This window comes from Undibacterium sp. TJN19 (genome assembly GCF_049339485.1).
Classification (GTDB): Bacteria; Pseudomonadota; Gammaproteobacteria; order Burkholderiales; family Burkholderiaceae_D; genus Undibacterium.
Map to the genome: position 1 here is coordinate 1 of NZ_JBMPPL010000013.1, position 57671 is coordinate 57671.

55 protein-coding genes, 2 tRNA genes and 1 riboswitch (1 of these 58 running past the window's edge) are annotated in these 57671 nt (G+C 51.6%); of the genes, 49 read left to right on the forward strand and 8 right to left on the reverse strand.

What is annotated here, in order from left to right:
* The first annotated feature begins 279 nt into the window (after window positions 1-279).
* Together ACO0LH_RS24665 and ACO0LH_RS24670 are read left to right on the forward strand one after the other, a co-directional pair.
* A tRNA-Val gene (locus ACO0LH_RS24665) sits at window positions 280-355 on the forward strand.
* A 32-nt stretch (window positions 356-387) separates the two neighbouring features.
* Window positions 388-464 (forward strand) — tRNA-Asp (locus ACO0LH_RS24670).
* A 337-nt stretch (window positions 465-801) separates the two neighbouring features.
* On the opposite strand, the gene ACO0LH_RS24675 is transcribed toward ACO0LH_RS24670, so the two are convergent.
* Together ACO0LH_RS24675 and ACO0LH_RS24680 are read right to left on the reverse strand one after the other, a co-directional pair.
* Window positions 802-1320, reverse strand: a complete 519-nt coding sequence (locus tag ACO0LH_RS24675) for a hypothetical protein (protein ID WP_422943797.1) — start codon at window positions 1318-1320, stop codon at window positions 802-804.
* A gap of 128 nt (window positions 1321-1448) precedes the next feature.
* The gene (locus ACO0LH_RS24680; protein ID WP_422943798.1) at window positions 1449-2357 is read right to left on the reverse strand and encodes a recombination-associated protein RdgC; all 909 of its coding nucleotides are present in this window, start codon (window positions 2355-2357) and stop codon (window positions 1449-1451) included.
* 207 nt (window positions 2358-2564) lie between these two features.
* Here ACO0LH_RS24680 and ACO0LH_RS24685 point away from each other — a divergent pair, with 207 nt between their 5' ends.
* From ACO0LH_RS24685 to ACO0LH_RS24720, 8 genes are all read left to right on the forward strand, one after another.
* Window positions 2565-3095, forward strand: coding sequence for a DUF6622 family protein (locus ACO0LH_RS24685; protein WP_422943799.1), 531 nt, complete (start codon window positions 2565-2567; stop codon window positions 3093-3095).
* A gap of 171 nt (window positions 3096-3266) precedes the next feature.
* Window positions 3267-4979, forward strand: a complete 1713-nt coding sequence (argS, locus tag ACO0LH_RS24690) for an arginine--tRNA ligase (RefSeq protein WP_422943800.1) — start codon at window positions 3267-3269, stop codon at window positions 4977-4979.
* Window positions 4980-5028: 49 nt separating this feature from the next.
* Window positions 5029-5655: an SPOR domain-containing protein gene (locus tag ACO0LH_RS24695; RefSeq protein WP_422943801.1), complete on the forward strand. Its 627-nt coding sequence runs from the start codon at window positions 5029-5031 to the stop codon at window positions 5653-5655.
* A gap of 17 nt (window positions 5656-5672) precedes the next feature.
* Window positions 5673-6434, forward strand: a complete 762-nt coding sequence (locus tag ACO0LH_RS24700) for a thiol:disulfide interchange protein DsbA/DsbL (protein ID WP_422943802.1) — start codon at window positions 5673-5675, stop codon at window positions 6432-6434.
* Window positions 6435-6489: 55 nt separating this feature from the next.
* Entirely contained in the window at window positions 6490-7269 is a 780-nt protein-coding gene (locus tag ACO0LH_RS24705; protein ID WP_422943803.1) for an SDR family oxidoreductase, read from the forward strand.
* 12 nt (window positions 7270-7281) lie between these two features.
* Window positions 7282-8085 (forward strand): helical backbone metal receptor, encoded by an 804-nt coding sequence (locus ACO0LH_RS24710; protein ID WP_422943804.1) that lies wholly within the window; start codon window positions 7282-7284, stop codon window positions 8083-8085.
* Between the two features lie 176 nt (window positions 8086-8261).
* Window positions 8262-10679, forward strand: coding sequence for a TonB-dependent receptor plug domain-containing protein (locus tag ACO0LH_RS24715; RefSeq protein ID WP_422943805.1), 2418 nt, complete (start codon window positions 8262-8264; stop codon window positions 10677-10679).
* Window positions 10680-10944: 265 nt separating this feature from the next.
* A complete protein-coding gene (locus ACO0LH_RS24720; protein WP_422943806.1) occupies window positions 10945-11484 on the forward strand; it encodes a carboxymuconolactone decarboxylase family protein in 540 nt (179 codons plus the stop codon).
* A 33-nt stretch (window positions 11485-11517) separates the two neighbouring features.
* On the opposite strand, the gene ACO0LH_RS24725 is transcribed toward ACO0LH_RS24720, so the two are convergent.
* The 3 genes from ACO0LH_RS24725 to ACO0LH_RS24735 all read right to left on the reverse strand — a co-directional run bounded on the left by ACO0LH_RS24725 (window position 11518) and on the right by ACO0LH_RS24735 (window position 15717).
* Complete coding sequence (locus ACO0LH_RS24725; RefSeq protein ID WP_422943807.1) at window positions 11518-12411, reverse strand: DMT family transporter; 894 nt, start codon at window positions 12409-12411, stop codon at window positions 11518-11520.
* A 57-nt stretch (window positions 12412-12468) separates the two neighbouring features.
* Window positions 12469-13611 carry an aspartate-semialdehyde dehydrogenase gene (locus ACO0LH_RS24730; protein ID WP_422943808.1) on the reverse strand — a complete coding sequence of 381 codons (1143 nt, stop codon included), beginning with the start codon at window positions 13609-13611 and terminating at the stop codon, window positions 12469-12471.
* Window positions 13612-13848: 237 nt separating this feature from the next.
* Window positions 13849-15717 (reverse strand): glycoside hydrolase family 13 protein, encoded by a 1869-nt coding sequence (locus ACO0LH_RS24735; protein WP_422943809.1) that lies wholly within the window; start codon window positions 15715-15717, stop codon window positions 13849-13851.
* Between the two features lie 293 nt (window positions 15718-16010).
* Here ACO0LH_RS24735 and ACO0LH_RS24740 point away from each other — a divergent pair, with 293 nt between their 5' ends.
* The 9 genes from ACO0LH_RS24740 (at window position 16011) to ACO0LH_RS24780 (ending at window position 21993) form a co-directional block, all read left to right on the forward strand.
* Window positions 16011-16892, forward strand: coding sequence for a hypothetical protein (locus tag ACO0LH_RS24740; protein ID WP_422943810.1), 882 nt, complete (start codon window positions 16011-16013; stop codon window positions 16890-16892).
* Window positions 16893-17138: 246 nt separating this feature from the next.
* Complete coding sequence (locus tag ACO0LH_RS24745; protein WP_422943811.1) at window positions 17139-17507, forward strand: hypothetical protein; 369 nt, start codon at window positions 17139-17141, stop codon at window positions 17505-17507.
* A gap of 73 nt (window positions 17508-17580) precedes the next feature.
* Window positions 17581-18087 carry an RNA polymerase sigma factor gene (locus ACO0LH_RS24750; protein WP_422943812.1) on the forward strand — a complete coding sequence of 169 codons (507 nt, stop codon included), beginning with the start codon at window positions 17581-17583 and terminating at the stop codon, window positions 18085-18087.
* A 13-nt stretch (window positions 18088-18100) separates the two neighbouring features.
* Window positions 18101-18907 carry an anti-sigma factor family protein gene (locus ACO0LH_RS24755; RefSeq protein WP_422943813.1) on the forward strand — a complete coding sequence of 269 codons (807 nt, stop codon included), beginning with the start codon at window positions 18101-18103 and terminating at the stop codon, window positions 18905-18907.
* A gap of 138 nt (window positions 18908-19045) precedes the next feature.
* On the forward strand, window positions 19046-19870 hold the full coding sequence (locus ACO0LH_RS24760) for a glutaminyl-peptide cyclotransferase (protein ID WP_422943814.1): 825 nt from the start codon (window positions 19046-19048) through the stop codon (window positions 19868-19870).
* Window positions 19871-19917: 47 nt separating this feature from the next.
* The gene (locus ACO0LH_RS24765) at window positions 19918-20481 is read left to right on the forward strand and encodes a prolyl hydroxylase family protein (RefSeq protein ID WP_422943815.1); all 564 of its coding nucleotides are present in this window, start codon (window positions 19918-19920) and stop codon (window positions 20479-20481) included.
* Window positions 20478-20984 (forward strand): hypothetical protein, encoded by a 507-nt coding sequence (locus ACO0LH_RS24770; protein ID WP_422943816.1) that lies wholly within the window; start codon window positions 20478-20480, stop codon window positions 20982-20984. Before ACO0LH_RS24765 ends, ACO0LH_RS24770 begins: the two co-directional genes overlap by 4 nt.
* 155 nt (window positions 20985-21139) lie before the next feature.
* Window positions 21140-21586 carry a VOC family protein gene (locus tag ACO0LH_RS24775; protein WP_422943817.1) on the forward strand — a complete coding sequence of 149 codons (447 nt, stop codon included), beginning with the start codon at window positions 21140-21142 and terminating at the stop codon, window positions 21584-21586.
* A gap of 59 nt (window positions 21587-21645) precedes the next feature.
* Window positions 21646-21993 (forward strand): GFA family protein, encoded by a 348-nt coding sequence (locus ACO0LH_RS24780; RefSeq protein WP_422943818.1) that lies wholly within the window; start codon window positions 21646-21648, stop codon window positions 21991-21993.
* Between the two features lie 51 nt (window positions 21994-22044).
* On the opposite strand, the gene ACO0LH_RS24785 is transcribed toward ACO0LH_RS24780, so the two are convergent.
* Window positions 22045-23118 (reverse strand): MBL fold metallo-hydrolase, encoded by a 1074-nt coding sequence (locus tag ACO0LH_RS24785; protein WP_422943819.1) that lies wholly within the window; start codon window positions 23116-23118, stop codon window positions 22045-22047.
* Between the two features lie 192 nt (window positions 23119-23310).
* Here ACO0LH_RS24785 and ACO0LH_RS24790 point away from each other — a divergent pair, with 192 nt between their 5' ends.
* The 30 genes from ACO0LH_RS24790 to ACO0LH_RS24935 all read left to right on the forward strand — a co-directional run bounded on the left by ACO0LH_RS24790 (window position 23311) and on the right by ACO0LH_RS24935 (window position 55435).
* The gene (locus ACO0LH_RS24790) at window positions 23311-23706 is read left to right on the forward strand and encodes a MerR family transcriptional regulator (protein WP_422943820.1); all 396 of its coding nucleotides are present in this window, start codon (window positions 23311-23313) and stop codon (window positions 23704-23706) included.
* 44 nt (window positions 23707-23750) lie between these two features.
* Complete coding sequence (locus tag ACO0LH_RS24795) at window positions 23751-24065, forward strand: hypothetical protein (protein ID WP_422943821.1); 315 nt, start codon at window positions 23751-23753, stop codon at window positions 24063-24065.
* A gap of 120 nt (window positions 24066-24185) precedes the next feature.
* Window positions 24186-24647 (forward strand): PaaI family thioesterase, encoded by a 462-nt coding sequence (locus ACO0LH_RS24800; RefSeq protein ID WP_422943822.1) that lies wholly within the window; start codon window positions 24186-24188, stop codon window positions 24645-24647.
* A 113-nt stretch (window positions 24648-24760) separates the two neighbouring features.
* Window positions 24761-25945 carry an isovaleryl-CoA dehydrogenase gene (locus tag ACO0LH_RS24805; RefSeq protein WP_422943823.1) on the forward strand — a complete coding sequence of 395 codons (1185 nt, stop codon included), beginning with the start codon at window positions 24761-24763 and terminating at the stop codon, window positions 25943-25945.
* Between the two features lie 44 nt (window positions 25946-25989).
* Window positions 25990-26919: a pyridoxal-phosphate dependent enzyme gene (locus ACO0LH_RS24810; protein ID WP_422943824.1), complete on the forward strand. Its 930-nt coding sequence runs from the start codon at window positions 25990-25992 to the stop codon at window positions 26917-26919.
* Between the two features lie 9 nt (window positions 26920-26928).
* On the forward strand, window positions 26929-28710 hold the full coding sequence (gene aceK, locus ACO0LH_RS24815) for a bifunctional isocitrate dehydrogenase kinase/phosphatase (protein ID WP_422943825.1): 1782 nt from the start codon (window positions 26929-26931) through the stop codon (window positions 28708-28710).
* A gap of 78 nt (window positions 28711-28788) precedes the next feature.
* Window positions 28789-29970, forward strand: coding sequence for an acetyl-CoA C-acetyltransferase (locus ACO0LH_RS24820; RefSeq protein ID WP_186955955.1), 1182 nt, complete (start codon window positions 28789-28791; stop codon window positions 29968-29970).
* A 154-nt stretch (window positions 29971-30124) separates the two neighbouring features.
* Window positions 30125-30793, forward strand: a complete 669-nt coding sequence (locus ACO0LH_RS24825; protein WP_422943826.1) for an SDR family oxidoreductase — start codon at window positions 30125-30127, stop codon at window positions 30791-30793.
* A 49-nt stretch (window positions 30794-30842) separates the two neighbouring features.
* The gene (locus ACO0LH_RS24830) at window positions 30843-31976 is read left to right on the forward strand and encodes an acyl-CoA dehydrogenase family protein (protein ID WP_422943827.1); all 1134 of its coding nucleotides are present in this window, start codon (window positions 30843-30845) and stop codon (window positions 31974-31976) included.
* A 31-nt stretch (window positions 31977-32007) separates the two neighbouring features.
* Entirely contained in the window at window positions 32008-32403 is a 396-nt protein-coding gene (locus tag ACO0LH_RS24835; RefSeq protein ID WP_422943828.1) for a rhodanese-like domain-containing protein, read from the forward strand.
* 2 nt (window positions 32404-32405) lie between these two features.
* Window positions 32406-32789, forward strand: coding sequence for a YchJ family protein (locus ACO0LH_RS24840; RefSeq protein ID WP_422943829.1), 384 nt, complete (start codon window positions 32406-32408; stop codon window positions 32787-32789).
* A 10-nt stretch (window positions 32790-32799) separates the two neighbouring features.
* Entirely contained in the window at window positions 32800-34422 is a 1623-nt protein-coding gene (locus tag ACO0LH_RS24845) for a carboxyl transferase domain-containing protein (protein ID WP_422943830.1), read from the forward strand.
* A gap of 13 nt (window positions 34423-34435) precedes the next feature.
* Entirely contained in the window at window positions 34436-34906 is a 471-nt protein-coding gene (locus tag ACO0LH_RS24850; RefSeq protein WP_422943831.1) for a hypothetical protein, read from the forward strand.
* Window positions 34907-34988: 82 nt separating this feature from the next.
* Window positions 34989-35498, forward strand: coding sequence for a hypothetical protein (locus ACO0LH_RS24855; RefSeq protein WP_422943832.1), 510 nt, complete (start codon window positions 34989-34991; stop codon window positions 35496-35498).
* Window positions 35499-35503: 5 nt separating this feature from the next.
* Window positions 35504-36289 (forward strand): enoyl-CoA hydratase/isomerase family protein, encoded by a 786-nt coding sequence (locus tag ACO0LH_RS24860; RefSeq protein WP_422943833.1) that lies wholly within the window; start codon window positions 35504-35506, stop codon window positions 36287-36289.
* 26 nt (window positions 36290-36315) lie between these two features.
* Window positions 36316-36843 carry a DUF1569 domain-containing protein gene (locus tag ACO0LH_RS24865; RefSeq protein WP_422943834.1) on the forward strand — a complete coding sequence of 176 codons (528 nt, stop codon included), beginning with the start codon at window positions 36316-36318 and terminating at the stop codon, window positions 36841-36843.
* A 44-nt stretch (window positions 36844-36887) separates the two neighbouring features.
* Complete coding sequence (gene bioA / locus ACO0LH_RS24870; RefSeq protein WP_422943835.1) at window positions 36888-38225, forward strand: adenosylmethionine--8-amino-7-oxononanoate transaminase; 1338 nt, start codon at window positions 36888-36890, stop codon at window positions 38223-38225.
* A gap of 32 nt (window positions 38226-38257) precedes the next feature.
* Window positions 38258-39493 carry an 8-amino-7-oxononanoate synthase gene (bioF, locus tag ACO0LH_RS24875; RefSeq protein WP_422943944.1) on the forward strand — a complete coding sequence of 412 codons (1236 nt, stop codon included), beginning with the start codon at window positions 38258-38260 and terminating at the stop codon, window positions 39491-39493.
* Window positions 39493-40191 (forward strand): dethiobiotin synthase, encoded by a 699-nt coding sequence (gene bioD, locus ACO0LH_RS24880; RefSeq protein WP_422943836.1) that lies wholly within the window; start codon window positions 39493-39495, stop codon window positions 40189-40191. Before bioF ends, bioD begins: the two co-directional genes overlap by 1 nt.
* Before the next feature lie 12 nt (window positions 40192-40203).
* Window positions 40204-41232, forward strand: a complete 1029-nt coding sequence (gene bioB / locus ACO0LH_RS24885) for a biotin synthase BioB (RefSeq protein WP_422943837.1) — start codon at window positions 40204-40206, stop codon at window positions 41230-41232.
* A 143-nt stretch (window positions 41233-41375) separates the two neighbouring features.
* A complete protein-coding gene (locus ACO0LH_RS24890; RefSeq protein ID WP_422943838.1) occupies window positions 41376-43370 on the forward strand; it encodes an acetyl/propionyl/methylcrotonyl-CoA carboxylase subunit alpha in 1995 nt (664 codons plus the stop codon).
* A 206-nt stretch (window positions 43371-43576) separates the two neighbouring features.
* A complete protein-coding gene (locus ACO0LH_RS24895) occupies window positions 43577-45538 on the forward strand; it encodes an alpha/beta hydrolase family protein (RefSeq protein WP_422943839.1) in 1962 nt (653 codons plus the stop codon).
* 42 nt (window positions 45539-45580) lie between these two features.
* The gene (locus ACO0LH_RS24900) at window positions 45581-46309 is read left to right on the forward strand and encodes a pyridoxine 5'-phosphate synthase (protein WP_422943840.1); all 729 of its coding nucleotides are present in this window, start codon (window positions 45581-45583) and stop codon (window positions 46307-46309) included.
* Between the two features lie 166 nt (window positions 46310-46475).
* A riboswitch (cyclic di-GMP riboswitch) is annotated at window positions 46476-46560 on the forward strand.
* A gap of 37 nt (window positions 46561-46597) precedes the next feature.
* Window positions 46598-47512, forward strand: a complete 915-nt coding sequence (locus ACO0LH_RS24905; protein WP_422943841.1) for a response regulator — start codon at window positions 46598-46600, stop codon at window positions 47510-47512.
* A gap of 103 nt (window positions 47513-47615) precedes the next feature.
* Window positions 47616-47981: a response regulator gene (locus tag ACO0LH_RS24910; protein ID WP_422943842.1), complete on the forward strand. Its 366-nt coding sequence runs from the start codon at window positions 47616-47618 to the stop codon at window positions 47979-47981.
* 20 nt (window positions 47982-48001) lie between these two features.
* Window positions 48002-48547 carry a chemotaxis protein CheW gene (locus ACO0LH_RS24915; RefSeq protein ID WP_422943843.1) on the forward strand — a complete coding sequence of 182 codons (546 nt, stop codon included), beginning with the start codon at window positions 48002-48004 and terminating at the stop codon, window positions 48545-48547.
* 109 nt (window positions 48548-48656) lie between these two features.
* Window positions 48657-50462, forward strand: coding sequence for a methyl-accepting chemotaxis protein (locus ACO0LH_RS24920; RefSeq protein ID WP_422943844.1), 1806 nt, complete (start codon window positions 48657-48659; stop codon window positions 50460-50462).
* Between the two features lie 86 nt (window positions 50463-50548).
* A complete protein-coding gene (locus tag ACO0LH_RS24925; protein WP_422943845.1) occupies window positions 50549-54496 on the forward strand; it encodes a hybrid sensor histidine kinase/response regulator in 3948 nt (1315 codons plus the stop codon).
* A 10-nt stretch (window positions 54497-54506) separates the two neighbouring features.
* The gene (locus tag ACO0LH_RS24930; protein WP_422943846.1) at window positions 54507-54995 is read left to right on the forward strand and encodes a chemotaxis protein CheW; all 489 of its coding nucleotides are present in this window, start codon (window positions 54507-54509) and stop codon (window positions 54993-54995) included.
* Window positions 54995-55435, forward strand: coding sequence for a chemotaxis protein CheW (locus ACO0LH_RS24935; protein ID WP_422943847.1), 441 nt, complete (start codon window positions 54995-54997; stop codon window positions 55433-55435). Before ACO0LH_RS24930 ends, ACO0LH_RS24935 begins: the two co-directional genes overlap by 1 nt.
* A 15-nt stretch (window positions 55436-55450) precedes the next feature.
* On the opposite strand, the gene ACO0LH_RS24940 is transcribed toward ACO0LH_RS24935, so the two are convergent.
* Complete coding sequence (locus ACO0LH_RS24940) at window positions 55451-56794, reverse strand: sigma-54-dependent transcriptional regulator (protein WP_422943848.1); 1344 nt, start codon at window positions 56792-56794, stop codon at window positions 55451-55453.
* Window positions 56791-57671, reverse strand: partial view of an ATP-binding protein gene (locus ACO0LH_RS24945; RefSeq protein WP_422943849.1) — the 3' portion only. 1003 nt of this gene lie beyond the right edge of the window; 881 of the gene's 1884 nt are visible here — the last part of the coding sequence; its start codon lies beyond the right edge, outside the window — the gene reads right to left on this strand; its stop codon occupies window positions 56791-56793. The genes ACO0LH_RS24940 and ACO0LH_RS24945 overlap by 4 nt, the downstream gene beginning before the upstream one ends.

The following is a 57671-nucleotide window of genomic DNA, read 5'->3' on the forward strand; positions in this document are numbered from 1 at the left end:
CATCCCGAACAGGACCGTGAAACGATTACGCGCCAATGATAGTGCTGCAACCAGTGTGAAAGTAGGTTATCGTCAGGCTTGTATTCCGCATACCCCCGATCAAGCAATTGACCGGGGGTTTTGCTTTAAGTGAGAATAGTCGATTTTGTAGGCGGTTTCGCAGATTTTAGCGAGATAAGCTGAAGGAAAAGACTAGACAAGAAGCATAAAGATAAAGTATAATTTTGCTTCTGTTGATGTGGTGACACACATCAAGTTTATCTGACTAGGCAAGAATATGGGTGCTTAGCTCAGTTGGTAGAGCGGCGCCCTTACAAGGCGTAGGTCGGGAGTTCGAGCCTCTCAGCACCCACCACAGATAAACAGCAAGAACGATTAAGTAGTTTCGGAGTGGTAGTTCAGTTGGTTAGAATACCGGCCTGTCACGCCGGGGGTCGCGGGTTCGAGCCCCGTCCGCTCCGCCAGTTATAAAGAAAAAGACAAGCGATGCTTGTCTTTTTTTTGTTTACACAATTGAAAATAGTGTTCCAGGACAGCATGGATCATGCAGCAGGCGCAGCGAACTTCCAAGCCTGATTCATGTTGATGCTTGTAGCCTTTGTGACCAGAGAATTGTATGCTGTCCGCTCACGAGTCTCAGCACTGCGGATACAGACATTGCATATGTGCCGGGATCAAGCCTGAAGAGATGGCATAGCACAACAACATCAGTTTGAACTCTCAACTAACACCAGGCAAACAAGAATAAAAAAGCGGAGAGTCAGGATTATGATTCTCCGCTTTTTATTTATCGCAAATGCTTCAAGGCTGGTGGTAAATATTGCCGCATTTATTGCACAGCCAGGAGTCTTTCCAGTGCTGATAGAGGCCAGGAAATACCTTTTTATTGTAGGTTTTAGTTTTATAAACAAGGAAGCAGCTAACACAGGCGCACAGTAACAAAAGCACGAAACCGAGAGCGCTATTAATCAAGTTCACGCAAAAGAAGCCAGCGACCAAGACAATTGCAGCGTTACCATGTGTTTTTTTGTCAGGTGGCGCGACCTTGCTTGCCATATTGGTTTGCGCAGTTCCATATAGACTGGCTGTTCCACCAGCGCCGCCCGAAGAACTACCTGCTCCTGAACCACTGATGCTGCCGCTGACCCTGATATGCTGCGTTCCATGGTTAAAAACGACTTCAAGTCTTTGAGTATTATCAGAGTTGCATTTCAAACATTGCATAATAGTTTTCCATTGAAAAATTTGTTCAACAGGCATTTTAAGCAAACTACACTGCCAATCAATTAATAAAAAATTACCAATTCCTATATTCTGCATACCTACCTGCGCCAATGAAGCTGACTGGGTAAATAATGATGGTCGTCTTTTCCACAAAAGGTATGCTAATTTTCAATTTGTAAAAATTACATTTTATCCGGCATACCTGATAATAACGAGTACCAGAATCAAGCTGCCTGCGCGCTGTCCATCTCGCCATCCAGCGCAAACACCACATCACTGAGCAAACTGGCCAGCTCCGCCGTCATGAGCACAAAATCGGCATCAAAGCGTTCTTCTTCATTGCTGCCTTTGTCTTTGCTTTCATCGAGCACATCCAGTGGTTTGATGCGTTTGATTGTCAGCGTATCTGTCAGTACAAAGCTGATCTTGTCATCCCAGGTCAACGCCAGTTTTGTACATTGCTTGCCTGCAGCAATATGTTTCTGGATATCGTCCGGCTCCAGGGTGTAGCGTACATAGCGCACGGTTGCCTTGTCTTCTGTGGAGGACTTCAGTTCGGTATCCTGATCGATGGTGAAACCCTTGGGTGCTTCATTGCCGGCCAACCAGCCTGTCATCGCCGCTTGTGGTGAGGCCTTGGTGCGCAAGCCTTCCAGTGGCAGTTTGTCACAGCATTTGAGCAGCAGCTTGATGACTTCATCGGCTTTGGAAGGGCTGGAGGCATCAATCACCAGCCAGCGATTCACCGGATCTATCCATATATTGGTATTGCGCTTGACGGCAAAGGCACGTGGCAGCAATTCCTCAGTGATGCGCTCTTTCAGGTCTTTCATGGCTTTGCGGCCTGGCGCGAAGCCTTGTTCTTCTTCTATTTCCAGCGCACGCGCCTTGGTGACCTGGTTGATGACACTGGAAGGCAGCAATTTCTTTTCAGTTGCCAGCGAAATCAAAAATTGCTGATTGACGCTATGCACGAGCTGGTCGTTATTGCGTGGCGATGCCCAGCCCTGGCTTTGCATCTCATTCGATGCACATTGCGAAAAGGCAATGCGTGACAATTGGGCATGTAACTCCTCGGCAGTGATCTTCCAGGGAGTTGTCAGACGAAAAACTTGCAAATTCTTGAACCACATAGCGTATCCAGACGAAGAAAACCTAGCATTCTACACGCCTGAGCCTAGCCACTCACGACCAAAAACACCTGTTTCGCGGCAAGAAGTAACGCTTCGTCGCTTTCTGGCATACAGAGCAGATCAGCTTTGTAATACTTCTTCCATCGCAGCAGAACAAACCAGCGAAATAACGCTAAACCCCATTAAACAGTATTCAAGGAGATCATCATGTTGAACCAAATTATCAGCGGCACACCAATGTATGTATGGGCAATTCTGGGCTTTCTGGCATTTCGCGGCATCAAGGCCAGCGTGGACCGCGAATTGACAGTCAGGGCTGTTGTGATAATCCCTCTGGTCATGCTGGCCTTGTCTGCGCAAGGCATCTTGTCAGGTTTCGGTACCGAACCGCTGGTTATTGCCGCCTGGCTTGCAACAATGGCAGCAGGTGCCGCAGTATCCTGGAACATGGTCAACGACACGAACGTCCGTATCCTGGCAGACAAGGGTACTGTGTTTTACCGTGGTAGCTGGGGCCCGCTGGTGATGATGATGTCCATCTTTGTCATGAAATATGTTGTGAATGTCGCTTTGCATGTGAACCCTGCCTTGCACACCAATATGTTGTTCGCTGTCATCAGCACTGCACTGTTCGGTCTGTTCAACGGTTTGTTCCTCGGCAAAATGCTGCGTGTTCTGATGATGTACAAACAAGCAATGTCTTCCAACGCAATATTTACCAGCTCGGCAGCAGTTTAAAGCGGTAGTGTAAAGCGCGACAGGCTGGCGAAAGAAAGATGATGGGTAGTAATTGGTAACAAGAACATGCAAGATTAGCTTGCAGCATCTCAGACAGGGGACAGGTGAGACAGTATAATGTCCCCTGTCCTTATTTTATTTATTGTCAAAATACAATAAAAATTGTGTGCCATGCTAGCTGAACAAAAACAAGAATTACTGAAACTATTCCAGAATGCAGTTGAGCCCTTGTTGATCGGTTCCGAACTCAAGCCCACGGTAGCGCTGGAACGTCCACGCGATCCTTCTCACGGCGACGCAGCCTGTAATATCGCCATGCAGATCGCCAAGCCTTTGGGTAAGAATCCGCGTGAGCTGGCACAGGCGATTGTTGCTGCGGTAGTTGCACAGAACAATCCACTGGTTGCCAGCGTAGAAATCGCCGGTCCTGGCTTTATCAATATCCGCATTGCAGCTGCGGCCAAACAGGCCGTGATCAAGACTGTTTTGCAAAAGGGCGCCGATTTTGGCAAAAGCCAGCGTGGCGCCGGTGAAAAAGTCATCGTGGAGTTTGTTTCTGCCAACCCTACCGGCCCATTGCATGTAGGCCATGGCCGTCAGGGCGCATTGGGTGATGCCTTGTCTGCCTTGCTGGATGCGCAAGGTTATTCCGTCAGCCGCGAGTTTTATTATAACGATGCAGGTGTACAGATCGCTAATCTGGCCTTGTCGGTACAAGCCCGTGCCAGAGGTTTTGCACCTGGCGAGGTTGGCTGGCCTGAATCTGCCTATAACGGCGATTATATTGCTGATATCGCTCAAGATTTCCTGGCAAAGAAAACCGTTTCTGCCGGCGACTGTGCACCGGTCACGGCGAGTGGTGATGTCGAAGATATGGAGTCCATACGCCAGTTCAGTGTCACTTACCTGCGCCGTGAGCAGGACGCGGATTTGCTGGCTTTTGGCGTTAAATTCGATAATTATTATCTTGAAACTTCGCTCTACAAAGAAAACAAGGTCGAGACGACAGTGGCGGCCCTGAAGGCTGCTGGCAAGACCTATGAGCAAGATGGCGCCCTGTGGCTGCGTTCCACAGAATATGGCGACGATAAAGACCGCGTCATGAAAAAGTCGGATGGTACTTATACTTACTTCGTCCCTGACGTGGCTTACCATGTCACCAAATGGGAGCGTGGTTACCGCAAGGCCATCAATATCATGGGGAGTGACCATCACGGTACCACCGCCCGGGTACGTGGTGGCTTGCAGGCTTTGAACGTCGGTATCCCGCAAGGTTACCCCGACTACATCCTGCACAAAATGGTCACCGTCATGAAAGATGGTGCCGAGGTCAAGATTTCCAAACGTGCCGGTTCGTATGTCACCGTGCGTGATCTGATTGAATGGTCGGCAGGCGGCGATGAGCAACGTGGCCGTGATGCCGTGCGTTTTTTCCTGATCTCACGTAAGGCTGATACCGAATTCGTTTTCGATGTCGACGTTGCCCTGGCACGCTCTGATGAAAACCCCGTGTATTACGTCCAGTATGCCCATGCGCGTATTTGCTCAGTACTGGCGCAATATGCCACAGATGAAGCGGCTTTTGCACCATTGGCAGATGTTGATCTGTCGCCATTAACAGCCCCACGTGAAGCCAGCCTGCTGGCCAAACTCGCTGAATACCCAGAAGCGCTGGAAAAAGCCCTTGATGAACTGGGCCCGCACCAGATTGCTTTTTATCTCAGAGATTTGGCAGCTGAATTGCATAGCTATTACAATGCGGAGCGGGTACTGGTGGATGATGAAGCCACCAAACTGCCCAGACTGGCATTGATGCTGGCAACCCGTCAGGTCTTGCGCAATGGCCTGGCCCTGATAGGTGTGTCTGCACCTAACAAAATGTAATCAATACCCGGATACTGGCATCAAGCTAACAAAAACTCGTCGGAGACGCATGAACGCATATCAGAAAAATTCTGGCAGCCAGCAGGGCAATACCCTGACTGGCATTATTGTCGGCCTGGTCATTGGTCTGGCTATCGCCTTTGGCGTGGCCATGCTGATCACCAAATCCTCAACGCCTTTCACCAACAAGGGTAAATCGGATAAAGCCGACTTGCCGCTGAGCCAGTTGCAAGATCCTAACAAGCCTCTGTATGGCAATAAAGAGGCTGCCAAAGAAGCCGCAAAAGAAGTTGCCAATACCGCCAGCAAGGCAGCTGAAACACATCCACCGGTGCCGCCCGTGGTTAAACCGGTAGAAGTCAAACCTGAACAAAAGACCGTGCAGGAAAAAAATGCTGACAAAGCGGCAGACGCTGCCAAGTCTGACGGTGCAGATGATAAGTACATTTACTTTTTGCAGATCGGCGCGTTTAAAGAACAAACCGCTGCTGAAAACAGCCGCGCAAAACTGGCACTGATCGGTTTTGAAGCGCGTATCGTCGAGAAAACTTCTGATTCTGGTGTCATGTACCATGTGCGCATAGGGCCGTTTACGCAACTGGAAAGCATGAACCGCATGCGTTCAAGATTGTCAGAGAATAGTGTCGATGTTGCCGTTGTGCGCACCGTCAAGTAAATCGTAAAGGAATCGTGATGCAATTGTTCAGCCAGGTAGTCCGTCGCATATTGTTTATCGTGGGCCTCAGCCTGATCGCTACTGGTGCAGGTGCAACGCCTACCATGCCGCTGGCTGGTGTTGAATACCAAGTCCTGAAACGCCCCTTGCCAGCGGAAGGCGGCAAGAAAATTGAAGTCATTGAATTTTTCGGTTATTTTTGCCCGCATTGCAATGCGCTGGAACCCTTAATTGCCGAATGGGTAAAAAAACAGGGTGACAACATCGTATTCAAACGCATACACGTGAATTTTCATGGCCTGATTCCGCAGCAAAAACTGTACTTCGCCATGGAAGCCATGGGCAAGGCCGATGAATATCATATGAAGGCATTCAATGCCTACCATATCGATCACAATCGCCTGCAATCGGATGCCGACATCATGGAATTTGTTTCCAAATCTGGCCTCGATAAACAGAAATTTGCCGAGATGTATAACTCAGTTTTTTTCATGCAAAGCAAGTTGGCACGTGCAACACAATTGACAGATGCATTCCAGATTGATGGCGTACCATCCATCGCCATTGATGGCCGTTTCGTGACTTCTCCCGTCATGTCAGTGACGGCGGTAGGTCAGACGACGGAAGAAGCGCAAAACCGCGCTGTCCTGCAAGTCATGGACTTTTTGATTGGCAAGATACAAAAAGAAAGAAGTTCACCGGCAACTGTATCATCTGCACCGGCAAGTACTACCCATGCAGCGAGCTCAGCAGCAAAAACCAGTACCAAGAAAAAATAAGCAATTTCTGTCTACACAAGTCCGCCACCCTGGCGGACTTTTTCATTGGGAAACTATGAAAACAGTCTTCATTACTGGTGCTTCTTCAGGTATCGGTGCTGCACTGGCTTTAGCCTATGCAGAGCAGGGTGCCGTACTGGGTCTGCTGGCCAGACGTCGCGACGTGCTGGAAGAACTGCGGCTGAGTTTGCCCAATGCTGACCGTCACCATATCTATGCCGTCGATGTGACAGATCACGCTGCCCTTGCCAATGCCGCAAAAGAATTCATGGCTGCTGTCGGCGAAGTTAACGTCGTCATCGCCAATGCCGGCATATCGGTCGGGACCTTAAGCGAACATGCTGAGGATTTGCCCATCTTTGACCGCGTATTGCAAACCAATCTGATCGCAACGGTGGCGACTTTTTCAGCCTTCATCAACCCCATGAAAACCTATGCAGGCCGCAGTGATTGTCGCCTGGTAGGCATAGGCAGCGTGGCAGGTGTACGTGGTTTGCCGGGCGCAGAAGCCTATAGCGCTTCAAAGGCTGCCGTCATCAGTTATTGTGAATCTCTGCGGGTGGAATTGCGTGGCACCGGCATACGCGTGGTGACCATAGCACCGGGCTATATTGATACGCCGATGACGCGGGATAATCCCTACCCCATGCCCTTTTTAATGCCGGTCAGGCGCTTTTCTGTGGCGGCGCTGAAAGCGATTGCCGGTGGCGAATCATACCGTGTGATTCCCTGGCAGATGGGTATCGTCGCCAAGATCCTGCGTATATTGCCAAACTGGTTATATGACCCGGTCTTTGCCAGGGCACGTCGCAAACCACGTGCCAACAATATGTAAGCAGGTGACGGCTTGAGCACTTCCCTGTCCGCCTCTTTTACCGACGCCATCGGCACTGTGCATGTCCGCAGTGATGTTTCACCACGCATAGTCAGCCTGGTGCCGTCCATCACCGAGTTGCTGTGTGACCTGGGCCTGGCCGCGCACATCGTAGGCCGTACCGGCTTTTGCATACATCCCAGGCAGACCGTGCAGCATATCGCCAAAATAGGCGGTACCAAGGATGTCAACATAGAAAAGATCCGTCAACTCGCACCAACCCATTTAATCGTCAATATTGATGAAAATGAAAAGCCGACCGTTGATGCGCTGGCAGAATTCGTACCGCATATTGTTGTGACCCATCCCTTGCAGCCGCGCGACAATCTGGCGCTGTATCAGTTATTGGGGGCAATTTTCAATGCAGAAGCACAAGCCCGCCAACTGTGCGACAAATTTGAAGCTGCCTATGCGGCCTTGCCACGAACAGCCACGGTTTCGCGCAAGCTCGTGTATTGCATCTGGCAAGATCCGTGGATGACGGTGGGGCGTGACACCTATATTTCGGCCATGCTGGCGTTGATCGGCTGGCAAACCTGGCTGCCGGATCATGCCAGCCAGCGCTATCCGGTATTTCGCTGGGATGAAGAAATGGCGCAGCAGATTGATGGCGTCCTTTTATCGACAGAACCTTACCGGTTTACCGAAATGCATGTCGATGCGCTGGAAAAGCAACTGGGCAAACCTGTGCAGCTGGTGGATGGTGAAATGCTCTCCTGGTATGGCAGCAGGGCGATTGCCGGTCTGGCCTACCTGAAAGAACTTGCTCATCAGTAAATTTTTGGTTGCGCTGCAATATTCAGCGCATCTGCGAAAAATTAGCAATACTTACATATCATTTACGCAAAAATGCCACACTCCTGTGTAGCACAGATTGACACTCCAAGCAGGCGGCAACCATACTTCTGGGCATACCAGTTAAGGTTTTCGATATATTCTTGGAGAAGTTTGTTATGAATAAGATGCGTAAAGCTGTTTTGCTTGCCCTGTATGGCGCAAGTGCTGCTGTGGTTTTCATGCCATGCATGGCAAGTGCACAAACTGCTCCCGCTACACCAGCTACCCCGCCAGCTGCTGCAGCGCCAGATGGCATACAGACCATGACGATTGTCGGCTCACGCCGCGTCAATGCCAGTGCGACTGATACCCCATTACCTATCGATTTTATTTCTGTATCAAGGTCAGCAGAGCAGGGTGGGCAATTTGATCTGGCCCAGACGCTGGCAAATATTTCCCCCTCCTTCAATTCCACCCGTCAAACAGGTGCCGATGGTGCCGATCTGGTTGATTCTGCGGCCTTGCGCGGCCTGGGTTCTGACCAGACCCTGGTGCTGGTCAATGGCAAACGCCGCCATACGGTTTCATTGGTGAATTTGTTTGGCGCACGCAACCGTGGCAATACCGGTACAGACTTGAATGCCATCCCTGTCATGGCCATCAGTAATGTACAGGTTTTGCGTGATGGCGCAGCAGCACAATACGGTTCAGATGCGATTGCCGGCGTAATGGATATCACACTGAAGAAAAGTCTGGGTTGCGAAGCCAGTTTCGGCTATAGCCAATATTCTGTCGGCGATGGTAAAAACTACCTGCCCTCTGCCTATTGCGGCATTGCCCTGGGTGAGAAAGGCGTGCTGGGCATTACTGTCGAATATACAGACCGTGGCCGTTCAAACCGGGCTGATCCGGGTAATCCGCGTACGATCGGTGATACCAAGGTAACCGGCCCTACCGTTTATTTGAATGGCGAGGTCCCGAACGGCGGTACGGATAAACTGTATTTCACTCTGGGTACACAACAGCGTAAAGCATCTTCCGCCGCTTTTGCGCGTGGTGGCATAGGTTCTGATGATATTCCATCACGCAATTCTGCCGCGATGTATCCAAATGGCTTCGTCCCATATATCAACGGTGACATCAATGATATCTGGGGCACTCTGGGTTATCGCTGGCAAATCGGTGAATGGCGTGCCGACCTGTCGCAGACTTATGGTTTCAATGAACTCAAGTACAACATCAGCAACACGCTGAATGCATCGATTGCGAACAAGGATTTGCTGGCTGGTGGCAAGGGCATCAGCCCCAGCCGCTTTGACGCCGGTGGGTTTTCCTTCTCGCAGGCGACTACGAATCTTGATTTCAGCCGTTTTTTTGACGGCTTCATGAATGGTGTCAACGTCGCTTTCGGTGGTGAATACCGTCGTGAAAACTACAAGATCTTTGCCGGTGAACCAGGTTCCTACAACGATGCAGATGGCCTAGGCTTTGGCGGTAACGCCGGTAGCCAGGGCTTCCCTGGTTTTCAGCCTGGCGACAGCACCAGTAAAAACAGAAGCAGTGTCGCCGCCTATGTCGATATCGAAACCGATGTGACCAACCGCTTCAAGGTGCAGACCGCAGTGCGGGGCGAGCATTACAGCGATTTTGGTTCCACTTTCACTGGCAAACTGGCTGGCAGCTACAAGGTGGCTGACGCCGTGATGTTGCGTGGCTCCGCCAGCACAGGCTTCCGTGCGCCATCATTGCAACAAGTGTATTTCTCTTCCACCTTTACCGACTTCATCGGCGGTGTGCCTATGGATGTGGTACTGGCACCAAACGGTGGTGCGGTGGCCAATGCCGCTGGTATTCCTAAACTGAAGCAGGAAACCTCGAAAAATTATGCATTTGGTCTGACCTACAAGCCCAGCAATGCCTTCTCCATGACGGCTGATCTGTATCGCATTGATATCGCTGACCGTATCGTCTTGTCTGGTCGTTTTGATGCCAATAATTATCCGGCATTGGGCAGCACCTTGTCAGCACTGGGTGTAGGCCAGGCACAGTTCTTTGTGAACTCCATCAATACCAAGACTCAGGGTCTGGATTTGACTGCTTCACACAAGACTAATCTGGGTAGCGGCAAACTGTCGACGTATCTGGGCCTGAATTACAGCAAGACCGAGGTGACCAAGGTACAGGCACCACCGTCATTGCGTGGCTATGAAGATGTCCTGCTGTCAGAGCGTGAACGCCTGTTCATCGAGCAAGGCGGCCCACGCATGAAAGCCACGCTGACATTCGATTATGACCAGGGTCCATGGTCCAGCGAATTCAAGGTCATCCATTATGGTTCGCAAACCCTGGGTACTTTCTCGGGTACCGCGGCAGGTGTGCCAAATGCCTATTACGAACCCAAAACTTCGGCTGACGTCGCGTTGACCTATGCCTTCAATGACACGACCAAACTGACCATAGGTGGCAATAATATTTTCAACGTCAAACCGACGCGCCAGGATCCTAACGAAACCGATAACGGGTTTTACTATGACAGCGTGCAGTTTGGTTTGGGCGGCGCATCTTACTTCATCAAGCTCTGGAAAAAATTCTGATTTTATCCATGTGCTGACGCGGGAGTAATGAGAAACCTCCCCCGCATTTCTGTTCAAGGCTGACTTGTTTTTAAAGTCAGCCTTTTTCTTTATGGCTTCTCACTTTGACAAGATGTTAAGACTGGATTTTTAATAATTCCAAAATAGGGAATAATAAATTCCATATAGCGGTTATTCTTCAATTTAAAGGAATAAGGCAAAGTAGCACCATTCGCAGTGCACATCACATGCGAACCCCCTTAAACCCGATTTGATGGAGTAACAAATGTCCCGCATAAGCATCCCTACTGTAGAAGCATCCCCAACCGCATCCCAACCTCTGCTGGCAGCAGTCCACAAGCAATTGGGTGTGGTACCGAATTTGATGAAACTGATTGGCAACAGCCCGGCAGCACTGGAAGGCTATTTGTCTTTAAGTGGTGCCTTGGCCAAAGGCAGTCTGAGTGGCCCATTGCGTGAAGCGATTGCCCTGACCGTCGCTGAATACAATGGCTGTGAATATTGCCTGGCAGCGCATGCTTACCTGGGTAAAAACCTGGCAAAACTCAGCGATGCTGATATTGATGCTGCACGTGATGCCCATGCATCTGACACAAAAACTGAAGCCGCCCTGCAATTTGCCCGTCAGGTCGCAGCCCAACGTGGCCGCGTCAGCGATGCCGAACTGGCCAGCCTGCGTGCAGCCGGTTTCAATGATGCAGCCGTCATTGAGATTGTCCTGAATGTTGCTGTGAATGTGTTGACTAACTACGTCAATAATGTCGCTCATACAGACGTGGATTTTCCTGCGATCAGTTTGCGTTAATTCTGACGCAGAAAAATCACAGTCAAAAATAGATCAGGTTTTGTTGGTCAAGGTCACCCCGGCAATGACCAGCAAACCGCCGACTATCATGGATGGCAAAATCGGTTCGCCAAGTATCAGCGCGCCCAGGCTGATACCAAATACTGGCACCAGATTATTGAATACCGCAGTACGTGAAGGTCCTATACTTTTTACACCTTCGTAATACCAGACAAAACCGATGACCGTGCCAAAAGCACCCAGATACACCAGCGAAGCCAATACTTGCCAGCTCATACGGGCTGGTTCAAAACGCGGTAATTCCAGTACGGCACCCAAACCCAGCAAGAGCAGGCCCCATAGTGACGCATAGGTAGTGGCAGCGATGGGAGACAGGCCTTTCAGCGCATGCCTGCCTATGATGGTATAGGCTGCCCAGCCGCAAATAGCGGTCAGCATGAACAGTTCTCCCTTGCCCAGCGATTGTGACAAGTCGTGCACGGCACCTATCAAATCACCCCTGGTAATAACCACCGCGGCCCCGGCAAAAGCGATCATGATGCCCAGCCAGCGTATCTTGCTTAGTCTTTCTCCAAATAGCAGCGCCAGTGCCAGTGCGGTAACGATAGGGTTCAACGCCACAAACAGGGCAGTCCGCCCGGCGGGCATATTTTCCAGCGCAGCAAAGAAACACAGGTTATACAAAAAGATACCGGTCGCTCCCAGTGCAAAGGTCGCATGCATTTGCTGTTTGCTGAGTTTGGGCAAACCACCTTCCAGTCGCCAGGCCAGTAACAGCAATAAGGCACTGGCAACCGCGAAACGAATAAAGGCTGCAATCATGTGCGGTATCTCTTTGGCGACCAGGCGGCCGGCAATGAAAGTGCCACCCCAGAACAGGGCGACACAGACTAGTTTCAGATATGTGGAGACAGGGACTTTGTTCACGATGGTGTAGGCTATGCAAAAGCCTGTTAGCCTACACCAAAATCATGCCTGCCGTTTTCACTTGTGAATACTGCGCAAGCCTTGCTCATACAGGATTTCTGCAATCTGGATGGCATTCAGGGCAGCGCCTTTACGCAGATTGTCTCCGCTGACGAACAGTGCAAGACCATGTGCTACCGTAGGGTCGCAACGCACCCGGCCAACGAAGACAGGATCGCGGCCCGTCGCCATTAAAGGATTGGGCACTTCAGTGACGACAACACCGGGAGCGCTATTTAATAATTCAAGCGCCGTATCTGCCGGGATATTATTCTCAAATTCTGCATTGATGGAAAGCGAATGCCCTGTGAAGACGGGCACCCGTACACAGGTGCAGGAGACGCTCAATTCTGGAATGCCAAGAATTTTGCGGCTTTCATTACGCAGCTTGATCTCTTCTTCTGTATAACCATCTTCGACAACCTGGTAGTTGTAGGGCACGACATTACAGGCGATCGGCACCTGCCATTTTTTAGGTGCCGGAAAGTCTATGCCAGCACCATCATTGACCAGTCTGGTGCAGTCTTCTCCGGCCTTTTGCATCTGGCTTGCCAACTCCTCCACGCCAGCAAGACCACCACCTGACACAGCCTGGTAAGTGCTGACGATCAAACGCCGCAAGCCCGCTTTGTCATGCAATGGTTTGAGTACAGGCATGGCCGCCATGGTCGTGCAGTTGGGGTTTGCGATGATGCCCTTGGGGATATTTTCCAGATCGTAAGGATTGACTTCTGCCACCACCAGCGGCACGGCAGGGTCCATGCGCCATGCCGAGGAATTGTCGATGACCAGCGCACCCGCAGCCGCGACCACGGGTGCCAGGCGCAATGAGGTTTCTCCACCAGCCGAGAAAAACACCACATCCAGGCCGGAATAATCAGCCGTTGCAGCATCTTCGACGTTGATCTGTCTGCCTTTCCAGCCCAGTGATTTTCCGGCAGAACGCGCAGACGCAAACAAGCGCAGTGAATTGACGGGGAAGTTGCGCTCTTCCAGCAGCTTGAGCATGAATTCACCGACCAGGCCGGTTGCGCCAACGACACCCACATGCATGCCATTTGGGTAACGTTCGAGCGACAGGGCAGAGCGTGCCGGTCGCGGTGGACTGGCTACTGAAGCCTGATGATCTTGACGGTCTTGATGATGAGAATTTGACACCATGTAAATCTCCTTAAAGTGGCCGGGAGACAGGTATCAAGCTATATGCACCCGCCTCGTAGGCGGGTTGCGAAAAAATGAAAAGCGCTAACCCACCATTGCGATAATGGTGGTCTTAATGCTCAGCGTGGATGCAAATGGGCTTTTCATGAATTGATGGTAACAGACTTGATAGCGGCGATCAAGCGGGGTTGCAGACTCAGGGCAGATGCACAGGGGCACGTTGCAATCGTATGAGACTTACATGATTTCCATTAACAATACACCACGAGCGGGTACTTTTATTTGATGCATTTGTTCAAATTGCTGCCCACTCAGCACGTCTTTTGCCTTTGCGTTTGCAGGCAAAATTTCGGAAAATCGTGCCGTTGTCAATTCTGTTTCACTCATATTCTTGTTCATCACCACCATGAACTTGTGCTTCTGGTCATAGCGGAAATATACATACATACCTTCCTGTGGCGCAAAATGCATGAGTCTGCCGCTATGGATGGTGCTCGCATTCTTGCGCCAGTTCAGCAGTTTTTTGATATAGGCCTGCGCCTCCTGCTGCTTTGCGTTTAAGCCCTGGCCTGTGAAGGCGTTGACGGTATCACCCGCCCAGCCACCGGGAAAGTCTTTTCTGAAAGCGCCATCATCCCTGTGCTTGGTGCTCGTCATCAAAATTTCAGTGCCATAATAAAACTGTGGTGTGCGCGGCATGGTGGCGACATAGGTAACCGCCATCTTGAACAAATCCAGGTCTTCATCGAGTGCGCTATACAGACGACTGACATCGTGATTGCCTTCAAACAGCACCATTCTTGCTGGTGCAGGATATAACTGGTCATTGATCAACGCTTCATACAGCGTGGCGAAACCGGAATGCAGGTTTTCTGGTGCGACCAGTGCCTTGCGCAGCGTGTCATGCAAGGGATAATCCATCATGCTGGGCATGTGCGAAACATAGCCATTGGCATTGGTCTTGCCGGCGAGCCAGTACGCCACCAGATTCGGGTTATCGCTCCATTCTTCACCCACCATCGTCAGATGAGGGTATTCCTGCATGATGCGGCCAGACCATTTTGTCAGAAAGGCTGCGTCAGAATAGCCATACGTGTCAGCGCGTATGCCGGACAGGCGCGCATATTCTATCCACCAGATGGTATTCTGAATCTGGTAATTGGCCACCAGTGGATTTTGCTGGTTCATGTCAGGCATGTGGGCATCAAACCAGCCCTGCGTGAAATTCTTCTTGTCTATGGCTGAAGCATATGGGTCGGCGACTGTGGTGCGCGCATGATAGGTTGGTACAAACTGGCTGTTAAAACTCAGCCAGTCAGGTGACGGCAAGTCTTTCAGCCACCAGTGCCCGTCACCGATATGGTTGAGCACGATGTCCTGGATTACCCCTATGCCCTGCTTTCTGGCGGCGGCAACCAGTTGCCGGTACTCTTCATTGCTGCCAAAACGCGCATCGACCTGATAGTAATCAGTGGCAGCATAGCCATGGTAAGAATACGTTTTCTGCTTATTTTCTATGACCGGCGTGGGCCAGATCATGGTGTAACCCATACTGGCAATATAATCGAGGTGATCGCGTATCCCCTGTAAGTCACCACCATGGCGGCCAGCACTGGCATCGCTACGATCAAGCTTGTCGCCAAACCCGGGTAGCTGGTCATTGGCGGTATTGCCATTGGCAAAACGGTCTGGCATCAGGTTCAGGATCACATCTGCCGGGCCAAACCCTGCCCTGTCAGCGGCACCCTTTTCACGTGCTTTCAGTTCATAGGGCACACTCAGGTTTTGTGTACCCTGGTTTAAGCGGATATCAAATTTCCCGGCCTTTGTATATGGTGAAATTTGCAGGTCAATAAACAGATAATTGGGGTTGGCCAGCTTATGCACTGCCTTGATTCTTACGCCAGGGTAGTCGATATGCGGGACATACTCAGCAATCTGCCTGCCGTGCAGCATTAACTGCAATTGATCGCTTTTCATGCCTACCCACCAAAAACCGGGCTCCACATGCTCGGGCCTGGTCATTGTCTGCGCCATGCCAGGAAGCGGCATGCATATCAATAAGCCAGAAAGTATATGCAAGAATAATTTCACTCTATCTCTCATGATTAGCTATCAATTTATGTATTTAAACTACATTATCTTTTAATTTTAGCGAAGCTATCAATGAATTTATGGAATTATTTTGCTTCCTTATCATTTCGAGAGTTGTATTTAAATTACATATCTCGCAGATCGCTTCCGATTAGCCCCTTATCTAAAGCCTGAATTAGCCCAGAGTTCTGCTTCTTTTTTACGCTTCCATGCGTGACTTTCTTTGATATTTTCTAGGGTATGGAAGTCGGTTAACAATGTTGCAGTGTGTTGCGCATGGCGCAGCTTGAATACCAGGAGGGTATATGAACGATATGTCAAATTTGCAGGCGATTTTTGGTGAAGTGCAGTCTTTGCAAAGCCGGCTGAAATCAAAAGTGGCGGACGCCGAAGCCAGCGCAGATAAATTCAAGGCGGCATTTCAGGCGGCAGTCAATCCGGAATCCAGGGATTCCATCGTCACAGCGCTGAAGGATACCGTTACTGCCACCACATCAACCGCAACTACTACCAGCCAGGGCAGTTCCCTGGCAGACCAGATCCAGGCCACGCTGTCAGCCTTGCAGGATCAATTGCAAAGCAAGCTGGCGGGTCCGGTGGCGGCCGCCGCAGCGGCTGCGTCATCGGCCCTTGCAGCGAACAATACCGCTGGCGCCAGCACTAGTACCAGTACTACCGCCGCTGCACCGATCCCTGTCAGCGGCGTAGCGACTGCATCAGCAACCAGCAGCAGTACCACGGTTGCCGCAGTGCCTCCGGTGGCTGCGCCCAGCGCCACGACGATTGCCACCATCAATACAACCCACGCGCCTTATCGCGTTTATGATCCATCCAATCCGTCTGCTTTTGTAGAGCCAAGCAACCCTGGTGGCGGCCCTAACCTGCTGGCATCTGATCTGGTTTTCAACCCTGACCCCCGCCCGGATTCACCACTTTCGGCTGCCATGCCAACGGCTGCCTATGGTTCGGCAGAGTGGAAGCAACAGTCGCAGACGTATCAGGCGACCTACGAAAAACTCTGTGCTGATAACAATGACTGGAATCAGAAAAACATCAAACTGCGTACGCAAACCTTGCTGGCTTCTCCTTATGCTGCATTCGCTGGTTATCAAGGGGCGAATGCAGCGGCTGCGTCTGATCCATATACCATTGCTTCTTTGGCAGCTGCCAATAAAATGGCGGTCTGAGCCTGTCGTAACGATCTTTGCGAGCCTTGCTGACATTGCCAGATACTTTCCGGGATGTCAGCGGGTCTGAATTTCTCCCTCCTCTCCTCGTCTGGCCAGTCAAACCATCTTTCCGGGTTTGACATCAACATCTTAAAATAATTTTCAAAGAAATGGAATAAAACGGCGTCAACTTACGTTTATCCCCATGTAAGCAAAATCATGCTTGCCCGCTGTTTTCATAATCTATCCATGAGGAGTTTCTTGATGAAAATTACCCAGATTTGTGTTGCCTTGTTCGCTGCTTCCAGTTTGCTCGCTGGTATTGCCTATGCGCAGTCCCTGCCAAAAGTGGCAGATGGCACTTTGCTCAGTGCCAATGGCATGACCCTGTACAACTTTGATAAAGACGAAGCAGGCATCAGTAACTGCAATGGTGCGTGTGCGACCAACTGGCCGCCAGTCGTGGCGCCTGCAACGGTGCCAGCCGGTAAATATTCCGTCATTACCCGCGAAGACGGCAGCAAGCAGCTCGCCTACAACGGCAAGCCCTTATACTTGTATGCTGCTGATAAAAAAGCGGGAGAACGGAATGGGGATAATTTCAAAAATGTCTGGCATATCGTTAAAGAATAGGCAAAACATCCTGTGCAAAACGGCGTGCAGCGGGGCTATGTCTACCGTGTCCACCACATCGGCCATATAAACCATGCAGGATAGTCGCGCCCAGATGCTTGCCTGTATCCCGCGCTTGCGCCGTTATGCGCAGGCGCTGGTCGGTGATCGCGCAGGGGCTGATGACCTGGTACAGGACACCATGGAACGCGGCTGGAACCAGCTGTCTTCATGGCGTGCAGGCAGCGATATGCGTGCCTGGCTGTTCAGCATCATGCACAACCTGCGTATGGATCAATTACGTCGTCCGGCGTTCAAGACAGAAACGCTGGATGATGAAAGCCAGTTCCCGGCAACGCCCGCCAGCCAGAGCCACGGCCTGGAAATGCGCGATTTGCAGACCGCACTGATGATGTTGCCCCATGAGCAGCGTGAAGTGGTCTTGCTGGTCGCGCTGGAGGAGATGAGTTATGAAAGCATCGCCCACATGCTGGGTATACCGCCAGGTACCGTCATGTCGCGCCTCTCGCGTGGCCGTGAAAAGCTGCGCGCGCTGATGGAAGGTGTACCCCAGAAAGTGACGCTCAAGGTCGTCAAATGAACAAGGCTCTCATATGAAGTATGCGCCCGTGACCGAAACAGACTTGCATGCCTATGTGGATGGCCTGCTGCCAGCCACGCGCTGTGCTGAGGTGGCCGCTTATCTGCATGACAATCCTGCTGAGCAATTGCGGGTAGAAGCCTATCGTAGCCAGAATGCCGCCCTGCATAGCTTGTTCGACGCGGTACTGGATGAGCCAGTGCCAGCCAGGCTGATGTTGCTGGCTGAGAATGGCAAACGCAAGCCAGCCTGGGGCTGGCAGCAACTGGCTGCCGGGTTTGCCATTGCCTTTATCAGCGGTGGTATGGGCTGGTTTTTACACGGCGACAGCAATGTTCAGGGCTTGGCGCAACAGGGGCGCGGTATGCCGCGTATGCAAAATGCGAACGGCCTGGCCCACCAGGCTGCCATTGCGCATGCCGTGTACAGCCCCGATGTGAAGCGACCAGTAGAGATCGGTGCCGAGCAAGAGGCACAACTGGTCACCTGGCTCACCAAACGCATAGGCACACCTGTGCACCCACCCAAACTGGCCAAGCTCGGGTATGAATTGATCGGCGGCCGTTTGCTGCCTGGCGACAGCGGCCCGGTGGCCCAGTTCATGTACCAGGACAGCACTGGCCAGCGGCTGACTTTGTATGTTTCTGGCGATCAGGTGCAGAACAAGGATACCGGTTTTCAATTTTCGCAACAGGGTGCAGTGAATGTCTTTTACTGGATAGATGGCAAGTTTGGTTATGCCCTGTCTGGCAGTATCAGCAAGTCTGATCTGGCCAATATCGCCACTGCTGTGTATGAACAACTGGACAAGCCATCCTGAGTGATGTGGCGTGCTGAATGGCCGTGTTCATGAGTCCGCCACCAAGTGCATATATAATTGTTATTGCCATGCAGGCGCAATGCTGATTTTGCCATGGCCCAGGCAAGTGACCCAGCTCATCACGAACAAGAACGGTATATGCACACGATTAGCCCGAAGACGATTTCATTTGCGCCAGCATTGATGGCCCGCACAATTTTTGCAGGATTGATTGCCCTATGTGGCATTGGTGTGCACGCCGAATCCGCAGCGGCCACAGCCAACATCGCCAACTATACCTATCAGGTGGTACATAGCTACCCACATGATCCCAACGCATTTACCCAGGGCCTGTTTTACAAGGATGGCTTCCTGTATGAAAGCACCGGTTTGCAAGGCCATTCATCTGTGCGCAAGGTGAAGCTGGAAACCGGTGAAGTCTTGCAAAAAACCGATTTGCCGAAGCAGATATTTGGCGAAGGTATTACCTACTGGGATAACCGCATCATCGGCATCACCTGGACTTCACAGGCTGGTTACGTGCTTGACCTCAACAGTTTTGCTTTTCAAAAAGAATTTGCCTATAAGGGTGAAGGCTGGGGGCTGACCCGCAATGATACTGAAATTATCATGAGCGACGGCACCTCGGAATTACGTTTCCTCAATCCTGAAACCCTGAACGAAGTGCGCCGTATCAAGGTCACGGCGCAGGGCAAACCTGTTGACCAGCTCAATGAACTCGAATGGGTCAAGGGCGAGGTGCTCGCCAATATCTGGCAAACCGATAAAATTGCCCGTATTGACCCCAAAACCGGCAATGTGACCGCATGGATAGACCTAAGCGGCCTGTTGCCCATCAGTGAGCGCATGAAGAGCAACCCCGATGTGCTCAATGGCATTGCTTATGATGCCACCCACGACAGGCTCTTCGTTACCGGCAAACTGTGGCCAAAGATTTTTGAAATCAAGCTGGTCAAACATTGATCAATGCCTGGCCGCGACATATTGATGGTGCCTGGCAGCGAACAAATATGAAATTAACAGTACATACTGAACGCGCTTTTTCTGTCGCACAATTCCTGAGCGCAGACGAATGCGCAGAATTGATTGCGCTTGCTGAAGCCCAGGGCTTTATTGCTGCGGGCGTGCGCACGCGCGAAGGGCCAAAAGCCATGCCCATGATCAGAAATAATGAACGCGTCCTGCTGGCTTCACCGCATTGGGTGGCCTTGCTCTGGCAGCGCTTGTCAGACATCACTTTACCTGTGCTGGATGGCGAAATTGCAGTCGGTTTGCCCAGGGATTTGCGTTTCTATAAATACACGCCGGGCCAGCGGTTTAAAATGCATAAAGATGGCCCGTGGACAGAAGATGGCATGGTCAGCAAGTTGACCATGCTGGTGTATCTGAATGAAGAATTTACTGGTGGCAGTACCGATTTTCGTGATTGCAGCATACAGCCAGAAACCGGGTCGGCCCTGTTCTTTATCCACGATACCTGGCATGAAGGGGCAGCAATCCAGGATGGTTATAAATATGTGCTGCGTTCAGATGTCCTGTATGCCCCCCGTAACGCCTTAATCATCAACACATGAAAAAAATCAGACTGGTTCTTGCCTTGCTGCTGGCCGCAGCCTCTCACATGGTGCTGGCTGACCATGATGCGGGTCTGGAAGCCAGGCTCACCAAAGCCCTGCAAATCAAAAAAAATACCGAAGACCGGATGGCCAAATCCCGCCCCGTCATACAAGCATATGTGCAAGCAGGATTGTTGAGCAAAAAGGCCAATGAACGGGCAGACTATGTCGATTTCTACCTGTTGCAAAAACCGGCCAGTTTCATGGGGCATACACTGATCTTGCTTGAAGAAGAATATATGGACACCTACGTCGGCTGTTGTGTCAGCCCTGGCATGGGCCTGACGGTCAGGGTCAATGGTGACACAACAGCGATAAAGAAATTTGCAGATGACAATGCCTGCACTTTTACCGCGCATGATGATGTGCTGGCGACGCTGAAAACCTATGGCATTAAAAATAAACTGGCGAAAGATGATTATGCATCTTTAAGTTGCCGCGCACGGGATGCGCAAAAATAAGCCTGTTTAGTCTGTGGTGCCTTGTCTGCTTTGCGCAGGCTGATTGTTCTCTGCTTGAAAATAATTGCTTTTTTATATAAAGTAAGTTCTCCTCACGCTTACACTGAGGCTAAGCCTGATTCAGTCATCAGCATGCTATCGACAGGAGAAAATTGATGTCCCAGTCCTATCAAAATACCTCTGATATTTACCCCAGTCTTGTGTATGACGATGCACCAGCGGCCATAGAGTGGCTGAACCGTGCCTTTGGTTTCAAGACACAATTTGTTGTCCCTGGCCCCGATAGCCGTGTCGAACATTCTGAACTCAGCATGGGCAATGGCGTCATCATGGTCAGTTCACCCAAGCCAGAGATGAATTGGCTCAGCCCGCGCAACCTGTCCAGTGTGGCACAGGCGCTGAGTGTGTATGTGGATGATCCGGATGCGCATCACGATATTGCCGTCGCCGCAGGTGCGCGCATCACACGCCCCTTGCAGACAGAAGAATATGGGGCGCGTGGCTATATGGTGACCGATCCTGAAGGGCACGTCTGGTATTTTGGTAATTACCGACCAGGCGCTTATTGGTCTCAGGCATCAGGTACTGAAAACCAGGCCTGAATTTTTAAGGCCTGTTAGCAATCACAAATAATAATAGAGAACAACAGAGGAGATACCAGATGAACTACAAAGGTAGCTGTCACTGCGGCAAGGTCGCGTTTGAAGTCGAAGGCGATATCGATAGCGCGCTGGAATGTAATTGTTCGATTTGTTCGCGCAAAGGGTCTTTGCTGTGGTTTGTGCCAAGAGACAAGCTGCACCTGCTGACGCCGGAAGATGCTGCCAGCAGCTATACCTTCAACAAGCATGTGATAGCGCATCGCTTTTGCCCGACCTGCGGCATGCACCCCTACGGTGAAGGCGCAGATCCGAAAGGCAATCGCATGGCAGCCGTCAATCTGCGCTGTATTGAAGACATCGATATTACGGCTATTCCTGTCCATCATTTCGATGGCCGCTCGAAATAAAAATAGGAGTCTGTAAAGACCAGGATTGGCTCCGGTCTTTACAGGCATCCCCTATTTTTGCACGAAGCGTATCACCCCATCGTCACCCAGTTCCCTGCGCAATACGCCGTCATACCAAAGCTTGTGCAAATGTGCCAGTGCTTCGCCGAGGGCAAATGTCAGTTGGTGCGCATCCAGCGGGCGGCGGAACATGATGGGCACGATGTCCGCAGCCGATTGCGGCACGGCACAGGCAGCCTGCACTTCTTCCAGGCGTTCTGCGTGATGATCCTGCAATTGCCTGACGCGCGTGTGCAGACCCTTGAAAGGTTTGCCATGGGAAGGCAGGATCAGCACATCTTCTGGCAGCGGTAAGAATTTCTCCAGCGAATCCAGGTATTGCTGCACGGGATTGGCTTCCGGCTCTATCGCAAACACCGACACATTGGTGGAAATGCGTGGCAACAGCATATCACCTGAAATCAGAATATTGAGGTCAGCGCAATACAGCGAGGCATGCTCGGGTGAATGACCAAAGCCGCTGATGACTTGCCAGCGGCGCTGCCGGATCATGACAGCTATGCCTTCCTGCATGCGGTGGTAGGCAGTTGGCACGGCAGGCACCATGCGTGTGTAATGCGTCTTGCGTTCCTGTATCTGTTCCTGCATGGCGGGATCGACCATACCATGTTTGCGAAAATGAGGGAACATGGCCGTGCCATCCGCACCCGGCAAGCTGGCCGACATCATGCGGGCAAACGCATATTCGCCCGCCGTCATCCACAGCTGTACCTTCCAGCGGCTGCACAGCCAGTCTGCGAGACCGATATGGTCGGGGTGGCAATGCGTCGCAATCACTCGCACAACGGGAAGTCCACGCATATGGTTGTGCAGGTCGCCAAACAGGATTTCCCATGCGTCCATGGTGGCATCGCTGGAAATGCCGCAATCCACCACCGTCCAGCCATGCACGTGACCGTTTTCGGTTTCCACGTCATCTTCCAGCAGCCACAGATTGATATGGTTCAGGGCAAAAGGCAGGCCCATGCGTATCCACAGCACACCCGGGGCAATTTCCATGGTCTTGGCGTTCTCAGGCAGGGTCTCGCCAAAAGGGTAGTGAAGTTCTTGTTCCAGTAAATTCATGGCGGTCTCTGTTGTTATGCCGGACGCATGCCATATTGCATCTGGCGTCCGGTTTGCTAAAAATCTGGTGGTACAAAGCTACGTGAGCGCCGTAATGCCCTACAATGCGATTTCAGGCTGTTTGACGTTTACGTTAACTGTAAGCTGCAAATTGTAATCAGAAAATCGTTTCTGTGTTTTTATTTCCTCATCATGGCTACCTACACCATCACCGAACTTGCCCGCGAATTTGATATTACCCCGCGCGCAATACGATTCTATGAAGACCAGGGTTTGCTGAACCCGACCCGGGAAGGGCCAAGTGGCCGCAACCGTGTGTACACAGCACGTGAACGCACCCATCTGAAACTGACCCTGCGCGGCAAGCGCCTGGGCTTGAGCCTGTCGGATATCAAGAGCCTGGTAGATATGTATCGCTCACCCAAGGATACCGAAGTGCAGTTGCAGAGTTTTCTGGTGGTGCTGGCAAGACACAGGGCAGCGCTGGAGCAACAGCGTGAAGATATAGAAATCATGCTGGCCGAAATCAGCGCCCACGAAGAAAAAAGCCTGAGCTTGTTGAAACAGGCCGGCAGTAAATCCGGATAATTGCTTTGCCTGCCTGATGCTTACAACTGGAAAGGATCGCGAAGATGCTTAAATTGCTTCTTAACTTGCAATTTTTTTCTGTCGGCTTTGTGTTTTTTGCGGCACGTTATCCAGAAAAAATTACCACAAGAAACGCTGTGCGCCTGATATTGACTGGCCTGTGCCTGCTGTCGCTGACATTGATTTTTGGTGTTTTCCTGTCACACAAGACGCTTGCCGAGACTTTGTTTGAAATCAATAGCCGGAATGATCATCAAATGGGGGTCATTTACGGCTTGAGTGCACTTTATCTGGCGTTTTTATATGCTGTCTGGAATGTTTCCCGCTTCTTCTTCCGCTCTAATGTTAACAGCAAATAGTTGCTCATCAGGTAACGGCAAGGTCGAAAAGCGTTAAATTGTCCAATTGACGTTTACGTAAACGTCAATTGGACGTATTATTTTTGCCTGAGATGTTTTTTCAGTGGTTATGGAGGTTTTATGAGCAATCAGGCAATACCTGTGCTGGATCACAAACTGGCCTTGAGCCTGCTGGAAAGTTTTAATTCCCAGGGTGCTTTAATGGCCTGGAATGCGCGCCTGACCAGCATGAGCCCGGGCGCCTGTGAGATCAGCCTGCCTTTCGGTCAGGCAGTGAGTCAGCAGCACGGGTATTTCCATGGTGGCGTGATTGGCACGATTGCAGATGCCGCTGGCGGCTATGCAGCGAATACACTATTGATGCCGGTGAGTGAGTGCTTAACAGCCGAATACAAGATCAATATTGTTGCGCCAGGTCTGGGCGACACCCTGATTGCCAGAGGGAAGGTATTGAAGGCAGGCAAAACCCTGGTAGTAGCTGGTGCCGAAGTCTTTGTCGTGCATGAAGGCCAGGAAAAACTCTGCGCCATCATGCAACAAACCCTGTTTGTGATACCAAAAACCACAGCGGATAAAAATTAGCGAAAGCTAGCTGAAATTAGCAATAACCAAAGTTGGCATATGGGACTAAGCTATATCCCTTGGCCGCATTTAGAACAACGAAATTTAAATTTTGATAAAAGTGTGAGGACGACATGCTGCATTTACCCGGTTTGACTTTTGATCATGGCGAAGATATCGCCGCTTTGCGTGAAGCTGTGCAGCAATTTGCCGCAGTGGAAATCGCCCCCCGGGCTGCCGAGATCGACCGCAGTGACCAGTTCCCCATGGATTTGTGGCGCAAGATGGGCGACCTCGGCATCCTGGGTGTGACCGTCAGTGAAGAATACGGTGGCGCCAACATGGGCTATCTGGCCCATATCATTGCCATGGAAGAAATTTCCCGTGCCTCTGCCTCTGTCGGCCTGTCGTATGGTGCCCACTCCAATCTGTGCGTGAACCAGATCAAGCGCAATGGTACGGAAGAACAAAAAGCCAAATACCTGCCAAAACTCATCAGCGGTGAACATATAGGTGCACTCGCCATGTCCGAGCCCAATGCCGGTTCTGACGTTGTCAGCATGAAATTGCGTGCTGACTGGAAGGGTGACCGCTGGGTCTTGAATGGCACCAAGATGTGGATCACCAATGGCCCTGACGCCGACACGCTGGTCGTCTATGCCAAGAATGACCTGGAAGCTGGCCCCCGTGGCATGACAGCCTTCCTCATCGAAAAGGGTTACAAAGGCTTCAGCATTGCGCAAAAGCTCGACAAGCTCGGCATGCGCGGTTCTCATACCGGTGAGCTGGTGTTCCAGGATTGCGAAGTGCCGGCAGAAAACGTACTCGGTGGCTTGGGCAAGGGCGTCAATGTGCTGATGTCCGGTCTCGATTTTGAGCGCACCGTTTTGTCCGGCGGCCCGCTGGGCATCATGCAGGCCTGTATGGATGCAGTCGTGCCTTATGTACATGACCGCAAGCAATTCGGCCAGCCTATCGGTGAATTCCAATTGATGCAGGGCAAGCTGGCAGATATGTATTCCACCATGATGGCTTGCAAGGCCTATGTCTATGCGGTTGGCCAGGCTTGCGACCGCGCCAAAACACCGGAAGCCGTACGCGCCCTGCGCAAGGATGCTGCCGGTGCAATTTTGTATTCAGCAGAAAAAGCCACATGGATGGCAGGCGAAGCCATTCAAACCCTGGGTGGCAACGGCTATATCAATGAATACCCGGTTGGCCGTCTGTGGCGCGATGCCAAGCTGTATGAAATCGGCGCCGGCACCAGCGAAATCCGCCGCATGCTGATTGGTCGTGAATTGTTTGCTGAAACCCGGTAATCCAGTTTGCCTGAAAACGCCAGGCCTACATATTAATTATTTTTATGACACATCTGCATATTGCGACACCCGTGCTTGAGCATCGCGGCCTTTCAGCCAGCCTGGACAAGCAGGTCTGGCTGAAGATGGAAAATACCCAGCCTTCAGGTTCTTTCAAATTGCGTGGCATAGGGGTCATGTGTCAGCGTGCTGCGGCTAAGGGGGCGACACATTTCGTTTGCCCCTCCGGTGGTAATGCCGGTTTTGCCGCTGCCGTGGCGGGAGTGGCCCTGGGCATCAAAACCACCATACTAGTGCCGCAAACCACGCATGAAACCGTACGCGCAGCCATACGTGCCATCGGTGCAACAGTCATCGTCGAAGGCGGCGTCTGGGATGAAACCAACCAGGCTGCACTTCGCCTCTGTGATCAGCCTGGTGCCGTATATATCCCGCCATTTGACCATGCCGATATCTGGGATGGCAATGCGACGCTGATCGATGAAGTGGCAGGCAAACATGAATTTGACGTGGTGATCTGCTCAGTCGGTGGCGGCGGCCTGCTCAGCGGGATTGCGCTGGGTCTGCAAAGAAACGGTCTTGCCCATATCCCCATCATTGCGGTTGAGACAGAAGGTGCGGCTTCCCTGCATGCCTCTGTGCAGGCAGGCGAACTGGTGACCTTGCCAGCGATCACCTCCATTGCCAGCACCCTCGGCGCGCGGCGCGTTGCCCAGCAGGCACTGGACTGGACGCGTCAACACCGTATCACGACGACCACCGTCACTGACGCGCAGGCGGTACAGGCTTGCCTGGCTTTTGCCGACGATATGCGTACCCTGGTTGAACCTGCCTGTGGCGCGGCGCTGGCTGTCGCTTACCAAAATTTACCCGAACTGGCAGCGTTCAAAAAACCGCTGATCGTGGTTTGTGGCGGTATTGCTGTGGATTTGGGTAAACTACAGGCTTGGAAAACCCAGTTTCAGCCAAGCTGAGCCTATAACATGCCCAACACCCACTTTCCGAAATTGCTGTCATCCCAGATCGCCTTTGATATCGCGCGGACGATACTGGATGGCTTCGACAAGCATTACCGCTTGTTTCGTGCCAGCAGTCAGGGCGCAAAGCAGCATTTCGAAAGTGGTGACTGGCGCGCGGCCCAACTGGCTGCCCGTGAGCGTATCGGCTATTACGACACGCGCGTACGTGAATGTGTGCAGGCGCTGGAAGATGAATACGCAGAAGAAGACCTCAGTGATGAAGTCTGGCGTGAAGTCAAACTGCATTACATGGGCATGCTGATTGACCATCTGCGGCCTGAACTGGCAGAAACCTTTTTTAATACCGTCTGCACCAAACTGCTGCATAGGAATTATTTCCACAATGATTTTATCTTTGTGCGGCCAGCGACATCGACCGAATACCTGGAAAGGGAAGATACCCCGCCCAGTTACCGCGTGTATTATCCGGCCACAGACAGTCTTAACTTCACGATCAAACGCATCGTCACCAATTTCCAGTTGAATACCAGGTTTGAAGACCTCGACAGGGATGTGGCCCTGGTAGAAGAACGTCTGCGTGAAAAATTCGGCGCGGACAAGTTGGAACCCAATCACCAGATACAGGTGCTGGCCAGCCTGTTCTACCGTAACAAATCCGCCTACATCATAGGCAAGGGCATCAACGGCAATCGCGAGCATCCGTTCATCATCCCCATCATGCATAAACGCAAAGGTGAACTGGCACTCGACACGGTGTTGTTTGACACCATGCAGATCACCATCCTGTTCTCCTTTACGCGCGCGTATTTCATGGTGGATATGGAAGTGCCATCTGCCTATGTACAATTCATACGCAGCATCTTGCCGAAAAAACCGCGCAGTGAAATCTATACGATGATAGGCCTGCAAAAACATGGCAAGAACCTGTTTTATCGTGATTTTTTGCATCATCTCAAATATTCATCCGACCGCATAGAAGCCGCACCCGGCATACGTGGCCTGGTGATGCTGGTGTTTGCACTGCCATCTTTTCCGTATGTGTTCAAACTCATCAAGGACAGCTTCCCGCCACCGAAAGAAACCACCAAGGCCCTGATCAAGGAAAAATACCTGCTGGTGAAAAACCATGACCGCGTAGGCCGCATGGCAGATACGCTCGAATATTCCGATGTGGCCTTCCCGCGCTCGCGTTTTTCAGAAGAACTGCTGGCCGAAATCAAGCAATATGCGCCCTCGTTGCTCGAAGTGAACGATGATGAAGTCGTCATCAAGCACCTGTACATAGAACGGCGCATGACACCGCTGAATATCTGGCTGACTGAAGCAGAGCAGCGTGGCGACATGAGCGCCATGGAGCACGGCCTGCATGAGTACGGCAATGCCATCAAGGACCTGGTTGGCGCGAATATTTTCCCGGGTGACATGCTGTACAAGAATTTTGGCGTGACCCGTCATGGCCGGGTAGTGTTCTATGACTATGATGAAATCGAATACATCACCGACTGTAATTTCCGCAAGATACCTTTGCCACGCAATGAAGAAGACGAAATGGCAGCCGAACCCTGGTATCCGATCGCCAGGAACGATGTGTTTCCAGAGCAGTTTGGTACCTTTTTGCTGGGAAACAAGAACGTCAAAACCTATTTTATGAAACACCATGCTGACTTGCTGACCGCAGAATACTGGCAGGCCCGCAAGAAGCGCATCGTCGATGGCAAGGTGGATGATGTTTTCCCTTACCCGCAGGAAATCCGCTTTTGTAATCAGGAAAGAAGCACAAGTTAAACCACATGCATGCCGTGATTTGCATGCATACCGTCATTAGCCAGGCAGTGAAACTGCTTATATTTTTTGGAGAAAAAGATGAATGATCCTATCGTAATCGTTGGTGCAGCCCGTACCCCCATGGGTGCTTTTCAGGGCGATTTTTCTTCCCTGACAGCCAGCCAGCTCGGCGCAGTTGCCATCAAGGCCGCCGTTGAACGCGCCGGTGTCAAGCCAGAACTGGTAGAAGAAGTCTTGTTTGGCAACTGCCTGATGGCAGGCCAGGGCCAGGCCCCTGCGCGCCAGGCTTTGCTGGCTGCGGGTTTGCCAGTGTCGACTGGTGCCGTGACTTTATCCAAGATGTGCGGCTCGGCCATGAAGGCTACCATGATGGCTTTTGATTCCATCAATGCAGGCAGCAATGAAGTCATCGTTTCTGGCGGCATGGAATCCATGACCAATGCCCCTTACCTGATCCCCAAGGCACGTGGCGGCTACCGCATCGGTCACGGCATGATGTATGACCACATGATGCTTGATGGTCTCGAAGATGCCTATGACAAGGGCCGCTCCATGGGCACCTTTGCTGAAGACTGCTCAGCCAAATACAACTTCAGCCGTGAAGAGCAGGACGCATTTGCGATTGCATCCGTCAAGCGCGCGCAGGCAGCAACTGCCGATGGTTCCTTCGCATGGGAAATCGCCCCGGTGACTGTATCTGGCCGTGGCGGTGATGTTGTCATCGACAAGGATGAAGGCCCGTTGAAAGCCAAGCTCGATAAAATCCCTGCGCTGAAACCAGCCTTCAAAAAAGACGGCACCATTACTGCTGCCTCTTCTTCTTCCATCAATGACGGCGCTGCCGCGCTGGTCTTGATGCGCGAATCCAAGGCCAAAGAACTGGGTCTGACACCGATCGCAAAAATCCTCGGCCACGCCAGCAATGCGCAAGAACCAGGCTGGTTCACGACAGCGCCGGTGGGCGCCATCCAGAAGCTGTACAAAAAACTGGGCTGGACGACTGACGATGTTGACCTGTTTGAAATCAATGAAGCCTTTGCCACCGTGCCTATGGCAGCCATGAAAGAACTGGGCATCCCGCATGACAAGATCAATGTCCATGGCGGCGCTTGCGCCCTTGGCCATCCTATTGGTGCATCCGGTGCGCGTATCATCATTACGCTGATGGGTGCTTTGAAAAAGCAGGGTAAGAAACGTGGCGTGGCTTCGCTTTGTATTGGTGGTGGTGAGGGGACGGCTTTGGCAATTGAAATGGTATAAGGCCGATTAAGCTAAGCGCAGCGCACTTTTGAGCCTGCGATGCTCGTCGTACTTAAGTACGAAGCGCTTCTTAACTCAATATTGCGCTGCTCGCTACGCTTACTCGACCTTATAGAATACCACTGGTCACAAATTTGTAAATCGAAGGAAAACCATGTCAGTCGCTTTAATCATCGGTGCATCACGCGGTATCGGCCACGAACTGGCCATGCAATACAAGGCAGCAGGCTGGCGTGTCATTGCCACTGCCCGCAAGGAAGAACATCTGGCAGCTCTGAAATCAGCAGGCTGCGAAGCGTTGCAACTCGATGTGACCAGGTTCGATGATTGCACCGGTCTTGGCGAGCGGCTTCATGGTGAAAAGATTGATGTGGCCATACTGAACGCCGGTGTTTTTGGCACCCGCACGGAAGCATTGACTGCACCGCCACAAGCCGAGTTTGATGCAGTTATGCAGACCAATGTCCTTGCTGCGATGCGCATACTGCCGCTGGTTTTGCCATTGGTGGAAAATGCTGCGGGCAAGCTGGCAGTGATTTCTTCCACCATGGGATCAATCAGCATGCGACAAAACTCTTATGGCTGGTTATACCGGGCCAGCAAGGCAGCGCTGAACTCAATATTGAAAGATGTATCCCTGGAAGCAGAAAAATCTGCATGCGTGAGTTTTCATCCTGGCTGGGTACAGACTGACATGGGTGGCGCTGGCGCGGATATCACGGTCAGCGAAAGCGTCAAGGGAATACGCCACACGCTGGCGTCTTTGACGCATGCAGACAATGGCAGGTTTGTGAATTATGACGGTAGCAGCCTGAGCTGGTAATGCCCCGGCGATCCCGCGAACAAATATAAGAAGTTAGGTAGAATTTACTATGTTACTGACACCAGAACACGAAATGATACGCGACGCCGTGCGCAGCTTTGCACAAGAGCGTCTTGTGCCCAATGCCGCACGCTGGGACAAGGAACATCACTTTCCGGCTGAAGAATTGAAAGAACTGGCGAAAATGGGGGCCTACGGTGTCGCTGTGCCGGAAGAGTTTGGTGGCGCAGGCATGGATTACCTGTCGCTGGCCCTGGTGCTGGAAGAAATCGCTGCCGGTGATGGCGGTACCTCCACGGTGGTATCCGTCAACAATTGCCCGGTGTGCAGCATCGCCATGATGTATGCCAATGACGCGCAAAAAAAACAATGGCTGACACCGCTGGCACAAGGCGACATGCTCGGCGCATTTTGTCTGACCGAACCGCATGCAGGCAGTGATGCCTCTGAATTGCGCACGACGGCAAAACGTGATGGTGATCATTACGTCATCAACGGTGTCAAGCAATTCATCACCAGCGGCAAGTATGCTGATGTCGCCATCGTCATGGCCGTCACGGATAAGGAAGCAGGCAAGAAGGGCATCAGCGCCTTCTGGGTGCCGACCAGTACGCCTGGCTATATCGTCGCCAGTCTGGAACAAAAGATGGGCCAGCATTCATCCGACACAGCACAAATCCTGTTTGAAAATTGCCGTATCCCGGCAGAAAACCTGATCGGTGATGAAGGCATGGGCTACAAGATCGCCTTGTCTGGCCTCGAAGGTGGCCGTATAGGCATCGCCTCGCAATCAGTAGGCATGGCACGCGCCGCTTTTGAAGCAGCACTTGCCTATGCCAAAGACCGTACCAGTTTCGGCAAGCCTATCTTTGAACACCAGTCCGTCCAATTCAAACTGGCTGACATGGCGACGCAGATAGAAGCCGCCCGTCAGTTGATCTGGCATGCCGCCAGCATGAAAGACGCTGGCAAGCCCTGTCTGAAAGAAGCAGCAATGGCAAAACTGTTTGCCTCTGAAATGGCAGAAAAAGTCTGCTCGGATGCGATACAAATCCATGGCGGCTACGGCTACGTCAGCGATTTCCCGGTAGAACGTATTTACAGGGATGTGCGGGTTTGCCAAATATATGAAGGTACGTCCGATATACAGAAGATTTTGATTGGACGTGCATTGGCTGGCTGAGTGGTTTCAGTTTCAACATAACGGAGACAGCATGAAAAAAGGTTATAAACAGTTGGTCGATGAAGCCAACGCCGAGATCAAGACCTACAGCGTAGCCGATGCACAAGCCAAACTAACAGACGCCAATGTGCAATTCATTGATGTGCGTGATATTCGTGAGTTGGAACGCGAAGGCATCGTCCCCGGTGCCTATCATGCGCCACGCGGCATGATAGAGTTCTGGGTTGATCCGGATTCGCCTTATTTCAAACCTGTATTTGGCGAGAAAAAAGAATTCATCCTGTTTTGTGCCGCAGGCTGGCGCAGTGCGCTGACTACCAAGACCGTGCAAGACATGGGGCTGGAAAATGTCGCCCATATCGATGGTGGTTTTACGGCCTGGAAGGCTGCCGGCGCACCTGTTGCTGTCAAGGAAAGTAAAAAGTAATAATGAGCAGTCAGGCTTGCCCTTGTGGCTCGAACAAGAAATTTGAATTATGCTGTGGCCCTTTCCTCAGCGGTGCAGCGCAGGCAGCGACGGCAGAAGCGCTGATGCGTTCGCGTTATAGCGCCTATACCCTTAATGATGAAGCTTATCTGCGGGCGACCTGGGATGAAAGGACTTGTCCCAAAGAACGTATCACACATGATGAGCCAACCAGATGGCTGGGTCTGGAAGTAAAGAAATTCAAGCCGGATGGTGATGCGGCGACGGTAGAGTTTGTCGCCCGTTACAAGATAGGTGGCAAGGCGCACAGGCTGCATGAAATCAGCCGCTTTGTACGTTATGAAGGCAAATGGTTTTATGTGGATGGCAGTTTTCCTGAAAAGTGAAAAAAAGATAATGACAACTTTAGATTCCAAACTCAATTCCCGCTCTGAAGAGTTCAAGACCAATGCGGCAGCAATGCAGGTCGTCGTTGACGACCTCAAAGAAAAAATCGCAAAAATCGCCCTCGGCGGCGGTGACGAGGCGCGCAAGAAACATCTGGCGCGTGGCAAACTGTTGCCGCGTGACCGCGTGCAGATGTTGCTCGACGCCGGCACGCCTTTCCTGGAATTTTCGCAGCTGGCTGCGTACGATATGTACAAGGAAAAAAACGATGTCGATGCCGCCCCGTCTGCTGGTGTCATTACCGGCATAGGCCGTGTCGCCGGGCAAGAGTGCATCATCGTCTGTAACGACGCCACCGTCAAAGGCGGTACCTATTACCCCTTGACCGTCAAGAAGCATTTACGCGCGCAAGAAATTGCCGAACAAAACAATCTGCCTTGCATTTACCTCGTCGATAGTGGTGGTGCGAACTTGCCTAACCAGGATGATGTCTTTCCTGACCGCGATCATTTTGGCCGCATCTTCTTTAACCAGGCCAATATGTCAGCCAAGGGCATACCGCAAATTGCGGTCGTCATGGGGTCCTGTACTGCCGGTGGTGCCTATGTGCCGGCGATGAGTGATGAATCGATCATCGTCAAGAACCAAGGTACGATTTTCCTCGGTGGCCCGCCGCTGGTGAAAGCGGCTACCGGTGAAGTTGTCAGTGCTGAAGACCTTGGCGGTGGCGATGTCCATACGCGCCTGTCTGGCGTGGTGGATCATCTGGCACAAAACGATACGCATGCCCTGTCGCTGGCACGTACTATCGTTTCGCATCTGAACCGCCAGAAGCCCCAGACCGTGGTCATGAAAGAAGTTGAAGAACCAAAATTCCCGGCAGCTGAATTGTATGGCGTGATACCGGTGGATACGCGCAAGCCCTTCGATGTGCGCGAAGTAATTGCCCGCATCGTCGATGGCAGTCATTTCGATGAATTCAAGGCGCGCTACGGCACGACACTGGTGTGTGGCTTTGCGCATATCCACGGCATGCCGGTCGGCATCATCGCCAATAACGGCATCCTGTTTTCTGAGTCTGCCTTGAAGGGCGCGCATTTCATAGAGCTGTGCTGCCAGCGCAAGATACCGCTGGTTTTCCTGCAAAACATCACCGGTTTCATGGTAGGCCGCAAATATGAAAACGAAGGCATCGCCCGCAATGGTGCCAAGATGGTGACGGCTGTCGCCACTGCCAATGTGCCCAAGTTCACTGTCATCATCGGCGGAAGTTTTGGTGCTGGCAACTATGGCATGTGTGGACGTGCTTATTCACCGCGTTTCATGTGGATGTGGCCGAACGCACGCATCAGCGTCATGGGTGGCGAACAGGCTGCCAGCGTATTGGCAACGGTGAAGCGTGACGGCATAGAAGGCAAGGGTGGTAGCTGGTCAGCCGAAGAAGAAACCGCTTTCAAACAACCTATCAAAGACCAGTATGAACATCAGGGTCATCCCTATTATGCATCAGCGCGCCTGTGGGATGATGGCGTGATTGACCCGGCCGATACGCGCATGGTCCTGGGCCTGGGTTTATCAGCGGCATTGAATGCGCCGATACCGGATGTGAAGTTTGGCGTGTTCCGTATGTAAGATGGAAATATTTATGAATAAGATTTCTCTGCGCTTTGCCATGATCGTTGGCCTGGCGGGTATGTTGTGTGCCTGTGCGATGGCACCCTATGTCGAACCGCAAGGTGGTGATGTCGCTGATATTGTCATGCGTATTTCACCAGCGCTGATGACGAAGTACACGCTGGTTATTTATGACGATGCTTACACCTGTACCGGTGAAAAACAACTGGTCAGTGATTCGTATAGAAGCAATGTATCGGCGACCAGAGTCGTTGCCGAGAAACTGGTTACTTTCGGATATTCTGAAATACAGGGAAGAAACTCGTGTCAGATGAATATCAGTTTTACGCCCAAAGCTAATCATGTCTATGCATTTGACAGCACCACCAAGCCAGGCCGTTGCACTGTGAAAGTCATTGACGCAACAGATATCAACCAGCAGGTCGCAGTGGGAACCGTAAACCGCACGGTCGATAAGTTTAAATGCAAGCCTTTGAACTAAATGAAAATATGACGTATTAGTTTATTTTCAATTTTGTAAGACATTTTTGATATGGTAGAAACAGTTTGAGAAAGCCTGATTAATGAAATTGATGACGAATCACAGGGAAGGTAAGACTTACATGAAGCCAGGTATGCTTTTGTCGCTTGTAGTGCTGTCAACGGTGTTGACCAGTGGATGTGTGACTACACCCTATGTCGCACCTCAAAGCGGCCTATTGGCAGATCTGGCGATCAGAATAGTTCCAACGAAAGGAACCAGTTTTACGCTGTCTATTTATGACAATGCCGAGACTTGTTCAGGTGCCAAAACGATGGTGGATGATGCTGGAAAAGTGAGCATTTCCGCAACCAAATTGGCTGCAAATAAGATCACGACTTTTTCTTATTATGAAGTTCAGGGTAATTTGGCGTGTAATGTCAATTTCAGCTTTCTACCGGTTGCTGGTCACACCTATGTCCTAGATACTGAAACCGGCAGGAATCGTTGCAGCTATCGTATAGTCGATGCGACAGATTTGAAAAGATTGATTTCTGTTCCTGTAATTCAGCGTACCGTGAGCGGTACTGCGTGTGCGCCATTGAAAAAATAGAGTACATGGCCATGGAAACTTTGGATATACAAATCGCAAATCGTTTGGCGACCGTTACGCTGAATCGTCCTGACGTCCGCAATGCCTTCAATGAAACCACCATCGCAGAAATTACCCAGGTTTTTCGAGAGTTGGATGGCAATGACAGCATTCGTGCTATTGTGCTGGCCGCGAATGGTTCTGCTTTTTGTGCAGGTGCCGACCTGAACTGGATGAAAAAGATGGCTGATTACACCCACGAGGAAAACCTCGCGGATGCCGGTCAGCTGGCAGAAATGCTGCGTACCATCTATTGCTGTAGCAAGCCAGTAGTTGCCAAAGTGCAAGGTGATTGTTATGCCGGTGGCATGGGGCTGGTGGCAGCATGTGATATTGCTGTCAGTGTGGATACTGCCAATTTTTGCCTCAGCGAGGTCAAGCTGGGCCTGATACCGGCTACGATATCACCGTATGTCATCAAGGCCATGGGTGAAAGTGCGGCAAGGCGCTATTTCATCACTGCCGAACGATTTAATGCTGTGGAGGCTCATCGCACGGGTTTTGTGCATGAAGTTGTGACGGCAGATATGCTGGATGCGAAAGTGGCAGAAATCATCAAGGCGCTGGTCAGCAATAGCCCGAACGCGGTAAAGCAGGCCAAACGCCTGGTGCAGGATGTTGCCAGCCGGGAACTGACACCCGCCCTGATCGCAGCCACCGTAGAAGGCATAGCCGTTATCCGTGCCTCAGATGAAGGGCGCGAAGGCGTGCGTTCTTTTTTGGAAAAACGCAAGCCGGACTGGTTGATGTAGTTTATTGAAAAGAGCAGCGAAATGATATGAAAAAGCGCACATTCATATTTACTGGTGTGGCCGCCACCTTGCTGGTATCTGCTGGTTATGCCGGTTATCGCAAGTCGACAATGGTAAGAACGTCGGTTGCAGAAATACAAGTGCGCCTGCTTGCCCTGCAACCGGAAAAACTGGTCAGCAAAACTGGCTGGCCACCCTATAAAGTGTTTGTGCATCTGGCGCAAAGTATTGAATACTCGATGACGGGTTACCCGGAAATAAAGTCGGCGGTTTTTCAGCAGACTGCGGGCAGCGCGGCGTTTTATGCTTTTTCGGTCGCTGGTGCGATGACGCATAGCCTGACCGAACCCATACCGGGTGCACCGGTCATTGCAGAAACCGGCAAAGTCAGTGATGCCATTGCCATGGTGATCACGGCCTTGCAGAAATTTGAAAAGCATGTGGGGGAGATTAAACCGCATTTTGCCTATGGCAGTTTGAGCAAGGCAGAATTTGCTCAGGCCCATGTCATGCATATAGAAAATCATTTGAAGGCCATCGACACGCAGGTGTGAGATGCGCCAGGGTTGTACCGCTAAGTTTGTTAAATGTGTCTGGAATGAATTTGAATCAAAAAAATGACTGGGTAGCACGCAGCCTGCAGCATGTATGGCATCCGTGTACCCAGATGCAGCATCATGAAACCGTGCCGCTGATACCCGTCAGCCATGGCCGTGGGGCATGGCTGTTTGATATGGATGGCAAGCGTTATCTGGATGCGATCAGCTCCTGGTGGGTGAATTTGTTTGGTCACGCCAACCCCCGTATCAATGCAGAACTGAAGGATCAGCTCGACAAGCTGGAACATGCAATGCTGGCCGGGTTTACCCATGCGCCCGTCATCGAGTTATCTGAAAAACTGGCGGCGCTCAGCAATCATGCACTGGGCCACTGTTTTTATGCGTCCGACGGGGCCTCGGCTGTCGAAATTGCCCTGAAAATGAGTTTTCATGCCTGGCGCAATGGTGGCCAGACTGAAAAACAAGAGTTTATTTGCATACAGGGCAGCTACCATGGCGAAACCGTGGGCGCACTGGCAGTGACCGATGTCAGCTTGTTCCGTGAAGCCTATGGCCCCATGTTACAGCGCGCCCATGTCGTTGCTTCGCCTGATGCCCGTCTGGCTGAAGCTGGCGAAACTGCCGCCGATGTCGCCTTGCGCGCGGCGGCGGCATTGGAAGCAAAATTGCAGGAAAGGGCAGGCAAGATTGCCGCTGTCATCATAGAACCACTGGTGCAGTGTGCTACCGGCATGGCCATGCATGATCCGGTTTACCTGAAGCGGGTGCGTGAATTGTGTGACCAGTATCAGGTGCATTTGATCGCGGATGAAATTGCTGTTGGTTGTGGTCGTACCGGTACTTTTTTCGCCTGTGAATCAGCGCAGATATGGCCGGATTTTCTATGTCTGTCGAAAGGTATCAGCGGCGGTTATCTGCCGCTGTCGCTGGTAATGACGACGGATACCGTGTTCCAGGCATTTTATGATGCCGATGTGCGGCGTGGGTTTTTGCATTCGCATTCTTACACCGGTAACCCGCTTGCGTGCCGTGCTGCCCTGGCGACACTAGCGATTTTTGAAGATGACAAGGTCATACAGAGAAACCGCATCAAGGCTGAGTTTTTGAACACAGCTTTTGCCGGTTTGAAAGACGATGTCCGTGTACGCCACTTTCGCCAGCAAGGCATGATACTGGCATTTGATGCCGTGCTTGACGATGCTGAGCGCGCAGCGACATTTTCACGCCGCTTCTTTGCTACGGCATTGAAGCATGAATTATTAATGCGTCCGATTGGCCGCACGGTCTATATGATGCCGCCGTACATCCTCGAACAAGACGAGATGACGCTGCTGGCCAACAAGACCAGACAAGTATTTGAAGAGGTAATGGCATGAGTGATCTCATGAAAAATGCGGCTGCAAGCGGTATGCGTATCGCCAGCAAGCGACCGTCCCTGATACAGGGTTTGCAAAATGAACTTGATGTACTCGATCAGCGCCATCTGCTGCGCCAGCGCCGTACGGTAGAGACACCTTCGGCGCCCAGGCTGCGCGTAGATGGCCGCGATGTCCTGGCCTTTTGCAGTAATGATTACCTGGGCCTGGCGGCACACCCCAGGCTGGCCGAAGCCTTGCAGGAAGGTGCCAGCCTGTACGGCGTCGGCAGCGGTGCATCGCATCTCATCAGTGGCCATAGCCGTGCCCATGCCGCTCTGGAAGAGCGACTGGCAGAATTTGTATCACCCCAGATCGATAACGCCCGCGCCCTGTATTTTTGCACTGGCTACATGGCCAACCTGGCGGTGATTACCGCACTGGCCAGCAGCAAGGACGCCACTGTATTTTCCGAAGCGTTGAACCACGCTTCGCTGATCGACGGTGCGCGCCTCTCACGTGCCAATGTGCAGGTTTTCCCGCATCGCGATTACACCGCGCTGGAACGCATGCTGCAACAATGCAAGACCAAACACCGCATGGTGGTTACCGACAGCGTATTCAGCATGGACGGTAATATTGCTGAATTGGCACCTTTGCTGGCAATTTGCGAGCGTTATGATGCCTGGCTCATGGTCGATGATGCCCATGGCTTTGGCGTACTGGGTGAACAAGGGCGTGGTGTGCTTGAACATTTACAGATCAAGTCGCCAAACCTGGTCTATATGGGTACCCTGGGCAAAGCCGCCGGTGTTGGTGGTGCGTTTGTTGCCGCGCATTCGACAGTGATTGAATGGCTGATACAGCGTGCGCGCAGTTACATCTACACGACCGCCGCAGCACCTGCACTTGCCCATGCCTTGCTGACCAGCATAGACATCATCGCCGGTGAAGAAGGGCAGCAAAGGCGTGCCCATCTGCAAAAACTGATCGGCCTGTTCCGAGATGGCCTGCATTTGCAGGTATGGCAAGGCATGCCTTCGGAAACGGCGATACAGCCAGTCGTGATTGGCGACAATGCCACCATGCTCAAAGTAGCCGGTAATCTGATGGATCAGGGTTTGTGGGTCGGTGCGATACGTCCACCGACGGTGCCTGTCGGTACTGCGCGCTTGCGTGTCACCCTGTCTGCCGCGCATACTGAAATCGAGGTTTTGCAACTGGTGCAGGCCATCAACCGCTTAGACCAGATGAGTTATGTGGCCCAGTGTTTCGCTGAGGTAGCCTGATGCTCGCCAGACCGCATCATGATGTCTTCGTCACCGGCACCGATACCGAAATCGGCAAGACGCTGGTAAGTGCAGCCCTGCTGTATGCGATGCAACAGCAAGGCTGGCGCAGCGTCGGCATGAAACCCGTGGCCGCAGGTGCCGAATGGCAGGACGGCGCCTGGCATAATGAAGATGTCGATGCCCTCATTGCCAATTCGAATGTCGATGCCGCTGAAGAACTGGTCTGTCCTTACCTGATGCAGACCCCGGCTGCACCGCACATCGTTGCCGGCCTGGAAAAAATCACGATCTCCCTGCCGCATATCCATCAGTGCTATCAGCAGTTGCACCAGCTTTCAGATGCCGTAGTGGTCGAAGGGGTCGGGGGGTTCTGTGTGCCACTGAATGACCAGCATACGACTGCAGACCTGGCACAGAACCTGAACCTGCCGGTCATCATGGTAGTGGGCATGCGCCTCGGTTGTATCAACCATGCCTTGCTGACAGTTGAAGCCATCGCGGCCCGTGGCCTGAATTTGCTGGCGTGGGTGGCCAATACGGCAGACCCCGCCATGTTATACCTTGATGAAAATGTTGCGGCTCTGCGCGCACGTATTGACGCCCCCCTGCTGGGACAGATTCCCCGTTTGAATGTACCGGAAGACCAGAAAGCGCGTAGCGCCGCCTCGTATCTGGATTTGAGTTTATTGAAGTAAAAGGACGCAAAGATGCAAGCTATAGATACCCCATTGCAAGCGGTGCAATTCCAGCCGCCGGTAAAGAAGATCGAAGCCGAGACCTGGCCCGTGGATGAAGTGCTGGCCCTGTTTGATTTACCTTTCAATGACCTGATGTTCAAGGCACAAACTGCGCACAGGGCAAATTTCCCCGATGGTGATATTGAGCTGGCTACCTTGCTATCTATCAAGACCGGTGGCTGCGAAGAAGATTGCGGTTATTGCCCGCAAGCTGCGCGCTATGACACCGGCGTCGAAGCGAAGAAAATGCTGGATGTACGCGAAGTACTGGATGCCGCCAAAGCTGCCCGTGAAAATGGTGCAACTCGCTTTTGCATGGGCGCAGCCTGGCGTTCACCCAAAGACCGCGACATGGAAAAAGTAGAGACCATGGTGCGCGAAGTCAAGGCCATGGGTCTGGAAACCTGCGCGACTTTGGGCATGCTCAAGGAAGAACAGGCACAGCGCCTGAAAGATGCAGGTCTCGATTACTACAACCACAATCTCGATACTGCCCCTGAGTTTTACAGCAATGTCATTTCCACCCGCGACTACCAGGACAGGCTTGATACTCTGGGCCATGTGCGTAGCGCTGGTTTGAAAGTCTGCTGCGGCGGCATCGTCGGCATGGGTGAATCACGCCGTCAGCGCGCTGGCCTGATTGCGCAGTTGGCAAACCTGAATCCTTATCCAGAATCCGTGCCTGTCAATCATCTGGTGCAGGTAGAAGGCACGCCTTTGCATGGTCTCGACCCACTTGATCCGCTGGAATTTGTGCGCACTATTGCCGTCGCCCGCATCACCATGCCAAAAGCGCGCGTACGCCTTTCTGCTGGCCGTCGTCAGATGGGTGAAGCCGTGCAGGCGATGTGCTTTTTGGCCGGTGCCAATTCGATTTTCTACGGTGATAAATTGTTGACTACGGCTAACCCTGAAGCGCAGGATGACCGTGTTTTGCTCGATAAACTGGGCTTGCAGACACGTGGCAAGGTAGAAGCCAAGGCTGGTAGTTGTGGTTAATTAAAACCATCAATCTTCAGCACAGAGCTTATTTGAGCACGAAGAGAAAAAATAAGGATACAGAAAAAGGAAAGGCCTTTTTCTGATAAAGAAAATCGTCATCAATTATCGTAGTCAATACATCCACCCAAAAGGTTATAGGCATGTTTACTAAAATCCTGATCGCCAACCGTGGCGAAATTGCTTGCCGTGTTGCTGCTACCGCACGCCGCATGGGCATCAAGACTGTCGCTGTGTATTCCGAAGCCGATGCCAATGCCAAGCATGTCGCCGTTTGTGATGAGGCAGTATTGATAGGCCCGGCTGCTGCTAAGGAAAGTTATCTGCGTGCCGACAAGATCATAGAAGTTGCCTTGGCGACGGGTGCACAGGCGATACATCCTGGTTACGGCTTCCTGTCAGAAAACAGTCAATTTGCAGACGCCTGTGCCAAAAATGGCATCGCCTTCATCGGCCCGCCGGTTTCGGCGATTGAAGCCATGGGCAGCAAATCTGCCGCCAAATCCTTGATGGAAAAAGCCAATGTGCCACTGGTGCCTGGCTACCATGGCGATAACCAGGATGCAGATTTTTTGCACACCGAGGCTGACCGCATCGGTTACCCGGTCTTGCTCAAAGCCAGTGCTGGTGGCGGTGGCAAGGGCATGCGCGTCATTGAAAAATCTGCTGACTTCAAGGATGCGCTGGCATCCTGCAAACGCGAAGCCATCAATTCCTTTGGTGACGACAAAGTGCTGGCAGAAAAATATCTGCAAAGACCACGTCATATAGAAATCCAGGTGTTTGCTGATACCCACGGCAATTGCGTCTATCTGTTTGAACGCGATTGTTCAGTACAGCGCCGCCATCAAAAAGTACTCGAAGAAGCACCTGCGCCCGGCATGACAGCAGATCGCCGCGCTGCCATGGGTGATGCAGCCGTGGCCGCTGCAAAAGCGGTTGGCTACGTCGGTGCCGGCACCGTGGAATTCATCGCCAACCAGGATGGTTCTTTCTATTTCATGGAAATGAATACCCGCTTGCAGGTCGAGCATCCGGTGACAGAAATGATCACCGGTACTGATCTGGTGGAATGGCAATTGCGTGTTGCTGCTGGCGAAAAACTACCACTGCAACAACATCAATTACAGATACATGGTCACGCCATAGAAGCGCGCGTATATGCAGAAAATCCTGAAAAAGGTTTCCTGCCATCGATAGGTACTTTGCGCCATGCACGTACCCCTGTTGCTGTGAATTTTGAACTTGGTGGCGCGACTGATCCGGCGGCTTTCCGCATTGACAGTGGCGTGCGCGAAGGTGATACGATTTCGCCTTTCTACGACCCGATGATCGCCAAGATGATTGTCTGGGGCAAGGACAGAAAAGAAGCACTGGCACGCATGGCACAGGCACTGGCGCAATACCAGATCGTTGGCTTGAACAGCAATATCGCTTTTCTGTCGCGTCTGATCAGCAGCACCGCATTTGCCGGTGCTGATCTGGATACGGGTCTCATCGAACGCAATCAGGATCAACTGTTTCCTAAACCAGTAGCAGCAAATCTGACAACGCTGGCACTTGCTGTCGCGTCCTTGCTCAATTCAGAGAAATCGTCTGGCAGCGACCCATGGCAGACCTCGCACGGCTGGCGCATGAATAGCCTGATGCAAAGAAGCCTGCAATTCACAGAAGAAGAGCAGACGCATGAAGTGCAGGTCACTTACTTGGCGAATGGCTGGCAAGTCAAGGCTGGTGATGCTGTTGCCCAGGTCAGGCTGGCATTGGCTGATGACAACGATATCGTCATCAAGATCGCCGACCAGACGGTTGCTGCCACCGTCGTGCGCGATGGTGAGCATTTCCATGTCTTCAGTCAGGGCAGGCATACCGACTTGCATTACCTTGATGCGCTGGCGCATGCTGGTGAAGCTGAAGCAGAAACTGGCCGCCTGACTGCACCCATGCCTGGCAAGATTGTTGCCGTGCTTGTCAACAAGGCGCAGGAAGTGAAGAAAGGCGATTCCTTGCTGATCATGGAAGCCATGAAGATGGAACATACGATTTCGGCACCGCATGATGGTGTCATTGATGAAGTCTTGTATGCGATCGGTGATCAGGTCACTGAAGGGGCGCAATTGCTGGCTTTTCAGCAGTAAATGCGGGACAGATTGCAATTGTGCTTGAAGATAGAAGTAAAGGCATTCATTTAGTTTCGACTTAAACGCATCAATCGTTGAATTGAAGAAGCAAGGGCATTGTAAGTAATGCCCTTCTTTTTTATCTGGTTTCCATAGAAAAACTGGTGCGTACTTGCTAACCTGCTTTATATTTCTACTCTTTCATACTTCGCCAGATAATTTCCATGAAGCCTGACTTATTTGCCTCGCTGTGCCTGCTGCTTGCCTCGTCTTTTGTTAGTACTTTTAGTACAGCTGTCGAGTTGCCAGTAGAGGCATTTGCTGCCTTGCCTGCAGTGCAAAACGTTACCTTGTCTCCAGATGGTTCAAAAATTGCCATGCTGGTTAATAAAGAAGGCAATGCCAGCATTCTGGTTCATAAGTTGGGCCAGCCAGTAAGCGCCGCCAAGGCGTTGTTGGCTACTGATAACCGGAAATTTACCTTTCAATGGTTTCGGTGGGTAAATAATGAAAAATTATTAGTCAGCACACTTTTCCCTAACCGGCGTATCGTCAACGGCTACACTGGTGGCGTCGATGTTCAGGAAACACGATTGCTGGCAGTGAATGCAGATGGTTCACAAGTGCTCAATCTGATTAAACCAACCAGCATCAAAAGCAATTTCGTACCCCAGTTTCAAGATCGTGTGATCGATTTCTTCCCCGATGATGGCAAGCATGTGTTGATCATGTTGGCAGATCAGGAGAGAAGTAACGATCCGACGGTGTATTCGCTGGATCTGGAAAACGGATCGCGCCGGTCTGTTCAAAGTTCTCGCGAAAATTTTCGCCATTGGATGGTTGACAGGCAGCATCAAGTCCGTTTGGGGTTGTATCAGGATAAGCTGGATATTGAAGTGCATCTATGTGATCCCGATGGAAAAAATTGGCGCAAGCGCTGGGCATATAAAATTGATAGCAAGGAAAGAGTCACACCGATCGGTTTTGGAAAAGAGCCAAATCAGTTATATGTTCTCGCCGACCACCAAGGGCGTCGTGCCTTGTTCACGGTAGACCTGCGTGAAGAAAATGCAAAACCTAAATTGGTATTGGCTAATCCAAATGTAGATATTGCCGGTGAACTGGTTTATTCAGAGAAAACGGGAGAGGCAATAGGCTTGGCAGGAACAAGTATTGCAGGCAAGGCAGAAATCAATTATTGGGATCAGGACAGGCGTGAACTGGTGAAATTTATAGATGACGCGTTACCAAAACGCTTTAATTCTATCGTCACTATGAGCAGGGATGAAAATCGCTATATTGTGCATTCCAGTAACGCACAACAACCAGGAATCTTTTATCTTGGTGACGACAAAGCAAATACCTTGGAAGAGTTTTCACAGAATTACCCTGCACTGCCAGCAAAAGCGATGCTTGAACGAAAAAATATCAAGATCAAGGCCAATGATGGCGTGATGTTGCCTGCTTTTCTGAGCTTGCCGCAAACAGAAGCGACTAAAAATTTACCCGTCGTGTTACTGGTCAATATTGACAGGCAAGGGCATGATGAAGCTAATTTTGATATCTGGACGCAATTTTTAGTCAATCGCGGCTATGCGGTTGTGGAATTGCATACGCGTAATTCTGTTGGTAGTGATAGCAAATTGGTCTCGACAGGCAATGAACGTTCAGGACAGGTAATGCCGAATGACCTTGCCGATGTCACTAAATGGTTATTAGAAAAAAACATAGCAGATCCTGCGCGTATTTGCATCGTAGGTGCCAGTTATGGCGCTTATGCCGCCTTGATGGGCGCTGTCAAATCACCTGATATGTATCAATGTATTGTCAGTCTTGGAGGCGTTTCTGATCTGAATGAAATGGGCCAGGACAATGCCATGTATATTAATGGCAAGGCTTTGTTTGAAAATCAGGTAGGTACAAATGACAGAGAAAAATTAAAGGCTAATTCACCACGCTTCTTTGCAAAAGATATCAAATCTGCCATTCTGCTTGTACATGGTACGCAAGACAGAGCGGTTCGTATGGAACAAAGTATCATGATGGATGCCGCGCTCAATGAAGCGGGTCGACCCCATCAATTTTTAAAACTTGACGATGGCGATCATAATCTGAGTCTGTACGTCAATCGTTTGCAATTTTTAAGAGAGCTGGAAAATTTTCTGGCGAAAAATTTAAAACCGTAAAGTAACACGCGTTAGTAATCTTCTCATTTCCATGTACCTGATATGACCAAACTTTCCATCAACATCAACAAGATTGCCTTACTGCGTAATTCGCGCGGGCGTAATTACCCTGATGTACAGGCATTCGCCGCACGTTGTCTTGATCTGGGTGCTGATGGCATTACCCTGCATCCGCGTCAGGACCAAAGGCATGCGCGTTATTCGGATGTGGAAACCCTGGGAGCACTTTGCAAGGCACGCGGGGTAGAGTTGAATGTGGAAGGTTATCCTTCGCCGGATTTTATCGAAGTCGTTAAGCGCTTCCGTCCTGCGCAATGCACGCTGGTGCCAGATGCAGCCGACCAGCTGACTTCCGATCATGGTTGGGATGTGCACCAGGATGCTGCACTGTTAAAACCTGTGCTGGCAGAATTGAAGGCCCTGGATATACGCAGCAGCCTGTTTGTTGATTACGATAATCCAGATTTGGTGTTGGCAAAAGAACTGGGCGCTGACCGTGTCGAATTGTATACCGAGCCGTATGCAGAAAATTTTGGTACGCCACAAGGTGAACAGATATTCCAGGGTTTTCTTGCCGCCTGCAAACTGGCGCAACAAGCGGGCCTTGGCGTGAATGCGGGACACGATTTGAACCTGGACAACCTGGCCAAATTCCTCACGATACCTGACATTCTCGAAGTTTCCATCGGTCATGCTGTCATTGTGGAAAGCATAGAATCCGGAATTGTTTCCGTGCTGACAAAATATGCAGAAATATGCCGCTCGTGCTAATTTTTATGCATTTGGCAAGCAAAAATTAAATGCAAAAAACAGTGAAATCTGTCCTTGTATATGACAAATAATTGTTCTACATTGAGTTACGGTGCTGACAGACCACTGTTGCTGATGACTCTGTTTCAGGTTTACCGAGCATGAATTAGTAGTACCAGTAGTACCAGATGTTAAAAGGCAAACCATTCGAAAGGATGGGACGCAAAACTAAAGGGCCCTCGCAATATAACGCAGGGTAGCCAGATGCCGTGTCCGCCATGCGGATTTACGTTAAGAGGCAGGTCGCTCATGAACCATATTTCTATGGCGCTTCCCGGCGCTTCCAAAAAAATCCTGATTGGTGTTTTTGGCTTGTCTGAGTACGAGCTACGCCTGCTGCGTAGTGTGCTTAGCCTGACGATGGCCAGTGGTCGCAGGCATTCCTATTCCCTGTTTGATACCAGTCACGAAGCTGATCCGGATATTGTCATTCTTGACCCTGACAATGCACAGGCGAGGGCAGCCTTGCAGGATTTGATAGCGCAGCGCAATATTCCTGAACCTGCTACCGTATTCATCTCCAATGCTGGCAAGGTCACGCCTGGCAAACATCATCTGTTGCATCCGCTGGTACCTACAAAGATGCTGGCTTTGCTCGATCAGGTTGCTGATGAACTGGAAAAAATCAGGGTGCTTCCTGTGGCTGCCCGTGCTGATCAGTCGCAGCAAACCGCGCATGGGGCAACAAGCCCGGCAGTCGTGCAGGCACTGGTGCAAAAAAATGCACCTGCCTCGGTCTTGCAGACTGGCCACAGGGCCTTGATTATTGACGATAGCCCTACTGCCAGAATCAAGATTGATCTTGAACTGCGCACTATGAAAATCGCTGCGGACTGTGCAGAGACCGGCGAAGAAGCCTTGCTGATGCTGGAAAAAAAAGCCTACGATATTATCTTCCTTGACATTGTCATGCCAGGTGCGGATGGCTATGAAATTTGCAAGCTGATACGTCGTAACCCGCAGACAAAACGCACGCCGGTCGTCATGCTGACCAGCAAATCCTCGCCCTTTGACCGCATCCGCGGATCATTATCCGGCTGCAACAGCTATCTGACCAAACCGGTGGAACATTTGAAGTTTCGTGCCGTGGTTGAAAAGAGCCTGACCAGTAGTGAAGCCATCTTCGCCATGGATAAAACGCCAGGTCTGGCAATGGGTGCCTGAACGAAAATCAGGACGCTTGCGGCAACACAGTTCACATCATTTTCAACTATGCATTCATTTGAGCGCATAGGCATTCAGGCAAACCACATATCAGGAGCACATCATGAGCATGAAAAAAGCACTCGTTGTTGACGATTCCACGACTGAACTGGCAAATATCAAGGCCATACTGGCCGACGCCGGTTACCTGGTTGTCACCGCATCCAGCGGCAAGGATTCCCTGGAAAAAGCCAAGGCTGAAAAGCCCTCGATTATTTTTCTTGATATTGTCATGCCTGAGATGGATGGCTATGAAGCCTGCCGCAACCTGACCCAGGATCCGGCAACCAAGGATATTCCCATCGTCTTCGTCAGCAGCAAATCGCAGAAAGCCGACAAGATCTGGGGCCAGCTGCAAGGTGCCAAAGGCTATGTGGCCAAACCCTATACCGCTGATCAGATCATTGATCAGCTCAAGATAGCTGCCTGATCTTTCTACGCGGATACGCCATGAACCAGATGATAGAAACCGGTGCAGCGCCAGCAAAAGAATGGCTACCACCCAGCGTTGCGCTACAGCGCTTCACCCCGCCTGGTGATTTGCTGTGGACAGATGTTGCACCTGTGGTGGAAAGAAATCGTTATGGCTACCGCGTAGGTTCATTGAACCTGCTGGTGAAAGCAGAAGTGGGCAGCGAAGTGATACGTCCGCAGGCAATTGCCCCTTTGCCCGGCGCTGCGGCGTTCTTGCTTGGCCTGATCAATGTGCGTGGCAACCTTGTACCCATGTTTGACCTGGGTTTGATATTGGGTGGACGCAGGACGGAAATGAATGCAACAAAATTATTCCTGATACTGGACAAGGCAGAAAATGCGGTAGGCATGGTAATCGACAGTTACCCGCAACCACTTTCAGGCTTGCGTAGCGTCACCCAGCTGCCGCAATTGCCTGCGATGCTGGAAGTCCATGTATCTGCTGCCTACGTGAAAGATGAGCGTGTCTGGCTGGAATTCAATCATGAAAGCTTCTTCGAGAAACTCAGTCGTCATACGTGATGCAAACTGGTAGCTGAACATCGCAGCAAAGCTGGAATAAACGATGAAAATGATGCAAACGATGTCTTGATCAATGTTCTTTGTTGATGTATCCCTTGTGGAGAGCAAAATGAAATTACGTACTCCGAATATCGGTATCCGCCTCAGCCTTGGGTTTGCGGCTGTGCTGGTTCTGCTGGCCGTCACTGCCTGGCTGGCCATGTCCAATCTGAAAGTCATCAATGACGGTACTCACCGTATTGTGGACGGTAGCTATCCTAAAGTCGTGCTGGCTTACAAGATGCTAGGTAACGTCAATGCCAATGCACGTTCCATGCGTAATATGCTGTTGCTCAATGATCCGGCAGCGATCGAGAAAGAGCAGCAACTGATTTTGTCACGCAGGCAAAACCAGGACGCCAATATCACCGGTTTTGAAAAACTGATTGCCAGTGAAGAGGAAAAAAATATTTTCGCGACAGCGACTGATGCGCGGACCAAATACGGTGTGTCGCAAAGGGAATTCCTGCGCCTGGCGACAGAAGGCAAGAAAACTGAAGCCACGGCCTGGCTGCTGGGCAACCTGCAAGCCGATCAGGAAAAATGGTTCAGTTCCATGGATGCGCTGATTGATTACCAAACCAAACTGGTTAATTCAGATGGTGCGACAGCCGATACCACTTATCTCAGCGCCCGCAATATCCTGCTGACCGTGGCAGCCTTGTCGATCTTGCTGGCAGGCGCCGTAGCTTACTGGATGACGCGCAGCATTACCCGTCCTGTATCGCATCTGATCGGCGTTATGCAGAAAATGACTTCCGGTGATGCCAAGGTACGGGCGAACAGCAGCCAGCCTGATGAAATCGGCAAACTATCACGCCAGTTCGACAAAATGGTGGATGAACGTGAGGCCAGCCGTAAAACCATCGAAGATGAAAATGAAAAACTGAATGAATCCGTGCTGGTCTTGTTGCAGGCAGTGGCGCAACTGGCGAGCAGGGACTTGACGGTGAAGGTGCCGGTATCTGCCGATGTGACGGGTGCCGTATCAGACGCCTTGAACATGCTGACCAGTGAAACGGCCAAGGTGCTGCGCGATGTAAGTAATATTTCTGCCGACGTGACAGAAGCAACACTGAAAGTGAAAGCCCAGTCCGATAACGTGATGGCCGCAGCCGCAGAAGAAAGGCTGGAAGTGGAACATACGACATTGTCGCTGTCGAATGCCTCTGAAGAAATGCGCAATATTTCCGACCTCGCGCAAACCTGTAACCGCGCTGCTGATAATGCCATACGTTCCACACAACTGGCGATGGATACCGTAACCAGCACAGTGGGTGGTATTAACAGTACCCGCGATATCATACGCGAAACAGAAAAACGGATTAAACGCCTGGGTGAACGTTCGCAAGAAATTTCCGGTGTCGTGGGTCTGATCAACGCGATTGCTGAACGTACCCATATTCTAGCGCTGAACGCCAGTATGCACGCGGCCTCAGCTGGTGAAGCCGGTCGTGGTTTTGCGGTGGTTGCCGATGAAGTGCAAAGGCTGGCTGAAAACGCGCGGCAAGCCACGCTGCAAATTTCTGGCCTGGTCAATAACATCCAGCTGGAAACCTCAGATACGGTCAACACCATGAATTCTGCGATTGCCCAGGTGGTCGAAGGTAGCCGTCTGGCAGAACAGGCCGGTCTGCAAATGCAGGCGACCCAGAATGCCACGTCTGAGCTGGTTCAGTCTGTACAGCAGATTGCCGTCAAATCCCATGGTCAGGCCAAGGCCAGCCAGGAACTGCTCGATAGGGCGATCCAGATCAAGAAAACCAATCAACAAACCAGTTTGCAACTTGATGAGCAATCAGCCCAAACCACCAACCTGGTGGAATATGCGAGGATGCTGCTCTCCACGGTGCGCGTATTCAAACTGGCAGCATGATTGCCTGATTGCCTGAGTTATAGGGCCTTCCAGTCAGTGTTTTAAAACGTATGTAGCCTGCTCAAACTTCACTCGTCCGAGGCACCATGGAACAGTTAGAAACCCATTCGACGGATTTCAATCACGTCGTCATCGGTGCCCTGGACGAGGTGTTTAATGCCTTGGAATCAGATGGTTTCCATTCAGGCAAGCTGGCAGAAGTGACGCGTTCGCTGGCCTGTTATATAGAACAACTGAGGCGCATCCGTGCTGCAGCCTGTTCTGCCGACATGCCTGGCCTGCACTGGGTGTGCGCCCTGATAGAGCGCAATCTAATCACCCTGCATAACCAGAACCGCATGCTCAGCGAAGAAGAGTATTTTCTGTTGAACGAATGGCCCGACTTGTTGGCCAGCCATGCCCTGAATCATGGTGACCGCAACATAGAAACCCTCATCACCCATTTATCGACAGCCAGTTGGCCCATCCCTTTAAGCCAGGTCGACACCACAGAATTACGTCATTTATTATCCAGCGACCCGTTGACATCAGCAGAAGACATTGAAGTGCCACCGGCACTATTTTTGGTTGGTGGCGTAGCCGGAACCAGTGCCGACCCGGACAACAAGGACAATATGGACCAGCTTGCATTGGCTGACATCACTACAGTGGAAATGAATCCTGCCGGTAGCTTTGAATTTACACCTGACCGGACTGAGCAGGCTGGTCAGACTGACCAGACCGGGGAGATACCTGCTGCAGATTATTCGCTTGGCCTGCATGATGCGCTGGATGCCCTGGTCATGGTACTTGCTGCTGACGAACACATTGCCCAGGGTGCAGAAAACCAGCGTGATGACATCACCTTGAAAAATTATGTGGGGCAATTACAGGTATTTGCAACTTATGCTGAAAAAATGGGCATGCATGCCATTGTCGATGGTTGTCAGGCTTTTGCCCTCGTCGTCAGCGAAAGGGCAGAAAAACCATTGGCCATCAATCAGGCTGAACTGGCTATCCTCAGCCGTTTCCCCATTATGCTGATGGACAGTATTGTCGATCCTGACAACCCCGCTCATGCAGCCAGTTTGCTTGACGTGATTTATGACCCTGTGTGGGTGACGGAAGACACCGCACCCTCAGCTCTGCCAGAAGCTTCAGATCTGTCAGATCCGTCAGTTCAGTCAGTTGACGCCGCAGACCAGGCATCCACGCAGGAAATCAGTGCCGACATGCTGGCCTTGTTTGCCAAAGAATTTGCGTTGATGGGTGATATGCTGGCAGATGACCTGGCCGCAGTCACTAGAGCAGATTTTTCGGATGCAGAAAAAAGCGCCGCACAGCAAAATTATATCGATGCCCTGTCACGTATAGGCAGCACCGCCGAATCAGTTGGCCTGACAGCCTTGAACCAGGTATTGCTGATATTGGCGCAGCAATTATCGTCGCTGGAAAATACCGTCGATCAGCAGCAATACGCCCTGCTCAAGGATTTGCCCGGCAAACTGCTTGCCTACCTGTCTGATCCTGCCAATGAACTGCATGCCCTTGATTTGATGAGCCTGTTGCTGGATCAGGCATGGTCGCAGATGCATGCATCAGAAATCAGTGACACTTTGTTCAGTGATTTAATCGGTGTCCATGTCTTTGCCGAAGCTGCACAGGCAGAAGCACAGCACGAAGTCATTACGGCCAATGATGTGTCCATACAATTGCCAGACGACCTGAATGCAGAGCTATTTGATGGCCTGTTGCAGGAGTTACCGATACAAGTCAATAATTTTACTTCCGCCATAGAAAAGCTCGCCCATGGCGAAGGCAATATGGCAGACGTAGAACAGGCCAAACGTGCTGCCCATACCTTGAAAGGGGCGGCCAATACTGTTGGTATTGCGGGCATCGCCAACCTCACTCACCATCTGGAAGATTTGCTGATAGGCCTGAGCAACCAGCACAGCCTGCCAGACAAGACGCTTTCTGGCATTCTGACCGATGCGGGTGACTGTCTTGAAGCCATGGGCGAAGCCGTCATGGATGCAGGACCGGTACCAGAGCAGGCTCAGGCGATATTGCAGCAGGTATGCGACTACAGTCATTATATGGCCAGTGCCGAATTTATTGCCGAGCCGGTGATGGACGAAGTGTCTGACGTGTCAGCGTATCTACCTGGCAGCGATGTCATCAGAGCGGATGGCGTTGTACTGGATCTGGTCGAACCTGGTTCGCATGCGGCCGAACCGATGTTGCGGGTACCTGCCAAGGTCGTCGATGAATTATTGCGGCTTGCAGGCGAAAACGTCATTTCCAACGCGCAAATCCAGGAGCAGTTAAAGCAGACCCAGAAACAATCAAAAGCCATACAGAAACAGGATTTGCTATTCCAGAAACTGATCGCTGACCTGGAAAACCTCGTTGATGTACGTGGTATCGATGCACCCAAAAAAGCCACCATGGCACAAGGTGATTTTGATCCGCTGGAATTTGAACGCTATAGTGAATTACATACCCTGACCAGCCAGCTGGTGGAAGCCAGGACAGATGCCTTTGAAATGGCAAGCCAGATTGATGAGCAATTGCACAGCCTTGCCGAACTGCTGGAAGTACAGCGCCGCCTGCAAATGGAAAACCAGCATGCCGTGATACGGACACGTCTGGTGCCCGTCACGACCGTCGTATCGCGCCTGCAACGCAGCGTGCGTCAGACTTGCCGCTTGCTCGATAAACAGGTGAACCTGAATATTCTGGGTGCCAATACCAATATCGACAGCAATATGCTCAATGATCTGACCGATCCGCTCATGCACATTTTGCGTAATGCGGTTGACCACGGCATAGAGAACCAGTCTGTCAGACTCGCGCAACGCAAACCTGCGGTAGGACAGATAGAGCTGAGTTTCGCACGTGAAGGCAATTCCATCGTGGTGCGTTGCAAGGATGATGGTGCTGGCCTCGATTTCGCTGCCATACGCAAGACCGCATTAAAAAGAAAACTCATCAGCACAGACCGTATTTTGTCTGACGATGAACTGGCCAGGCTGATCCTGATGCCCGGTTTTTCCACCCGCGAAGCCAGCACACAGACATCAGGCCGCGGCATAGGCATGGACATGGTGCATGCGCGCATACTGGAAATGAAGGGTGCGTTGAACATACGCTCGCTGACCGGGCAGGGCCTGGTGGTGGAATTGCGCCTGCCTGCCAGTCTCTTGTCTGAGCATACCCTGATGGCACGTGTGGCGGGCAACATGATGGCGATATCGAGCCGCCGCATCCTTGATATTCATTACATCACCGATGCGCAGATAGATCTCATCGGCGACCAGCAGGTTTATCGCGTTGGTGATGCCGTCCATAAGTTGCTGAAACTTGAGCAATTACTGGGTATGCACAGTCAGCGCAAAGAGGCGGTCGCCTATGGTTATCCGGTCTTGCTGATCAGTACCGATACGGGAGCGACCTGCGCGATACAAGTGCAGGAGCTGGTCGATGGCCGTGAAGTCGTGGTCAAGAAATTTGGCCGTTATGTACCCAAAATACAAGGCACGATAGGTGCCGTCATCCTTGGTGATGGCAGCGTGGCTCCGGTGATTGATTTGCCAGAATTATTGAGGGCATCTTCGCAACAGGAAATGCGGATTGATGACAGCCATCTGCACATTTCATCAGATGAAGCAAGTCAGCCCGTACATATCCGTACCGCACTGGTGGTGGATGATTCGCTGTCTGCACGTCGTGCCACGGCCCAGATCATGCGTGACGCCGGTTATGAAGTACGCACTGCCATCGACGGTCTTGATGCCGTGGCATTGCTGGATGAAGCTTTGCCAGACGTGATACTGGTCGACATGGAAATGCCACGCATGAACGGCCTGGAACTGACCAGCCACGTACGTGCACGAAAATTGCCTAAACATATTCCCATCATCATGATTACCTCGCGTTCTACGCAAAAACACAGACAGCAGGGAGACGCTGCCGGTGTCGATGCTTATCTGGTAAAGCCATTCAATGACGATGCCTTGTTACAGCAAATACACCGCCTGACAGGCGCATGAGGAGCACAACATGGGTGCAGCAATGCCAGGCATGAAACAGGAAGTGCGTAACCGCATACTGTTGCGCATAGATGGTTTAAAGCTGATGCTGCCGCAAGGCGATATCTGTGCAGTGGAATCAGTGTCTGATATGAACCTGCAAGAGCCGCCGCCGTACGCGGCAGGCCGTATCCTCTATCTGGGGCAAAGCTGGCCCGTCATCAGCATGAATGCCGAATTCCAGGCGCTGGATTTTGTGCCTGCTGGCCGCCGTGCCTGTGTGATGCTCGCAACAGGCGCGGGTTTTCTTGGCTTGCTGTGTGATGATGTCAGGGTACTCAACCAACTTGACCTGGAGGATTTTGCCTTACCCATGGCGATGCGTGCGCACAATACGCCTATCCACGCACTCATGCATTTTGAAGCTGGCCTGGCTTGCCTTAGCGATGCCGGCCGTTTATTAAAATTCGGTGTGTTTGCCGCTGTTCTTCATGCGCAAACAACTAGCAGGGAGTCATGATGTCCAATGCAAATGCTTGGTTGCTGGAAGTTGGTGATGGCAGGTGCGTGGCAATAGGGCAGCGCGAACTGATACAGATCATTGATGCACCTGACAGTTTCGATGTGCCGCTGGCACCCGCGCACATGCGTGAAGTTATCTTTTGGCAAAAGCGCGTGGTACCCGTCATGCAATTGCCCTTGCGCCTGGGCGGGCAGCCTTGCAAAGGGAATATCCTGGCGCTGGTGGCGTTTCATGATGCAGACAGCAAGACCGCTGGCCTGGGGGCCATTCATTTGTCAGCACCACCGAGTCGCGTTGTGGTCGACGACAGGCAGGCCAGCAATCTGGAAGATGATAATCCCGTCTGGCAAGACTTGGCGATTGCCTGTTTTGAGCAGGATGGCAAGCACGTACCTGTACTGGACTTGAGCCGCATATTTTGCGGTTCTGTGAACTGAAATTAATTACATTTTTCAGCGCAAGCCGTGACGGCGCATCTTGTTCAATAAACCTACACGTGAAATTCCCAGTTGCCTGGCTGCATGCGTATGATTATGATCATTGTCTTCCAGCGCCGTCACGATCAGGCGTTTTTCCAGCGTGGCGACCTGCGCTTCCAGTAATCCGGTTTCTTCCGTTAGAGCCGTTGCTGGCACTTCGCCACAGGCCAGTGCCAGGTCTTCTACCGAAATGTCTGTTTGCTCTCCTGCCAGCGCAGCAGCAGTTTGCAGGCAATGCTGCAATTCCCTGACATTGCCTGGCCAGGTGCGTGAAACCAGCCATTCCAGTGCCGGTACTGCCAGCCGTTTCGGTGGTGTTGATCGTGCCGCGATTGATTGTGCAATCAGTGTAATATCTCCGGCCCGGTCGGCCAGTGCAGATGTGCGTATCTGTATGCCTTTGAGGCGATAATACAGGTCATCGCGAAAAGATTTTTCTTCTATCATCACTGACAGTTCGCGATTGGTGGCAGCCACTATCCTGACATCGACACGCTGTTCGCTACGGCCGCCAATAGCAAAGAAACTGCCTGACTGCAAAAAACGCAATAACTTGACTTGCATGGGCAGGGGCATTTCACCAACTTCGTCGAGAAATAAAGTGCCACCATCTGCCGCTGCGATCAGCCCGTTGCGGTCGCGGTCAGCGCCGGTGAAACTGCCTTTGCAATGACCAAATAATTCACTTTCAAACAGTTCAGCCGGTATGGCGCCACAATGCACAGCGACAAAGGGTTTGCCTGCGCGTTTGCCATGCGCATGCAGTGCGCGTGCTACCAATTCCTTGCCAGTACCGCTGGGGCCGGTAATCATCACCGGTACATTAGTGGGGGCGATGCGGCGTACCAGTGAACGCAGTTCAGCTAGGTCATTGCTGTTGCCTGTCAGGCCCATGGTGTTGTCATTAGGGAGTGCGCGTGCGCGCCATTCTGCCAGTTCATGTTCAAGTCGGCGCTTGGTCAGGGCACGCTCCACCACGACACGCAAGATATCCGGGTCCAGTGGCTTGGGCAGAAAATCCCAGGCTCCCAGGCTGATTGCGCGCAAAGCCAGTTCACGGTCAGCGTGACCGGTCATCACCACTACCGGTACAGGCGCCAGGCCAGGCAGCAAAGCCAGCCCCTCTTCAGGTGTAAATGAAGGAGGTAAGGCCAGATCCAGTAGCACCAGATCGAAATTGTTTTGCGCTACCAGTTCACCTACCTGTTCTGCCGTGGCTGCGACCTTGACCAGGTAGCCAAGGCCTGCCAGCCAATTGCCGCACAGACGTTGGAAGGCAGGTTCGTCGTCAACCAGCAAGATGCTTTGCATGTTCATGGTTCAGGGGCCACAGGTAGATGAAGTTCAAAACAACAGTTCCAGTCAGGATGAGAAATGAGCCGCACTGTACCACCATGCGCTTCAGTCAGGCGACGTACTATGGCCAGGCCCAAGCCCGTTCCACCGGGCCGACGGCTCTTAAACGCCTGGAATAAATCCTTGACCAGATCAGGGGCAACGCCGGGGCCATTATCGCAAACATGCATGATTACCATATCGTGTTCCCGTTTTGCTTCCAGTTTCAGGCACGGGTCATGACGGCCACGTAACATGGCAGTCGCATTATTGATGAGATTGCCCAGTATCTGTTCAGCACGTAGCCTGTCCATCAGCACATACACATCTTCAGCGATGGCGATTTGTATGTTCACTGTTGTATGTGCAGCACATAAGTTGCGCACCAGTTCAAGCAGTTGTACAGGCTGACAATTCAGGCGTATATCGCCTGAATAGCTGAGCAGGTCCTGTATCAAATGATCGGCCCTGTCGATTTGCGCGCGGATTTCGGCCCTGGTCTCTGCCGGGCAATCGACTGCGGCCATGCTGATGATGTTCAGGGGATTGCGCAATTCATGGGCGACGGTGGCGGCCAGTCCACCCAGTTCCAGCAAGTGAGCCTGTTGAAGGCGCAGATTTTCCTGTCCGGCGTAGCGCAGTAATTGCTCCAGCCGTTCTGCGGCTGCGGCCAGCAGTGCACCAAATACTTCTCCTACGCGCAACACAGATGGGGTTGCCCCTTCCCATCCCTTTAGTTCACTGACCCAGCCAACGCTGTGCAGGGCCTTGCCGGTTTCTCGGTAACAATGCACGCATGGGGTGTCTGGTAAATGGTCGCTATTGCCGGTATTGTTTGTTACGCCTGCGTTGATGATGA

What these genes read in the sequence shown, in the direction of transcription:
- ACO0LH_RS24675 (WP_422943797.1), bottom strand. Translation starts at nt 1,320, where the DNA reads ATGCAGAATATAGGAATTGGTAATTTTTTATTAATTGATTGGCAGTGT.
- ACO0LH_RS24680 (WP_422943798.1), bottom strand. Translation starts at nt 2,357, where the DNA reads ATGTGGTTCAAGAATTTGCAAGTTTTTCGTCTGACAACTCCCTGGAAG.
- ACO0LH_RS24685 (WP_422943799.1), top strand. Translation starts at nt 2,565, where the DNA reads ATGTTGAACCAAATTATCAGCGGCACACCAATGTATGTATGGGCAATT.
- argS (WP_422943800.1), top strand. Translation starts at nt 3,267, where the DNA reads ATGCTAGCTGAACAAAAACAAGAATTACTGAAACTATTCCAGAATGCA.
- ACO0LH_RS24695 (WP_422943801.1), top strand. Translation starts at nt 5,029, where the DNA reads ATGAACGCATATCAGAAAAATTCTGGCAGCCAGCAGGGCAATACCCTG.
- ACO0LH_RS24700 (WP_422943802.1), top strand. Translation starts at nt 5,673, where the DNA reads ATGCAATTGTTCAGCCAGGTAGTCCGTCGCATATTGTTTATCGTGGGC.
- ACO0LH_RS24705 (WP_422943803.1), top strand. Translation starts at nt 6,490, where the DNA reads ATGAAAACAGTCTTCATTACTGGTGCTTCTTCAGGTATCGGTGCTGCA.
- ACO0LH_RS24715 (WP_422943805.1), top strand. Translation starts at nt 8,262, where the DNA reads ATGAATAAGATGCGTAAAGCTGTTTTGCTTGCCCTGTATGGCGCAAGT.
- ACO0LH_RS24720 (WP_422943806.1), top strand. Translation starts at nt 10,945, where the DNA reads ATGTCCCGCATAAGCATCCCTACTGTAGAAGCATCCCCAACCGCATCC.
- ACO0LH_RS24730 (WP_422943808.1), bottom strand. Translation starts at nt 13,611, where the DNA reads ATGGTGTCAAATTCTCATCATCAAGACCGTCAAGATCATCAGGCTTCA.
- ACO0LH_RS24735 (WP_422943809.1), bottom strand. Translation starts at nt 15,717, where the DNA reads ATGAGAGATAGAGTGAAATTATTCTTGCATATACTTTCTGGCTTATTG.
- ACO0LH_RS24740 (WP_422943810.1), top strand. Translation starts at nt 16,011, where the DNA reads ATGAACGATATGTCAAATTTGCAGGCGATTTTTGGTGAAGTGCAGTCT.
- ACO0LH_RS24745 (WP_422943811.1), top strand. Translation starts at nt 17,139, where the DNA reads ATGAAAATTACCCAGATTTGTGTTGCCTTGTTCGCTGCTTCCAGTTTG.
- ACO0LH_RS24750 (WP_422943812.1), top strand. Translation starts at nt 17,581, where the DNA reads ATGCAGGATAGTCGCGCCCAGATGCTTGCCTGTATCCCGCGCTTGCGC.
- ACO0LH_RS24755 (WP_422943813.1), top strand. Translation starts at nt 18,101, where the DNA reads ATGAAGTATGCGCCCGTGACCGAAACAGACTTGCATGCCTATGTGGAT.
- ACO0LH_RS24760 (WP_422943814.1), top strand. Translation starts at nt 19,046, where the DNA reads ATGCACACGATTAGCCCGAAGACGATTTCATTTGCGCCAGCATTGATG.
- ACO0LH_RS24765 (WP_422943815.1), top strand. Translation starts at nt 19,918, where the DNA reads ATGAAATTAACAGTACATACTGAACGCGCTTTTTCTGTCGCACAATTC.
- ACO0LH_RS24770 (WP_422943816.1), top strand. Translation starts at nt 20,478, where the DNA reads ATGAAAAAAATCAGACTGGTTCTTGCCTTGCTGCTGGCCGCAGCCTCT.
- ACO0LH_RS24775 (WP_422943817.1), top strand. Translation starts at nt 21,140, where the DNA reads ATGTCCCAGTCCTATCAAAATACCTCTGATATTTACCCCAGTCTTGTG.
- ACO0LH_RS24780 (WP_422943818.1), top strand. Translation starts at nt 21,646, where the DNA reads ATGAACTACAAAGGTAGCTGTCACTGCGGCAAGGTCGCGTTTGAAGTC.
- ACO0LH_RS24785 (WP_422943819.1), bottom strand. Translation starts at nt 23,118, where the DNA reads ATGAATTTACTGGAACAAGAACTTCACTACCCTTTTGGCGAGACCCTG.
- ACO0LH_RS24790 (WP_422943820.1), top strand. Translation starts at nt 23,311, where the DNA reads ATGGCTACCTACACCATCACCGAACTTGCCCGCGAATTTGATATTACC.
- ACO0LH_RS24795 (WP_422943821.1), top strand. Translation starts at nt 23,751, where the DNA reads ATGCTTAAATTGCTTCTTAACTTGCAATTTTTTTCTGTCGGCTTTGTG.
- ACO0LH_RS24800 (WP_422943822.1), top strand. Translation starts at nt 24,186, where the DNA reads ATGAGCAATCAGGCAATACCTGTGCTGGATCACAAACTGGCCTTGAGC.
- ACO0LH_RS24805 (WP_422943823.1), top strand. Translation starts at nt 24,761, where the DNA reads ATGCTGCATTTACCCGGTTTGACTTTTGATCATGGCGAAGATATCGCC.
- ACO0LH_RS24810 (WP_422943824.1), top strand. Translation starts at nt 25,990, where the DNA reads ATGACACATCTGCATATTGCGACACCCGTGCTTGAGCATCGCGGCCTT.
- aceK (WP_422943825.1), top strand. Translation starts at nt 26,929, where the DNA reads ATGCCCAACACCCACTTTCCGAAATTGCTGTCATCCCAGATCGCCTTT.
- ACO0LH_RS24820 (WP_186955955.1), top strand. Translation starts at nt 28,789, where the DNA reads ATGAATGATCCTATCGTAATCGTTGGTGCAGCCCGTACCCCCATGGGT.
- ACO0LH_RS24825 (WP_422943826.1), top strand. Translation starts at nt 30,125, where the DNA reads ATGTCAGTCGCTTTAATCATCGGTGCATCACGCGGTATCGGCCACGAA.
- ACO0LH_RS24830 (WP_422943827.1), top strand. Translation starts at nt 30,843, where the DNA reads ATGTTACTGACACCAGAACACGAAATGATACGCGACGCCGTGCGCAGC.
- ACO0LH_RS24835 (WP_422943828.1), top strand. Translation starts at nt 32,008, where the DNA reads ATGAAAAAAGGTTATAAACAGTTGGTCGATGAAGCCAACGCCGAGATC.
- ACO0LH_RS24840 (WP_422943829.1), top strand. Translation starts at nt 32,406, where the DNA reads ATGAGCAGTCAGGCTTGCCCTTGTGGCTCGAACAAGAAATTTGAATTA.
- ACO0LH_RS24845 (WP_422943830.1), top strand. Translation starts at nt 32,800, where the DNA reads ATGACAACTTTAGATTCCAAACTCAATTCCCGCTCTGAAGAGTTCAAG.
- ACO0LH_RS24850 (WP_422943831.1), top strand. Translation starts at nt 34,436, where the DNA reads ATGAATAAGATTTCTCTGCGCTTTGCCATGATCGTTGGCCTGGCGGGT.
- ACO0LH_RS24855 (WP_422943832.1), top strand. Translation starts at nt 34,989, where the DNA reads ATGAAATTGATGACGAATCACAGGGAAGGTAAGACTTACATGAAGCCA.
- ACO0LH_RS24860 (WP_422943833.1), top strand. Translation starts at nt 35,504, where the DNA reads ATGGCCATGGAAACTTTGGATATACAAATCGCAAATCGTTTGGCGACC.
- ACO0LH_RS24865 (WP_422943834.1), top strand. Translation starts at nt 36,316, where the DNA reads ATGAAAAAGCGCACATTCATATTTACTGGTGTGGCCGCCACCTTGCTG.
- bioA (WP_422943835.1), top strand. Translation starts at nt 36,888, where the DNA reads ATGAATTTGAATCAAAAAAATGACTGGGTAGCACGCAGCCTGCAGCAT.
- bioF (WP_422943944.1), top strand. Translation starts at nt 38,258, where the DNA reads ATGCGTATCGCCAGCAAGCGACCGTCCCTGATACAGGGTTTGCAAAAT.
- bioD (WP_422943836.1), top strand. Translation starts at nt 39,493, where the DNA reads ATGCTCGCCAGACCGCATCATGATGTCTTCGTCACCGGCACCGATACC.
- bioB (WP_422943837.1), top strand. Translation starts at nt 40,204, where the DNA reads ATGCAAGCTATAGATACCCCATTGCAAGCGGTGCAATTCCAGCCGCCG.
- ACO0LH_RS24890 (WP_422943838.1), top strand. Translation starts at nt 41,376, where the DNA reads ATGTTTACTAAAATCCTGATCGCCAACCGTGGCGAAATTGCTTGCCGT.
- ACO0LH_RS24895 (WP_422943839.1), top strand. Translation starts at nt 43,577, where the DNA reads ATGAAGCCTGACTTATTTGCCTCGCTGTGCCTGCTGCTTGCCTCGTCT.
- ACO0LH_RS24900 (WP_422943840.1), top strand. Translation starts at nt 45,581, where the DNA reads ATGACCAAACTTTCCATCAACATCAACAAGATTGCCTTACTGCGTAAT.
- ACO0LH_RS24905 (WP_422943841.1), top strand. Translation starts at nt 46,598, where the DNA reads ATGAACCATATTTCTATGGCGCTTCCCGGCGCTTCCAAAAAAATCCTG.
- ACO0LH_RS24910 (WP_422943842.1), top strand. Translation starts at nt 47,616, where the DNA reads ATGAGCATGAAAAAAGCACTCGTTGTTGACGATTCCACGACTGAACTG.
- ACO0LH_RS24915 (WP_422943843.1), top strand. Translation starts at nt 48,002, where the DNA reads ATGAACCAGATGATAGAAACCGGTGCAGCGCCAGCAAAAGAATGGCTA.
- ACO0LH_RS24920 (WP_422943844.1), top strand. Translation starts at nt 48,657, where the DNA reads ATGAAATTACGTACTCCGAATATCGGTATCCGCCTCAGCCTTGGGTTT.
- ACO0LH_RS24925 (WP_422943845.1), top strand. Translation starts at nt 50,549, where the DNA reads ATGGAACAGTTAGAAACCCATTCGACGGATTTCAATCACGTCGTCATC.
- ACO0LH_RS24930 (WP_422943846.1), top strand. Translation starts at nt 54,507, where the DNA reads ATGGGTGCAGCAATGCCAGGCATGAAACAGGAAGTGCGTAACCGCATA.
- ACO0LH_RS24935 (WP_422943847.1), top strand. Translation starts at nt 54,995, where the DNA reads ATGTCCAATGCAAATGCTTGGTTGCTGGAAGTTGGTGATGGCAGGTGC.
- ACO0LH_RS24940 (WP_422943848.1), bottom strand. Translation starts at nt 56,794, where the DNA reads ATGAACATGCAAAGCATCTTGCTGGTTGACGACGAACCTGCCTTCCAA.